Annotated in this window: 41 protein-coding genes and 1 pseudogene; 13 read left to right on the top strand and 29 right to left on the bottom strand. The window is 44.9% G+C overall.

All coding sequences use genetic code 11. The annotated features are described in order from the left end of the window. Nucleotides 1–93: 93 nt before the first annotated feature. Together ubiA and BCT34_RS09550 are read right to left on the bottom strand one after the other, a co-directional pair. A complete protein-coding gene (gene ubiA / locus BCT34_RS09555; protein ID WP_076651415.1) occupies nt 94–948 on the bottom strand; it encodes a 4-hydroxybenzoate octaprenyltransferase in 855 nt (284 codons plus the stop codon). Next, nucleotides 949–1,491: a chorismate lyase gene (locus BCT34_RS09550; RefSeq protein ID WP_165690286.1), complete on the bottom strand. Its 543-nt coding sequence runs from the start codon at nt 1,489–1,491 to the stop codon at nt 949–951. It lies immediately after the preceding gene. A gap of 162 nt (nt 1,492–1,653) precedes the next feature. Between BCT34_RS09550 and BCT34_RS09545 the strand changes: the two genes are divergently transcribed. Then, a complete protein-coding gene (locus BCT34_RS09545; protein ID WP_076651413.1) occupies nt 1,654–2,061 on the top strand; it encodes a flagellar basal body-associated protein FliL in 408 nt (135 codons plus the stop codon). A gap of 85 nt (nt 2,062–2,146) precedes the next feature. Here the strand turns inward: BCT34_RS09545 and glpG are convergent, their stop codons facing one another. The 6 genes from glpG to ftsY form a co-directional block, all read right to left on the bottom strand. Next, nucleotides 2,147–2,989 (bottom strand): rhomboid family intramembrane serine protease GlpG, encoded by an 843-nt coding sequence (gene glpG, locus BCT34_RS09540; protein ID WP_076651412.1) that lies wholly within the window; start codon nt 2,987–2,989, stop codon nt 2,147–2,149. Between the two features lie 58 nt (nt 2,990–3,047). Next, entirely contained in the window at nt 3,048–3,368 is a 321-nt protein-coding gene (gene glpE, locus BCT34_RS09535; protein WP_076651411.1) for a thiosulfate sulfurtransferase GlpE, read from the bottom strand. A 450-nt stretch (nt 3,369–3,818) separates the two neighbouring features. Next, nucleotides 3,819–4,676, bottom strand: coding sequence for an RNA polymerase sigma factor RpoH (gene rpoH, locus BCT34_RS09525; protein ID WP_017055518.1), 858 nt, complete (start codon nt 4,674–4,676; stop codon nt 3,819–3,821). 178 nt (nt 4,677–4,854) lie between these two features. Continuing rightward, nucleotides 4,855–5,823 (bottom strand): permease-like cell division protein FtsX, encoded by a 969-nt coding sequence (gene ftsX / locus BCT34_RS09520; protein WP_076651409.1) that lies wholly within the window; start codon nt 5,821–5,823, stop codon nt 4,855–4,857. Beyond that, nucleotides 5,810–6,487: a cell division ATP-binding protein FtsE gene (ftsE, locus tag BCT34_RS09515; RefSeq protein WP_004736585.1), complete on the bottom strand. Its 678-nt coding sequence runs from the start codon at nt 6,485–6,487 to the stop codon at nt 5,810–5,812. The genes ftsX and ftsE overlap by 14 nt, the downstream gene beginning before the upstream one ends. A gap of 77 nt (nt 6,488–6,564) precedes the next feature. Further along, on the bottom strand, nt 6,565–7,818 hold the full coding sequence (gene ftsY / locus BCT34_RS09510) for a signal recognition particle-docking protein FtsY (protein WP_102300460.1): 1,254 nt from the start codon (nt 7,816–7,818) through the stop codon (nt 6,565–6,567). 230 nt (nt 7,819–8,048) lie between these two features. Between ftsY and rsmD the strand changes: the two genes are divergently transcribed. Further along, nucleotides 8,049–8,651: a 16S rRNA (guanine(966)-N(2))-methyltransferase RsmD gene (gene rsmD, locus BCT34_RS09505; protein WP_076651407.1), complete on the top strand. Its 603-nt coding sequence runs from the start codon at nt 8,049–8,051 to the stop codon at nt 8,649–8,651. Nucleotides 8,652–8,661: 10 nt separating this feature from the next. Next, nucleotides 8,662–8,928 carry a DUF1145 domain-containing protein gene (locus BCT34_RS09500; RefSeq protein ID WP_076651406.1) on the top strand — a complete coding sequence of 89 codons (267 nt, stop codon included), beginning with the start codon at nt 8,662–8,664 and terminating at the stop codon, nt 8,926–8,928. 116 nt (nt 8,929–9,044) lie between these two features. Here BCT34_RS09500 and BCT34_RS09495 read toward each other — a convergent pair whose 3' ends face one another. The 4 genes from BCT34_RS09495 to BCT34_RS09475 all read right to left on the bottom strand — a co-directional run bounded on the left by BCT34_RS09495 (nt 9,045) and on the right by BCT34_RS09475 (nt 12,089). After that, entirely contained in the window at nt 9,045–9,629 is a 585-nt protein-coding gene (locus BCT34_RS09495; protein ID WP_076651405.1) for a YhgN family NAAT transporter, read from the bottom strand. A 211-nt stretch (nt 9,630–9,840) separates the two neighbouring features. Then, a complete protein-coding gene (locus BCT34_RS09490; protein ID WP_076651404.1) occupies nt 9,841–10,077 on the bottom strand; it encodes a YecH family metal-binding protein in 237 nt (78 codons plus the stop codon). Nucleotides 10,078–10,167: 90 nt separating this feature from the next. After that, nucleotides 10,168–10,788, bottom strand: a complete 621-nt coding sequence (locus BCT34_RS09485; RefSeq protein WP_076651403.1) for a lysoplasmalogenase — start codon at nt 10,786–10,788, stop codon at nt 10,168–10,170. A 926-nt stretch (nt 10,789–11,714) separates the two neighbouring features. Next, on the bottom strand, nt 11,715–12,089 hold the full coding sequence (locus BCT34_RS09475) for a hypothetical protein (protein ID WP_004736595.1): 375 nt from the start codon (nt 12,087–12,089) through the stop codon (nt 11,715–11,717). A gap of 244 nt (nt 12,090–12,333) precedes the next feature. Here BCT34_RS09475 and BCT34_RS09470 point away from each other — a divergent pair, with 244 nt between their 5' ends. Then, nucleotides 12,334–12,663 (top strand): DUF2500 domain-containing protein, encoded by a 330-nt coding sequence (locus tag BCT34_RS09470; RefSeq protein WP_017061032.1) that lies wholly within the window; start codon nt 12,334–12,336, stop codon nt 12,661–12,663. A gap of 60 nt (nt 12,664–12,723) precedes the next feature. On the opposite strand, the gene BCT34_RS09465 is transcribed toward BCT34_RS09470, so the two are convergent. From BCT34_RS09465 to rhtB, 7 genes are all read right to left on the bottom strand, one after another. Next, on the bottom strand, nt 12,724–13,737 hold the full coding sequence (locus BCT34_RS09465; RefSeq protein WP_076651402.1) for an acyltransferase: 1,014 nt from the start codon (nt 13,735–13,737) through the stop codon (nt 12,724–12,726). Between the two features lie 168 nt (nt 13,738–13,905). Beyond that, nucleotides 13,906–15,126, bottom strand: a complete 1,221-nt coding sequence (gene arsJ / locus BCT34_RS09460) for an organoarsenical effux MFS transporter ArsJ (protein WP_076651401.1) — start codon at nt 15,124–15,126, stop codon at nt 13,906–13,908. 100 nt (nt 15,127–15,226) lie between these two features. Further along, nucleotides 15,227–15,718 carry a cyclin-dependent kinase inhibitor 3 family protein gene (locus tag BCT34_RS09455; RefSeq protein WP_076651400.1) on the bottom strand — a complete coding sequence of 164 codons (492 nt, stop codon included), beginning with the start codon at nt 15,716–15,718 and terminating at the stop codon, nt 15,227–15,229. Nucleotides 15,719–15,759: 41 nt separating this feature from the next. Further along, nucleotides 15,760–16,761: an ArsJ-associated glyceraldehyde-3-phosphate dehydrogenase gene (locus BCT34_RS09450; protein WP_076651399.1), complete on the bottom strand. Its 1,002-nt coding sequence runs from the start codon at nt 16,759–16,761 to the stop codon at nt 15,760–15,762. Nucleotides 16,762–16,801: 40 nt separating this feature from the next. Beyond that, on the bottom strand, nt 16,802–17,143 hold the full coding sequence (locus tag BCT34_RS09445) for a metalloregulator ArsR/SmtB family transcription factor (protein WP_048658886.1): 342 nt from the start codon (nt 17,141–17,143) through the stop codon (nt 16,802–16,804). A 99-nt stretch (nt 17,144–17,242) separates the two neighbouring features. Next, the gene (locus BCT34_RS09440) at nt 17,243–18,463 is read right to left on the bottom strand and encodes an EAL and HDOD domain-containing protein (protein ID WP_050622211.1); all 1,221 of its coding nucleotides are present in this window, start codon (nt 18,461–18,463) and stop codon (nt 17,243–17,245) included. A 45-nt stretch (nt 18,464–18,508) separates the two neighbouring features. Next, nucleotides 18,509–19,126: a homoserine/homoserine lactone efflux protein gene (gene rhtB / locus BCT34_RS09435; protein WP_076651398.1), complete on the bottom strand. Its 618-nt coding sequence runs from the start codon at nt 19,124–19,126 to the stop codon at nt 18,509–18,511. Nucleotides 19,127–19,207: 81 nt separating this feature from the next. On the opposite strand from rhtB, the gene BCT34_RS09430 reads away from it, so the two are divergent. Together BCT34_RS09430 and BCT34_RS09425 are read left to right on the top strand one after the other, a co-directional pair. After that, nucleotides 19,208–20,188, top strand: a complete 981-nt coding sequence (locus BCT34_RS09430; RefSeq protein ID WP_076651397.1) for an alpha/beta fold hydrolase — start codon at nt 19,208–19,210, stop codon at nt 20,186–20,188. 230 nt (nt 20,189–20,418) lie between these two features. After that, a complete protein-coding gene (locus tag BCT34_RS09425; protein ID WP_076651396.1) occupies nt 20,419–21,246 on the top strand; it encodes a Cof-type HAD-IIB family hydrolase in 828 nt (275 codons plus the stop codon). Between the two features lie 88 nt (nt 21,247–21,334). Here BCT34_RS09425 and BCT34_RS09420 read toward each other — a convergent pair whose 3' ends face one another. Continuing rightward, nucleotides 21,335–21,802, bottom strand: a complete 468-nt coding sequence (locus BCT34_RS09420) for an EVE domain-containing protein (protein WP_076651395.1) — start codon at nt 21,800–21,802, stop codon at nt 21,335–21,337. 39 nt (nt 21,803–21,841) lie between these two features. On the opposite strand from BCT34_RS09420, the gene BCT34_RS09415 reads away from it, so the two are divergent. Together BCT34_RS09415 and BCT34_RS09410 are read left to right on the top strand one after the other, a co-directional pair. Then, nucleotides 21,842–23,386, top strand: coding sequence for a hypothetical protein (locus BCT34_RS09415; protein WP_102305854.1), 1,545 nt, complete (start codon nt 21,842–21,844; stop codon nt 23,384–23,386). Nucleotides 23,387–23,388: 2 nt separating this feature from the next. Continuing rightward, complete coding sequence (locus BCT34_RS09410; RefSeq protein ID WP_076651393.1) at nt 23,389–23,985, top strand: DTW domain-containing protein; 597 nt, start codon at nt 23,389–23,391, stop codon at nt 23,983–23,985. 115 nt (nt 23,986–24,100) lie between these two features. On the opposite strand, the pseudogene BCT34_RS09405 reads toward BCT34_RS09410, so the two are convergent. The 8 genes and pseudogenes from BCT34_RS09405 to BCT34_RS09370 form a co-directional block, all read right to left on the bottom strand. Next, nucleotides 24,101–26,580, bottom strand: a pseudogene (locus BCT34_RS09405) (EAL domain-containing protein). 192 nt (nt 26,581–26,772) lie between these two features. Then, nucleotides 26,773–29,271 (bottom strand): EAL domain-containing protein, encoded by a 2,499-nt coding sequence (locus BCT34_RS09400; RefSeq protein WP_076651392.1) that lies wholly within the window; start codon nt 29,269–29,271, stop codon nt 26,773–26,775. 167 nt (nt 29,272–29,438) lie between these two features. Next, the gene (gene yigB / locus BCT34_RS09395; RefSeq protein ID WP_076651391.1) at nt 29,439–30,155 is read right to left on the bottom strand and encodes a 5-amino-6-(5-phospho-D-ribitylamino)uracil phosphatase YigB; all 717 of its coding nucleotides are present in this window, start codon (nt 30,153–30,155) and stop codon (nt 29,439–29,441) included. 15 nt (nt 30,156–30,170) lie between these two features. Then, a complete protein-coding gene (xerC, locus tag BCT34_RS09390; protein ID WP_076651390.1) occupies nt 30,171–31,103 on the bottom strand; it encodes a tyrosine recombinase XerC in 933 nt (310 codons plus the stop codon). Then, a complete protein-coding gene (locus BCT34_RS09385) occupies nt 31,069–31,770 on the bottom strand; it encodes a DUF484 family protein (RefSeq protein ID WP_076651389.1) in 702 nt (233 codons plus the stop codon). The genes xerC and BCT34_RS09385 overlap by 35 nt, the downstream gene beginning before the upstream one ends. A gap of 44 nt (nt 31,771–31,814) precedes the next feature. Beyond that, nucleotides 31,815–32,645: a diaminopimelate epimerase gene (gene dapF / locus BCT34_RS09380; protein WP_017061013.1), complete on the bottom strand. Its 831-nt coding sequence runs from the start codon at nt 32,643–32,645 to the stop codon at nt 31,815–31,817. 11 nt (nt 32,646–32,656) lie between these two features. Continuing rightward, complete coding sequence (gene lysA, locus BCT34_RS09375) at nt 32,657–33,910, bottom strand: diaminopimelate decarboxylase (protein ID WP_076651388.1); 1,254 nt, start codon at nt 33,908–33,910, stop codon at nt 32,657–32,659. A gap of 42 nt (nt 33,911–33,952) precedes the next feature. Further along, a complete protein-coding gene (locus BCT34_RS09370) occupies nt 33,953–34,165 on the bottom strand; it encodes a lipoprotein (RefSeq protein ID WP_032554288.1) in 213 nt (70 codons plus the stop codon). Here BCT34_RS09370 and cyaY point away from each other — a divergent pair. Continuing rightward, on the top strand, nt 34,145–34,459 hold the full coding sequence (cyaY, locus tag BCT34_RS09365; protein ID WP_076651387.1) for an iron donor protein CyaY: 315 nt from the start codon (nt 34,145–34,147) through the stop codon (nt 34,457–34,459). The genes BCT34_RS09370 and cyaY overlap by 21 nt on opposite strands. Before the next feature lie 70 nt (nt 34,460–34,529). Here cyaY and BCT34_RS09360 read toward each other — a convergent pair whose 3' ends face one another. Continuing rightward, on the bottom strand, nt 34,530–37,058 hold the full coding sequence (locus tag BCT34_RS09360) for a class I adenylate cyclase (protein ID WP_076651386.1): 2,529 nt from the start codon (nt 37,056–37,058) through the stop codon (nt 34,530–34,532). 344 nt (nt 37,059–37,402) lie between these two features. Here BCT34_RS09360 and hemC point away from each other — a divergent pair, with 344 nt between their 5' ends. From hemC to BCT34_RS09340, 4 genes are read left to right on the top strand one after another with little or no spacing between them, the layout of a single operon-like run. Then, on the top strand, nt 37,403–38,341 hold the full coding sequence (hemC, locus tag BCT34_RS09355; RefSeq protein ID WP_076651385.1) for a hydroxymethylbilane synthase: 939 nt from the start codon (nt 37,403–37,405) through the stop codon (nt 38,339–38,341). A 2-nt stretch (nt 38,342–38,343) separates the two neighbouring features. Next, nucleotides 38,344–39,072, top strand: coding sequence for a uroporphyrinogen-III synthase (locus BCT34_RS09350; RefSeq protein ID WP_076651384.1), 729 nt, complete (start codon nt 38,344–38,346; stop codon nt 39,070–39,072). A 19-nt stretch (nt 39,073–39,091) separates the two neighbouring features. Beyond that, nucleotides 39,092–40,318, top strand: coding sequence for a uroporphyrinogen-III C-methyltransferase (locus BCT34_RS09345; protein ID WP_076651383.1), 1,227 nt, complete (start codon nt 39,092–39,094; stop codon nt 40,316–40,318). Beyond that, nucleotides 40,318–41,499, top strand: a complete 1,182-nt coding sequence (locus tag BCT34_RS09340; RefSeq protein WP_076651382.1) for a heme biosynthesis HemY N-terminal domain-containing protein — start codon at nt 40,318–40,320, stop codon at nt 41,497–41,499. The genes BCT34_RS09345 and BCT34_RS09340 overlap by 1 nt, the downstream gene beginning before the upstream one ends. Nucleotides 41,500–42,051: the final 552 nt, after the last annotated feature.

The raw sequence follows: 42,051 nt of genomic DNA, 5'->3' as shown, positions 1-42,051 counted from the left end.
TCGCTAAGTCTCTTGATTAACCAGACTTGTGATCAAGAGACAGCCCGATGGGTGCCTTTTTCTTTAGCGATCGTTAACTCAACAATTTGGTGCTTACCAGAAGGTAATGAATAAACCCACAGTCACTGCCATTCCGACATAGTTGTTGTTGAGGAAGGCTTGAAAACAAAGGTCTCGATCACGGTGACGCATCAAGTGTTGTTGATACACAAATAAGCTACCTGCGACTAACAGTGCCCAATAGAAGGTATCACCTAATTGGTAATGCATGCCTAAAGCAATCAGCATCGCTAGGGTAACAAGTTGCAAAGAACCCACAATCAGTTTATCGAAGCGACCAAATAAAATAGCCGTCGACTTAATACCAATCTTTAAGTCATCATCTCGATCAACCATCGCATATTGTGTGTCATAGGCTATCGTCCATAACGCATTAATTACGAAGATAAACCACACAATACTTGGCAGTTCATTGGTTTGTGCCGCCCAAGCCATTGGTATTGCCCAACTAAACGCTAAGCCGAGAAACAACTGTGGAAGATGCGTAAAACGCTTCATGAAAGGATAAATGAACGCCAGAGCTACACCAATAAATGAGAGCTTAATGGTCAGTGGATTCATGGTGAGTACCAACAAGAATGACACTACGGCTAGTACTAAAAAGAGCAGAATTGCTTCCTTACTGGAGACCAAACCTGAAGGTAATGGACGCTGCTTGGTACGTTTAACATGGCCATCGACTTTACGGTCAGCAAAGTCATTGATCACACAGCCAGCTGAGCGCATCAAGACTACACCTAGTACGAAAACAACCAACACATCCAAGTCAGGCATACCTTGCGCGGCGATAATCAGTGACCACAAGGTTGGCCAAAGGAGTAACAGGGTACCAATCGGGCGATTCATTCGCGTTAATTGCCAATACGCCTTCACTTTGGTGGCAAGCATTTACACACTCTCCTTAGAGTAAATGGGTGATGTTGGTAAAAACAGTTCTGCCACAAGCATCGGTTTATGGTTCATCCATAATCGAGAACGACGTGCGAGTAATCGCTCATCGCCTGCGATAACCCAACCGACTTGCAGCGCATCTCGCTCAACATTCTCAGCACTGAAAACCGTTAATCCAAGCGGGACATTACCTTGTTGAGAAAGGTCAGAGTGCTGATGGTCTTCTAATGTGACTCGGGGAATCAAGGTTCGACCTAGCACCCACGGTTCATCATCGCCCTTCAAAATCACTTTACGCAATAAGCAATCAAACGATGATAAAAGACGTTCCTCGTCTTGTTGTAGCATTGAGCGTTCTACAACTTGGTTATGAAGCAACTCAACAGACAGGTGCTGACAGCACTTACCCAACTTGCGGGAAAGAGAACCTTGCTCCATAAGCCACTCTTTGGTGGTTTTATTAGGAAAATCAAATGTTTCTGTACTTTGCCAATCTACATTCATTAACGAATTAAGATACAGCGATATTGGCTGATTCATACTAGTATTCAATAGGTGACTTTACACGTACAATAAAGCTTCAACTTTCGAACAAAATTAAAGCGTTCTTCGAATTGTAAACGTATTTAGATTTAGACCGCTCATTGTAACAAGACTAATGCGTTTCGAATATCGCGAATAAACTAAAGAAAAGTCACAAATATGCACAAACGTTATGTAGCCCAAATATTTCTTGCGATTACCCTACTCTTTTCAGCATCAAGTTTCGCTGAAGAGGAGTCGGCACCCAAACTAGCCTACTTCACGCTAGAACCAGACCTGACCACCAACTTTTACACTAAAGGTAAAAAACTGGGCTACATTCAGGTTCGTCTCGATATCATGGTGGCAAATAGTAACGACTTGGCCGCGATTGAGCACCACCAACCACTGATTCGTGATGCGGTGATTGAATTGCTTGGTAAACAAAACGAAGAAACCATTAAGTCTCTATCTGGCCGTGAAGACCTAAGAAAATCCTTAGTTGAGCACCTCAACAAGATTTTGCTTCCAGAGACAGGTAAAACCCTCATTGCTGACTTACTGTTTACCAAGTACCTTTATCAGTAATGATGCAAAACGAATCCCATTAAAAAAGCGGCTCACTGGCCGCTTTTTTGTCTCTATCATTTGGCTACCCACTAGAAACCATGAGTTAACTTCTTGCCGAGTTTGGCGCTTTCATCGCATCGATAAAGCCAATAATCACACCCGCGGCTAAGCCAGCTAAATGCGCGGTGTTAGCGATCGCCATGAAGGATTGCATGTACCCAAGCACTAGCCACACCAACATAAAGCCGACAATCTGTCTTGGTATACCTAAACCAAGCTGTGGCGCTTTTGTACCGACAACCCATAAGTAACCAACCAAGGCATACACAACACCAGACAAACCACCGAAGTTAGCCCCTTCAACCCAATACTGTCCAGCACCTGAAAGCGCAGAAGATACAGCAAAGATCTGAAGTAGCTTGAGGCTTCCTAGCTTCTTCTCAATGTCTCCACCTAACTGCCACCACCACAAAATATTAAATGCGATGTGCATAACAGAGAAGTGTAGAACGGCATGACTCAACCAACGCCACAGCTGCCATTGCTGACCATCCACCGCTGGAAAATGCAGGGCATTAAAAATAGCCTGGCCAAAACCTATTTGTTGCAGCGCAAAAATCACCACACACACTAACATCAGGCTTAGTGTCACAGGGCCTGCTTTGGCTTTGATCATGCCCATGAAGCTTGGCGTATGGTAATGAAAGTTGCTTTTTCTGGTCTCTGCCATATCCCAAGATGCCGCTTGATAGCGCTTATGATTAGGCTCTGCCAGAAAACGATTCAGCTCAGCTTCGGTTTCAACCTGAAATTGGCTATCAAGAAGCCAGAGAGCAAAACGCCCCTCTCCCTCCGGAGACATCTGAATAGGGATCTGACGAGAGGCCATATAATCAATAAATGCTTGAGCAAGACGTGGGTTGTCTAACACCATCAATCTAATCATTGTTACTTCCTATTCATGTTATGAGAGATGCTTAGAGCGGTTGAGGTGATAAAAGGGATTAACCCGCGATCACTGGAAGTTCAGCACGATGCCAAGCTTCGAAACCACCATCAACACTATATACCTCTTCAAAGCCTTGGTTCACTAAATATTGTGCCGCACCTTGGCTACTGATGCCGTGGTAGCACATCACCAAGATAGGCTGTTCAAACTCAACCTCATCCATAAACGACACCATAGTATCGTTAGTCAGGTGGTAGGCTGTTTTTGAGTGGGCAACCGCAAATGACTGCGGGTCACGTATATCAACAAGTCGAGCGTCGCCTTGTTCAATGAGGGCTTGAGCGCCTTTAACATCGATATGTTTAAACTGGTCCATAACTTTCTCTTTTTATACTGATTTACTTTGCTGCCATTGTAACCTATCCCAAGGCTAACATTTACATCCACTTAATAAGGTTATCCACCAGCGATCACTTTTACACCATTTGTGGATAAATCTGTGAATTGCGTGAATAAAGTGCTTTTTGAAAAATAGATCCACAACATATAGTAATGATCCTGATCTAACTGTGGGTTAACTAAAACATATCCCCACTCGAAAAACCCCGTTAAAGCCTTACTACACCCTGCTTTTAGACAGCTGACGAATAAACTTCTCACAGAGTTATCCACAAAATCATTTTGCAAATTTCGATCGCAAAAGTTGAGAAATCGATCGAAAACAAAAAGGCCGAGATCTCTCGATCTCGGCCTTTTCAATTTTCAAAATTCAGCTATTTGCTAGCTCTACTATTAGAAGGTAGAAGCTAATAGAAACTAGATGCTATTAGAAATCGCCAACGGCTTGTTTCAATTTCTTCATCGCATTCTTTTCTAATTGGCGAACACGCTCAGCAGAGATACTGTAGGTATCCGCTAAGTCTTGCAGTGTTGCCTTGTTGTCGTCTAACCAACGTGAGCGAACAATGTGTTGGCTACGCTCGTCTAAGCTTGCTAGTGCTAGCCCTAGGCGATTGTTGGTGTGTGACTCCCAGTTAGCCGCTTCAACCGTCTCAGCAACGTCTGATGCTTTGTCTTCTAGGTAGTAAACTGGAGCAGTATAAGCAGACCCGCCATCGTCATCGTCCATAGGCGCTTCAAACGTCGCATCTTGTGCCGCTAAGCGAGATTCCATCTCACGAACTTCTGAAGGCTCAACACCCAGTTCACGAGCAACCGTCTCAACTTCACCGTTATTAAACCAACCTAAACGCTTTTTAGACTTACGAAGGTTAAAGAACAGTTTGCGCTGCGCCTTAGTGGTCGCAATTTTAACGATACGCCAGTTACGCAGAACGTATTCATGGATTTCAGCTTTGATCCAGTGAACAGCAAAAGAAACGAGACGAACACCAACTTCTGGATTGAAGCGCTTAACAGCCTTCATCAAGCCGATGTTACCTTCTTGGACGAGATCGGCCATTGGCAGCCCGTAGCCAGAGTAGCCTCTTGCAACGTGCACCACGAATCGTAAGTGGGAAAGGATCAAGCCTTTCGCCGCATCGATCTCACCTTTGTAATGTAATCGCTCTGCAAGTCCACGTTCCTCTTCAGGGGTCAGCATTGGGTAGCTGTTCGCTGAGCGGATATAGCTATCTAAACTATCTTGTGTGACTAAAGCCATTTGATACGCTTGGTTTGCCATTCGGTTCCTCATCAATCTCTGATCTGGAGTAATACATCTATTAAAACCCGACAATCTTGAACCTAAAATGAACAGGTTTCAAGGAGGGGGGAAGTAATTATGCATAATCAATTCGTCTATACAAGGCAAAAACTGGTTAAGAAGTGCCTATTTTTCGTCTAAATATGACTCTATTCACCTAAACTGGTTCAATTTCTTTTAGGTGACGCTGTGCAGAAAGCTTCGCAGCCACACTACCAAGCAAGGTTCCGACGATCAAAAGCAGTAAAGATTCATCCCAACTCAGGCCAATTAAACGGAAATGGCTGTCGTATAGCTGAGCCAAGTCATCCACTGCGCTGTTCAGTAATACGGTAATCAATGCCGTCATTACCCAAGCGCTAATCGAGCCTAAAACACCAAACCACATTCCAGCATAAAGGTATGGTCGAAGAATATAGCTGTCGGTCGCACCAATCAGCTTCATGGTTTGAATCTCTTCTTTATGTGCCAATACATTAAATCGTAGTGTATTGCCGATAATCAGAAATACCGCGCCCAACATCAATACCGTTAAGGTAATCACGATGACAGCCGCTAATGCTTTGATCGCATCTAATCGAGCTAACCAATCTTCGTCTAAGCGAACATCAGTGATTAAGTCTTGTTTCTTAACTGTGCCTGCCAGTTCTTTAATTAGGGTATCGCTGTGTACGCTTGGCGTAATCACCAACACACCTGGCAGTGAGTAATCGTCGAGGATAGTTAGAGCATCCTCAAAACCAGAATACTGGCTGAGGTCTTCAAGCCCTTGCTGCGGAGAGATATACTCCACCAGCTCAACTTGGTCCCAACTTTCGATTTCATCCTTAAGCACCATTACTCGTGGCTCAGGAATACCATCCTCTACATAAGCACTTATTTGTGACGGGCTAATGACATCTTGCGCCACTTCACCCACATTTTTACCCAATAGGTACAAACAAGCTGGCATCGCCAATGCCATTGAGATCACCGCAAGGGTCAGCAAGTTGCCTAACGGGCGCTGCCACATTTCCGAGAATGACGACTTAGCTTGTTTCCAATGAACAACAAAGAAGCCGTCGCTTGAAGCGCGGTTTGCAGCTCGATTAGATTGAGGTTTCTTGATTCGCTTATTCGCGGCCATAGTCTTCAACCTCACTCAAAAATCCTTGGTTTAATTCAAGATGGCGGTACTGAGGGCGAGTGTTCACTAACCCGATATCGTGCGTTGCGAGGATGATTGTCACACCTGCGCGGTTGAACTCTTCAAACAATCGCAATACACGGTTAGATAATTCAGGATCTAGGTTACCCGTCGGCTCATCCGCTAAAAGCAGAGTTGGACGGTTAACCACGGCACGGGCAATACCCACACGTTGTTGTTCTCCACCAGAAAGTTGGCTTGGCAAACAACGGGCTTTATCTAATAAACCGGTTTTGTCTAACGCCGCACTGACTCGGCGTTTTATTTCATTTTCAGAAATAGATTCAATACGCATCGGCAGAGCAACGTTGTCGAAAATCGAACGGTCCATTAGCAGGCGATGGTCTTGAAAGACAATCCCAATATTACGGCGTAAGAAAGGAATGTCTTTAGCTGGAATACGAGTGATATCGTGATCGTTGAACCAGACACGCCCATCGGTTGGACGCTCTATTGCACAGATCAACTTCAGCAAGGTACTTTTACCAGCTCCAGAGTGCCCACCCAAAAAAGCCATCTCTCCACGTTTCAGGTGAAAGTCCACTTTTTGAAGCGCTTGTCTTCCACCTCGGTAGGCTTTACTCACTTGCTGAAATTTGATCACCGAAAATTCCTCTTACGATCACTCTATCAAATTTAAAAACGGTAGCAGATTAAGGATAAACCACTTTGCTACTCGCGTTACTCTTCGCGGCTAAATAGAGCTTCAATGAAGTCTTTAGACTCAAATGGACGCAGGTCATCAATACCTTCACCGACACCAATGTAGCGGATTGGAATCTGAAACTGGTCAGCAATTGAGAAAATTACACCACCTTTCGCCGTACCATCTAGCTTAGTCAGTGTAATACCGGTGACTGGAGCCACTTCACTGAACAGCTTCGCTTGGCTGATAGCATTCTGACCTGTACCTGCATCAAGCGTTAGCATGATTTCGTGCGGTGCAGAGTCATCAATCTTCTTCATTACGCGAACAATCTTGCGTAACTCTTCCATCAGGTTGCTCTTGTTCTGCAAACGACCTGCAGTGTCGGCAATCACAACATCAACGCCACGCGCCTTCGCTGCTTCAATCGCATCGTAGATAACAGACGCACTGTCCGCACCTGTGTGCTGAGCGATAACCGGCACATCATTACGCTGACCCCAAACTTGAAGCTGTTCAACGGCTGCAGCACGGAAGGTATCACCCGCCGCTAGCATCACTTTCTTACCTTCATTTTGGAATTGTTTTGCCAGTTTACCGATCGTCGTTGTCTTACCTACACCGTTCACACCAACCATTAAGATAACGTAAGGTGTTTTAGTGGTATCTACAACCAGTGGCTGTTCCACTTGGCTTAAGATGTCTGCCATCTCTTCTTTGAGCAGACCATAAAGCGCTTCACCGTCTTTTAGGTCATTGCGAGATGCTTTTTCTGTCAGGTTTTCAATGATCTTAACGGTGGTATTCATACCTACGTCAGCAATCAGAAGTTGCTCTTCTAGCTCTTCAAACAGATCTTCATCGATTTGCTTGCCTTTGAACAGACCAAAGAAACCCGCACCGATGTTTGCTTTAGTACGGCTTAGACTACGCTTAAGGCGAGCAAAGAAGCTTTCTGTCGGTTTCTCTTGTACTTCTTCAACCTTAGCTTGAGGAGCAACCACTTCTTCCTGTTCTGCTTCTGCTTCTGCTTCTGCTTCTGCTTCTGCTGCGACAGGTTGCTGCTCTTGTTGAGTATCTTCAAGCGCTTGCTCAGGTTCAACTGACTTGGATTCAGTTAGCTTTGCTTCTTCAATTTCAGGCGTAACCTGTTCAGCCTCAACTTGTGATTCAACTTCAGTTTGATCTTCAACGTTTTCTACGTTCGCTTCATTCTGAGTTTTTGGGCTTTGTTCTTCTTCACCAAAACCAAGCCACGATAATAATCCGCGCTTCTTTTTTTCCGTCATCAGAGGAGTTTCCTAGATCTACTAATTAGCTGTATTGACTTAATACACGTCGACTCTTTGCTATTGTTATACAATACAAGCTTGTACAAACGAATAGTAAAGAAAAATGACAAAGCAGTGATAAGTTTGCTTTTAGCTTGATACACTTTGTCATTGCAAATTTATTTAATACACGAACCCACTTAAATTGGGCTCGGTATAGTATCACTTTATTAGCGGTCAAAAAATCTATGGTAAGACGTCGCCAGCAAAACACATCACAAAAAAAGCCATCTGGAGGCTTTGTTCGAATTATTAGTGGCTCATGGAGAGGTAGAAAGTTGCCTGTTCATGATTTAGAAGGATTACGCCCAACCATTGACCGAGTAAAAGAGACACTCTTTAACTGGGTGGCTCAAGATATCCCACACTCGACGTGCTTGGATGTATTTGCCGGTTCTGGTGGTCTAGGTTTTGAAGCAGCTTCTCGCCAAGCAAAAATGGTGACACTGCTCGAAATGAATCAAAAAGCGGCTAAACAGCTTTCTGATAACGCGAAAGAGCTCAAGGCAGACAACATTAATGTCGTGAATACTGATGCTATCTCTTTCCTTAAGAAGCCAGGCACTCCCTACGATTTGGTTTTCCTTGATCCACCATTTCGTAAAGGCTTGCTTGCAGAAACAGTACAACTGCTTGAGAGTAATGGCTGGCTTGCAGACGATGCCATCATTTACGTCGAGACAGAGAAAGAACTGAAACTCAAAGCTATGCCAGAGAACTGGGAATTGCATCGCGATAAGACCACCGGACAGTCAAGCTACCGACTGTTCAATCGAATCACTGAAGAATAGGAGTTATTGAATGAAGTTCTTGCTTCCATTAGCAAAAGTAGCCATCGCCTTTGTTTGGTTTATCTTAATCGTTAATATTTTCTACCCGTTCCCGGGTAATTCTGCGATTGCGCTTTATATCATGACCGCATTCTTGTTCTTCATGCACGGCCTGCAGATGCTGATTTTTATCGGTGCTTTCGGCGACAAGATCGAAATGTCTCGTTGGGAGAAGTGGTCAATATTGATTTTCGGAGTCTTTGCCCTACTCGATATCCGACGCAAACACATGATGTAATCAAGCTTAAGCCCAGATGTAAAACGCTTAGCTACAGAAAACATCATGACAGAAACAGTAAATACAAAAACGCCGCTCATTTGAGCGGCGTTTTTTATAGCACGGTAATAGCGATGCTAAGCCATGTAGCCCTTCACACCATCTAAGAACATTTGTGTCGACAGCATAACCAGCAACAAGCCCATCAAGCGTTCAATAGCTTTAAGGCCTCTCTCGCCTAGCACTCGCAGGAAGAAGCCATTGAACATCAAAATAAAGAAGGTAGCGCCCCAAGCCAGCATCACCGCGGCTGAAAGCTCTAACATGTTGTCAGGGTGCTGTGTCGACAACAGAATCAATGCCGCGATCACTGAAGGACCAGCAATCATAGGGATTGCCATCGGCACGATAAACGGTTCTTCACCTGCCGCTAGGCCAGTAATACTGCCTGCACTTGGGAAAATCATCTTAATCGCGATGATGAACAGAATAATACCGCCAGAGATACTTAAGGTTTCAGGCTGTACGTGCAGGAAGTTCATGATGCTTTGGCCCGCAAACAAGAACAGCAGCAAGATCACCAATGCGAACATCAGCTCACGAACCAGAACAATACGACGACGCTTCGGATCAATATGCTTAAGGATAGAGAGCACGATTGGCAGGTTGCCAAGCGGGTCCATAATAAGAAACAGCATGGTGGCTGCAGATAAAATTTCCATAAGTTTGTCTCGAAAAGCGTAAGTGCGCGGAGTATAGCAGCCTCAACATTGATTTTCGAACGCAGTAATAAAAGGATTAACTTATGTAATTAGTAGGGAATTTTACGAGAGCTATTAGAAAGGGAAATTTAAAGAGTGGAGTCGAAAACATCACATCCACTCTTCTTATCTATAAAAGCCAAAGGCTCTAAAAACCAGTTGTTACTCGAGATTAGTGGTTACACACACGTTCGCGATTCGTGCACAGCTTGTCATCGACAAGCTCGACCTTTTCCATCTTCAAGAAAAACTTCAGCAAGCCATCCAGATCGAGACCATTTAGCTTACAAGTATGGAAACGAGCTTCGGCGCCATACATCTGAGCGAGTTCTTGTGTCAGCTCTTCTCGAGTCAGTGGCTTTTCACTCAGTAGGTTTAAAACGTTGTGTGCATGAATTTCAGTAGTCATAACTCTATCTCATGTTTAATGAAGTAGACGTAGAGTACCTACTTTCATCTGAGCTGCCTTGATGTAGCTCAGAGTTAAGCTAGCTCTACCCTAAATGGTAAGGGAAGCAACAATGAGAGCGTGAGCCAAAAAGTAACTACCCGTCACCCAAAAGTAGGCACCCTTAATTGGGCTACGATAGAAATTCAGCGCGTATGCTAATGCCGAAAGCAGCAACACGGCACAACCAGCAAAGCCCACCGCATGCGACAGTTGAGGATCAAGCAACCAGAGCTCACCAGAAGCCCATGCAAGCTGAATAAGCACAATACCCATGATCACCACAGGAAAGACGAGTTTATCTAAGCGAGGCAGTAATAAGAAGAAAGCAACGATACAAGCCGCCAACAGCAGCGCGAACAACCACCAGACCATTTCTCCTGATAACTGTAACCAAAATGCTTTGCTGTAACAGAGCTGAGCCAACAAGAAGCAAACAAAATGCAGAGGACGTTTTTGAGTAACAGTATACAAAACATCTGCGATCGCAGAAACCGCCAACCCGGCAACGACCCAATTGGTAAAATCAGCAACGACAGATTGAGTTAAAGCAATGGTCGCTAATAATACAAAGGTAAAAACCTTATACGATAAGGCCTGACCGATATGTCCATGTTTCGTTCCTGCTATTGCTCCGATACCAGACAAGGAAACCGCCAACCAACTCCACATACCATTTGCCCTATTGCTTTAAATCGTCGCCAGTCTAGGCACACGAGTGTTGATGTAAAGCCTCAGCGCCTCAAAGTTGGATCTTGATTACGCTTCCACTAAAAAGAGTCTCTTTAGATTGAAGTAGTAACAATTACTACCGTGACAATGGCCATTCGTTTAAAACTAGCGCGAATCATCATAAAACCCATTCAAACTGGCATTAGAGTCACCATACTTGAATTTTTGTCAATTCTAACCTGTCAGCCCCACCAAAACCGGCCATATCCCGCCAAAAACCGCACTTAAAAAATTAAAACAAAAACATTTAAAGCAAACAATAACAACAAGTTAAATAAACAAAATTAAGTTTAATAGGAAAATAAAAAAACCAACCAACCCTAGACTTGTAAAGTAGCCAGTTTTCTTTTTTAAAACCCAATTTTGTCAGGTTATTTCAAGCCCCCGGTAAAAATCGCCACAAAAACCAAGCTTAAAACTCAAAAAACCAACCAAAACAAACCTAGCCACCACCAACCCTCATTAATACAGTTTAACAACCTTTAACAATATAAATTACACAAAACAACCATTACAAAACAATAACTTAAATCAAATTAGAACAAACATAAATCACAATGAACAAAATAAGAACACACCATAAAACACAATTAAATACAGTCAAACAAGCCAAAAACTCATAGTTTTCTACTACTTTTAAAGCTTTCGAAAGTAATTCTTGATCTAAAGCCATAAGTAGTGTTATTCTTTAAAACATAGCGAGAGACAACCAAATTTAGGAGTAGTGTTATGATTTCATCTTCGCAAAGACAAGGACTTGTAATGATCGCGGTAGTTGTAGGTCTAATGACACTACCGATGATGTACTAAGCAAGTTACAGATAAAAAAGGGACGCCATGAGCGTCCCTTTTTTTGTTCAATTTTTTCACTTCGAAAACAGATGCAGTGTTAGCACATCCCAGTTCGCATAATAGAAACCTGCGGCAGCTAAAGTCATTGCCATCATCAGTAAGATTGCAACTCGCCAGATAAAACGACCACTACGTGGAGTCAGCTCCTTCTCACAGTCGTTACACATCATGATGAACTTATGTTGGTCTTCCAACTTAGCCTCATGTTCATTGACTACCTTGTTACGACACGTTGCGATATAACGCAACTTGCTCACCATATCGTGCGGTAGCCTTTCTTCACAGCTTGTTACAAGCTCATGCAATCCTTCGCCTTCGGCATGATATTGAAGCCTCAATAATTTCTCTATATTGCGAGTTCGTGTCACCACTTTTTCAATATCGGTCATCTTGGCCCTCCCACTCCACACTATAATTCTAGTCGAGCATTTCCTTATTCTTATACAAAATCACTGTTATTTACGAGAGAAAGAGACAATAAATAACAATGCGTTATCCCAAACTGGCCATTAAATGTGATATCTGCCGAAAAATAATCAGCTTGGCTTACAACAGTTCACGAATAGCGGCTTTAAACACATATCCCTATTGCTTGAAAGACTAGAATAACCATCACGACTACATGGAGGTTATATGCCTAATTCACTCTTTTTTGCCATTTTTGCACTCGCTGCTCTAGCGGCTTGGGTATTTATTGGTTTCTATCGAAAACACTCGCAAGGTGAAAATGCGCCAGAGAAGAAAGTGAATGTCACGGTGTTAGACAAACAATCCATCGACCTTCCTGACGCAGAACCGGGCCAAGAAGACCAAGAGTATTGGATTTACGTTCAACGTGGTGTGGTTGGCCCGAAGCGAGAGTTCCAAGTCGGTATTCACTACTTCCACGCGCTGAACCCTGGCGACAAAGGCACCTTGACCTACCAAGGCGATAAGTTCTTACACTTTGCGTTGAAGCGCTAAACGTCAGCCACTTCAACTGCCTCCCCTAAGCAATTCATCAGCAAGCCTTAGCACTCAATGCTAAGGCAATAGCCAACGTGTTTTCTCCGACTTAGACATCAACCAGCTCATCCATAGCGCACCAGCTCCACTGATCACGATCCAGAATGGAATAACCCAAGCAGGATGTCCTTGGTACCAACCGAACTCTTTCATTGGCCACAAGAAAATCGGGTGCAACAGGTAAATACCTAAGCTGTGTTTACTGATAAAGCCAACCACTTGGTTACCCTTATCAGATAAACCTTCACCAAAGTAACGGCATACCATGAACACCATGCTCGCCGCTAATACCGTATTCAACGTCTTGTAAGATAACCAACGCCCTACCGTGTACTCTTCTGCTGCCAAGCTTGCATCTACAACCATGTAAACCGTAGTCAGTAACGCTAATCCACCAAGTAATACACTCAAACTAACAGTCATCTTATTAAGTGGCACAATCTTGTACAGCAAGTACCCCAATGGTAAATATCCAGTGTACAACCACAATTCGTGGCTCCAGGGGCCATCGATTCTGAGTAAGAACAATAAGGTTGTGAACAACCATACCGCCGTAAAGGCATAGATAGATCTATCACCGTACTTTCTCACCATGATCTGCAAAAAAGGAATCACAAAGTAGAGCGGGATGAAGTAGTAGAAGAAACCAAGATGGTAATAGGTGTAATGATGATAGCTATTGAGCAGCACGTCCCAACTGACGTCAGCATCAAAGCCCATTGCCGACCAACCCGACAGGTAGGTATAGAAAAGCGACCAAACAATGAAAGGGATCAGTACCTTACCTAGGCGTCGCTTAAGGTAGTATTTGGCGTCAAACGGGCGCTGGTCACTGAGCATCAGTGCACCGGTAATCAAGATGAACACAGGTACTGCCCAGCGGCTGAAACCGTTCACCGTAATGGCAGTCAGCCACTCACCAAAAGGAATGGTACCCAATTCATTGCGATAAGGCGCCAAAACATGAATCGCGATAACCGCTACGGCCGCGACACATCGTGCTAAATCAAAAAAGAGAATTCGCTGCTTCATGTAAATGCCTGATTAATATTCAATCATTCTACTATAGCAATAAAAAAGCTGACCGGAATAAATACCAAGTCAGCTTAGTGTTAAAGGAGATGCTTATCGCGAATTTAGCTCATGTGACTCAAGGTTATGCGACTTTAGCTCTACGAATGAAACTCATGCAGCTGAAACTTACGCCGCTGAGATTTGAGGCACTTTAGGTAAACGCAGAGAGATCACCGTCGTTATCGCTAAAAATGCGAAGGAAACCCACAAGCACGCAGACAAACCTGCCATTTGGAATACCAAGCCCGACAATATCGTGCCAATCAAACGGCCCATCGCGTTTGCCATGTAGTAGAAACCGACATCAAGAGACACACCATCACCTTTCGCATAACTCACAATCAAATAGGAGTGAAGTGATGAATTCACGGCAAAGATGGCACCAAACACCATCAAACCACCGATGATTACGAGCTCTGGTTGCCAACCAACCTGTACTGCATAAGCGATCACAGCAGTTACGATAGCCAGCGCACCTGCCCATAACAGCGCGGCATGTCCATCTGGCACCTTTCCTTGGGCTTTACCCGTAATCTTCGGCGCTATGCCCTGTACAAAGCCATAAGCAATTGTCCAAGCTGCCAAGAAACCGCCAACCCATGAGTGATCCCAACCAAACACACTGCCTAAGTAAATCGGCAAAGCAATCACAAACCAAACATCACGAGCACCAAACAGGAACATACGCGCTGCAGATAGGATATTAATGGATTCAGACTTAGAGAAGATCTGTTTGAACTTAGGCTTGGTTTTCGCTTTACCCATGTCCGCTTCTAAGCTCAACACACTGCCAACGAAGACCAATGCCAGCACCGCAGCCATCGCAAGCACAGCGTATTGGAAGCCAATGGTTGAAAGCAATAAGCCACCAATAAAGAAGCCAGCACCTTTAAGCGCATTCTTAGATCCGGTCAGAATCGCAATCCACTTATAAAGCGCACCCTGTTGTTCATCAGGAACCAGAGTCTTAATTGAACTCTTGGCACTCATCTTATTGAGGTCTTTAGCGATACCAGACAGTGCCTGCGCGGCCATGACCCAAGGAATAGTCAGAATAACCGATGGCAATGCGAGCATACCTAAGGCAACGACTTGCATCCCTAAGCCGATGTTCATGGTCTTATTGAGGCCAAGACGCGCGCCCAACCAACCACCGATTAAGTTTGTCACCACACCAAAAAATTCATAGAAAAGAAACAGTGAGGCGATTTCTAACGAACTGTAGCCAAGGTCGTAGAAATACAGGACCACCAGCATGCGAAGTGCACCATCAGTAATGGTGAAGCTCCAGTAGTTGAAGGTCACCAACATGTATTGGCGAACGCTTTTGCTTAGATTTGCGAACATAACATCACACCGATAAAAACAAAGAAAAGCGAATTAAGAAGAGCAAATTGAGCTTTTGGATCATAGTGTTCCAAAAGCTCTAATCGCTGCTAGATGAGTGCTACTGAGCAGCAACACCTTGAATGTAGTCAACTTGAACTGACTTGGTAAACGCGCCTGGACGCAGTGCTTGAACCTCTTGAACGATCTTATCGAGGTCCCAGCCTTTTTCTAACAATAGGTGAGCGGCAAACAAACCAGTACGGCCAGAGCCGCCCATGCAGTGCATCGCTACCTTACCGCCGTTATCGACGATGTTATGTAGTTCAGGGCTAGCCGCTTGCCACTTCGCAGCAAACTCAGTACCCGGTGCACAATCGTCTTCGATTTCAATTTGGAACCACTGCATGCCTAATGCACGGATTTTCTCGCCAAGTGCTACCACGTCTTTGCTTGCAAGCTCTGCATCATCAAGCGCAGTCACGATAGCTTCAACACCCTGCTCTTTCAGTTGTGCTAGAGATGCATCTAGATCAGCATCTTTAGTACCTGGGCATGGAGTTAGAATTAGTGCGCCTTGTTCAAGGTCTAGTTGCCATGTTGGATGTGTCATTGTGTCTTCTCCAGACTCTACTATTTCTTAAGTACGCAGGCTTATGCAAGGCCAACGGTACGAACCAACTCAGCGGTACGTGTCGCGTAACCCATCTCATTATCGTACCAAGCGTAGATCTTAACCATACGCTTACCGACTAACATGGTTGATAGTGCGTCTACGATAGTTGAACGTTGGTCGCCTTTGTAATCGATAGAAACCAATGGGCGCTCTTCGAAGCCCAGAATGCCTTTCAATTCATTCTCAGAGGCTTCTTTCAGCATCGCGTTAACTTCTTCTGCCGTCGTGTCTTGTTTCACTTCGAAGATGATGTCTGTCAGAGACGCATTCGCTAGCGGTACGCGAACTGCGTGGCCGTTGATACGGTTTTCAAGCTCAGGGAATATCTCAACAATCGCTTTAGCGCTGCCCGTTGTGGTTGGAATTAGACTCATTCCACATGCGCGCGCACGGCGTAAATCTTTATGGGGCGCATCTAGGATAGTTTGCGTGTTGGTTAGATCATGAATTGTGGTGAAAGCGGCACTTTCGATACCGAGCTTCTCGTTGATCACTTTAACCACTGGCGCGAGACAGTTCGTTGTACAAGACGCTGCGGTCACGATTTTGTGTACAGCAGGATCGAAGATATTGTCATTCACACCAACAACGATGTTTGCGATGCCGTCTTCTTTTACTGGTGCTGATACCACAACACGCTTCACGCCTTGCTCTAGGTATTTGTTTAGGAAAGATGCCTTACGGTGAACACCGGTCGCTTCGATAACCACATCACAACCAGACCAATCGATCGCATCAATGTCGCGCTCTTGTGTGGTTTTAATACGTTGACCGTTGATGATCATCTCATCGCCTTCAACGGCCACTTCATGATGGAAGCGACCTTGAACCGAATCGAACTCTAAAAGGTGAGCCAGTGTCGCTGTATCACCAGCAACATCGTTAATTTGAACAAACTCTAGCTCTGCCCAGTCGAATGCCGCGCGAAGTGCTAGACGGCCGATACGGCCAAAACCATTAATACCTACTTTAACTGCCATTATCTCTTCTCTCAGCTAGTGGTGAAATTTAAATTAAAATCTAAACGCAACATTGAGGACGTGAAGTCATCGCTTCTAGGCGTTCAATGTCTTGCTGGTATTCAGTTTTCAAACAGTTCGATGCAATAAGGTCATCAATCAACTTTAGCATCCAACCCGGTAAATCTTGTGACAGGCGGTAAAACACCCACTGCCCTTGGCGAACGTCAGTCAAAATGCCGTTTGAACGCAACTGTGCAAGGTGCCTTGAAACCTTTGGCTGACTTTCTTGTAATGCCTGAGTCAACTCACCAACAGAAAGGCACTCTTGGCGCACAATCATCATTAAGCAACGCACTCGCGTTTCATCAGACAGTAATTTAAAAAATTGGTGAGGAAGCATAACTACATACTCATATATGGATATGCGTATATATTAGTTATAAAAAAACGCACGTCAAGCCGTGCGTTTCCATTTTCATAAAAGTTTAACGAAGAAACATCAGAGCTTGTTAGTCACGGTATGGCTCCAACGGCGAGCTTCGGTAAGCTCCGTTTTGACCTGATCTACGCTTAGCCCTAAATCGGCACAATGCTCGTCAATCTGTTGCCAATCGGCATGTTCAAAACTCTCTTCAAGCGCGAGCAGGGTACCGTATGGCCCTTCTCTACGTAGCAGAGCCACCTTGATACTTTTACACAAAGGCAGTTGCTCAACTAAATTCTCTAACGACAGGTCGAGCAATGCATCCAGCAACGAGAACAAGCCAATCATAAAGGCTTGCTCGGTATGCCCTTCAAATGCCTGATAACGAGACATACGCTGGCAAAACTGAGCACGCTGCAAAGACAAACCGTACAACTCTTTCGGTTTTTTATCAGAGACGTAAGAAGCCACCGCCAGCGAGACAAACATTTTTAGTTTCTCTTGTCCCAGATACACCAAGGCCTGACGAAACGAAGAGATGGTCACTTCTAGACGAGGCGACATGGTGTTCACAAAGCGCAGCAGCTTATAAGACAAGGCGACATCTTTTGCGACGATGCTCTCGACACGTTGGAAATCAACATCTGGCTTGCACACTTCTTGGAACAACTCCATGGCAATCACTTGCTCTGGGCTGATGTACTTGGTCTTGATGATTTCCGGCTTGCTAAAGAAATAGCCTTGGAAGAACTTGAAGCCGGCCTCTTTGGCTTGTTGGAACTCTTGTTCGGTTTCGACGCGCTCTGCAAGAAAACTAAACTTCTTCCCTTGATGAGCTTTTACTAAATCACACGCCTCATCCAAGCCCATCTGCATGATATCGAGCTTAACAATATGCGTGTATTTGAGGAAACGTTCCCATTCAGGCGTCGAAGTAAAATCATCTAGCGCAATCATGTAGCCCGCTTGATAGAGCTCTTTAACCGCTTCCAATAATTCATCGGTCGGTTGGCAGGTTTCAAGGATCTCAACCACAACCTTGTCTTTCGGCAAGCTCAAAGGCAATCGACGAATCAAGCTTTGGTACGGGAAATTAATGAAGCAACGTGAAGATGGGATCGACGGGTTAAGCCCAACCGACAAGAAGTTCTCAACAATCAGACGATACGTTGCTCGATTAGACTCTATATGCGCTGGATAGGCATTCCTTTCTCCGTCACGAAACAGCAACTCATAACCAAGCGTGTTCTTCTTGCGGTTTAAGATAGGTTGTCGAGCAACGTAGGTAGCGGTCATTTCTTGATAACTCTAATTGGTTTAACTATAACTCTATTGCTGTCACTAGGCTTTAGCGGCAGCCAGCAATGCGCCGCAGCCCATGAACATACCACCAAAGATTTTATTTATCTTACCCATTATGCGATCTGAACGAATAAAACGTCCCATTTGTGAAGCTAATGAGGTGTAGCCCAACATAACAACACTATCAATGAATACCGTTGTAACACCTAGCACTAATAACTGCGGTGCTTGCGGCTGTGTTGGATCGATAAATTGAGGAAAAAGAGCCACCAAAAACACGATCGATTTTGGGTTAGTAAGGTTAATCAGTACCGCATTTCTTAGCAACTTGCCACTCGATAACGTCGAATTTTCTTGTGAAGCAACTAAGCTAGAGTTGTCACGCCACTTTTGAATACCCAACCAAAGAAGGTAAACCACGCCCACCCATTTGATGATGGTGAACGCCAACGCCGATTTAGCCACTAGTGCACCAATACCCGCGCCCACCAGCATGATGTGGAATGCAAGACCCAACTGTAAGCCTGCGATCGACGCAAGTGACTTCTTGGTGCCATAACTTAGCCCATTGCTGATTGAGTTAACGGTACCTGAGCCCGGAGCCAAACTAAACAATATCGCCGTGACGACATAAGCAAGCCAAACATGAGTATCCATTTGCATTTCCTTACTAGTTCTTTAATCTAACAACATTAGTAGCAATAAAGCTCTCACACGCATCAGTTCAGGTAATTTCCCATGGAAAACCACAGCGGCGCCCCGATTTCGTACACACAAGAACCTCAATTCGAGCAAGCGATTAAACACCCGATCCCCACCCTTTGGCAACAACGAAAAGATGGGTATGTAACAACATCCGGTAAAAAGAAGCTGTACTGGTGTAGCCTGACTTCAGAAGCACACACCAAGGCGATTGTGATTTCAAATGGCCGTATCGAGTGCTGCCAAAAATACCAAGAACTCTTTTATGATTTCTATCAACAAGGCTATGACGTTTATTCATTTGACCACCAAGGTCAAGGCCAGTCTGAACGTATGGTAGCAGACTCTGACATTGGTCACATTCATGAGTTTGATGATTATGCATCTGACATGTCTGACGTCATTGCCAGCTTTGATCTCAGTAAGTATTCCAATCGCTACCTGCTTGCGCATTCAATGGGCAGCACCATAGCCACTCGCTACCTACAAACTCATCCAGACCACCCATTTGATAAGGTGACTCTGTGCGCTCCGATGTTTGGTATTAACACCGAGTGGTACTTGAAACCTATCGCGATGATCGTTGGACAAGTGCTCACCGCCTTTCATGCTAAGCCGACTTACGCTCCGGGGCAGCAAGCGTATTACTCGAAGCCTTTTGAAAACAACTTATTGAGCCATAGCAAAGTTCGTTATCAGTGGTTCCGTCGTTTATATGACGAGTCACCGTCTTTGCAGGTAGGTGGACCAAGCACGCGCTGGGTATGGCAAGGGTTGATGGCAGCTAAACAAGCGATTCAACAAACTCGTCAAATCAAGATTCCTCTACTTTTGATTCAGGCAGGAGAAGAGAAGATTGTCAGTAATAGTGCTCAAGTAAAGTTCATCTCTAAGCTGAAGAAAACCAACTCTGATTGCCAGTTTAAGTTAATTGAGGGTTCTAGGCATGAGGTGTTATTTGAGCAAGATGAGTACCGCAACCAAACACTAGATGCGATCAATCAGTTTTTTGCCTAAAGCTAATACGCAGATAAACGAATACGCGAATAAGCTAATACGCGAACAAGCTAACGCACTAATCAACCTACCAAGCAGATAGACGCTAAAGAGGAAGAGAAGTAAGTGACCTTTACCCTCTTTTCTTGCATGAATTTGGCATACAATTTCTACCTAGAGATATTGTAGTTAAAACGATTCTAGCGCTGGCTAGCGTCAATATTGGTTAAGCATTTTGCAATGAGGGTTAAATGAGTATTCCTGCACTAAAAGATTCCGTGGAAATTGTCGCTTCTGATTTAGATGGTACGCTTTTGGCTCCCAACCATCAGCTAAGCGACTTTACCAAGCTAACGCTTAAGAAATTACACGACCAAGGTTATACCTTTATCTTCGCTACGGGTCGCCATCACGTTGATGTGGCAGGTATTCGTCAGATCGCAGGTATTCCGGCGTACATGATCACTTCGAACGGTGCTCGCGTGCATGACCAGAACGATCAGTTGATGTATAGCCAGAACGTGCCTCAGGAACTCGTTCAACCGGTTATTGATATTGTACGCCAAGATCCAAATATCTTTATCCACATGTACCAGAATGAAGATTGGCTACTCGATCGTGAAGATGAAATGCTGGCTCAATTCCACAGTGAATCTGGCTTTAGCTACAAGCGCTTTGAAGCTGAAAACGCACCAAGCGAAAGCATCGCGAAGGTCTTCTTCACACACCCAGAGCAAGATCACGAATATCTGGTTACGTTTGAACAAAAGCTAAGAGGTGCTTTTGGCGACAAACTGAACATCGCCTTCTCTACACCTTGGTGTTTAGAAGTGATGGCCGCTGAAGTTTCTAAAGGTCACGCCTTAGACGCTGTTGCGAAATCACTGAATCTGACACTGGATAACTGTGTTGCCTTTGGTGACGGCATGAATGATGCTGAGATGCTGGCAATGGCCGGTAAAGGTCTAATCATGGGTACATCACATGAGAAAGTGATGAAAGCTCTGCCAGACAATGAAGTGATTGGCAGCAACGCAGACGACGCCGTTGCTCACTACCTAGAGAAGCACCTTCTCTAATCTCGTCTCGCCGAAGAAATCTGAATAAATAGAAAGGTAGCCAACTGGCTGCCTTTTTTGAACCTTACGCAAAAAGCTCTCTCTAACGCTATCGAGAACCTAGCACTTCTTTGCTCAAAATTGCCTGCCACTCCTGTTCAGTAACCGGCATGATGGATAAGCGATTACCGCGCTTCACCAATGGCATCTCTGATAGTTCAGGCATAGCTTTAAGCGTCGCTAAGGGAATCAAGCGTTCAGTGACTCGCACAAACTCGACATCAACCATAATCCAGCGTGGATTATCGAGTGAGGACTTAGGGTCGTAGTAATCACTTTCTGGGTCGAACTGAAAATGGTCTGGATAGGCTTCTCTGGTTACTTTTGCGATCCCTGCTACGCCAACTTTTTTACATGATGAATGGTATATCATCACCAGATCGCCAAGCTTGACATCATCACGCATCATGTTTCGAGCCTGATAGTTGCGCACCCCCTCCCAACAAGAGGTTTTTTGCACTCTCAGAGTCTGAATAGAAAAGGTGTCGGGTTCTGTTTTAAATAACCAATATGCCATAATAAATCCAATTAACGGTTGCTCCGAGGAAGATATAACATGAAGGTAATGAAAAACCCAGTGACGTGGCTCGTCGCGTTCGCTCTACAAGGCTGTGTCACCGCACCAAATACACCGCAACAACCTGAACTCCCGCCAGCAACCTTGGATGAGCCGCTGAGCGTTCAACCACAAACCTTCATCATGCGTGGTCAAGTTGTGGTAGGCCATGAAAGCCGTACCTTCACCCCTTGTGGTAGCCAACAACAATACTGGTTAGATATGTCTCCAGAGCTAGCACTCGAAGCACAAGGGCTCGCTGCCAGACCTTATCAAGCCTTATATGGCGAGCTGATTGGACACCTAACCGTACCAAGCCAAACGGGTTACAACGCAGACTTCACAGCACGCTTCGTGGTTGACCAAGTCAATATCCTAACGGCAGAGAACCCAGAACGCTGCGACCGACCACTGCGTTCAACACGAGTATTCGGTAATGAACCCTTCTGGTCCGCAACCTTCGATAAAGACCAGCTGAAATACACTAAGATGGGCGAACAGCCACAGATTCTCGATATTGAATCAAGCCGCACCACGCCAAGCAGTCGTGATTACCAATTAGAAGGTAAAACAGCACAAGGCAAACTCAACCTTACCAAAGAGAGCTGTAGCGACGGTATGAGCGACTCTATCTACGGGTGGCATGCCAAGCTTAACCTCAATGACAGTAACTATAATGGTTGTGCGACGGTCTCGAACCAAGATCCTACGCTGGACTGGAGCGGGCTCTACTTCGCTAGCTCAACACAAAATTCAGGGTTCTCTATCAACCTTGAACTCAACGATGACCACAGTGCTATCACGACTTATTCATACAGCAATGGAGACCCTTCTATTGTTGAGCAAGGCTTCTGGCAACAACTGAACCAAAATCAGGTACAAGTGGTTATGACTCGCCACCAACAACAGTATTTGATCTCCGAGCGCATCTTCACGCTTGATAACGGCAAGCTGGTCGCTGAAAAAGAGAAAGTAGGCAACGTTGTCTATCCGATCGCCAATGGTGGTCTGGTTCTGTTTGAAGCCAAAAGTGCCCAAACGCAAGTAAACACCACCACTAACGTTGATCTAAACGCAAAGCAGGTGAACTCCAGTGATCAGCTTGATCCAAAAGTCGACCAAGCGATCCGCGAATGTTTTAAGATCAACAACAGCTCACCTGACGATACCAAATACCGCTGGTTAACCTACGACCTCAACGGTGACGGTAAAGAAGAGCTGTTTGCCCAACTCGATTGGTGTGGTTCTGGTGGCTGCACACTGCTGATTTTCGAAAACCATCAAGATAACTGGCGTTTCAATAGTCGAGTGACACTGGTTAAAGGAGACATACGCTTGGGTAAATCGCAAAACCACGGCTGGCAAGATCTAATCTTCAATGTCAGTGGCGGTGGTGCAACACCTGCGAAACACACACTGTCATACTCTGGTGTTAGCTACCCACTCAATCCAAGCGTCGCTCCTGTTGCAAATAACGCTGACATCAGCGACGTAGTTCTGTTTGCTGATGGTATCTCACCTACACAAAGTGGAGTGAAGCTGTAAACATGAGTAACCAACAAGCCTGCCCTGGTTGTAGCTTCACTCACCAATGTATTTGTCACCTGATACCGAGTACCGAAAGCCAGATCGATCTTGTACTGTTGACTCACGAGAATGAACTGGCGCGCGATACCAATACCGGAAAGCTACTGCAGCAATCCCTTGAGCAATGTCATTCCTTGGTATGGCAACGAAAAACGCCACCAGCTGAGTTAATGGCACTGCTTGAAGATGAAACACGACAACCGTTTCTTTTATTCCCAAGTGATAAAAGCATTGAGTGTCAGCAAGCTGTGATGACTCAAGCCCTGAACCGTAAACCGCTATTCATCATCTTGGATGGCACATGGCAAGAAGCGAAGAAGATGCTTAACAAGAGCTCATGGCTACAAACCATTCCACAAGTTCACCTCGACATCACCAGCGAATCTTCATACACCTTGCGCCGCAATCAAGACAGCGGTCACTTGTGTACCTGCGAAGTGGGCATTGAGTTACTCAAATCTTTAGGTGAAAACGAACCTGCCAAACTCGTTGATGATTATTACCAACATTATCTGAAAGTTTTTCAAGCAGACAAAAGTGGGCATGCCCTCAGATAAAGTCAGGAAGTATCCTTAAACACTAAAAACAAAAGGGTGAGCCATAAGCTCACCCTTTCTACATCGCAATTGAGTTCTTAAACCAATAAGTGTTTCACGTGAAACGCTCGCTCCGTCAAAACAAGCGCTGAGGCTGACCAAAGTAATATCCTTGCAGGTAATCGACCCCCATACCTTCAGCAATGCGACACACCTGCTCGTTATGAACAAACTCAGCCACCGTCTTAGCATTCAGAATCTGACATAAACTCACCAATTGCTGAGCTATCTTGCGCTACTTTTTGTCTTTATCGATATTGCGAATCAAGCTGCCATCAAGCTTGATCACCTGTGGCTCGAGCTTCAATATCTCATCAATGTTCGAATAGCCTGAACCAAAGTCATCGACAATAATATTCACGCCAAGGTCTCGGAAATGGTTACACACCTCAATCAAACGACCGTAGTCCTGAATTTGTTCGGTTTCTAATACCTCTAAACCGATGCGTTGTGGGTGACTGATTTGCTTGATCGCTTGCTCAAGATGAAGAATGGTTTTCTCGTTGTTGAAATCTTGTGGTGCTAAATTAATTGAAAATGAGTCCGTTCGCTGACTCATAAAATCAAAGGTGCGCGTTATCATCTGACGACTCAGGCGTGTATAGAGATGCGTCCCCTCAATAATCGGTAAGAACTTACCTGGAGCGATCAGCTGACCGTCCTCTTCAATTCTAACCAAGCACTCGTAGCTCTCTACCTGATGGGTGTGTGCCGAGACAATCGGTTGAGAACACGCCACGATATTCTGATTAAGTACCGCACGACTCACACACGATAGCCAACCAAGTTGTTCTTGGCGATGCTTCTCCAATTGAATGAGCGTCTTGGCGCTCACTAGATGTTTGTTCTGGCTAACGGCACTGCGCCTCGCATCAATCGCCTTCAACAGCAGATCATCAATAGAGGTTGTAGGAAAATCTTGACGACTGGCAATACCCGCACTGATCGACACCGACAGATAATCAATATCAGGTAAACCCGTAGGCTCGAAATTCACATGCTCGGTTTGATCGGCAAATTCAGAGAATCGCTGATGAATATGTTCTTGACTGGCCCAACTATCAAATACCACCGCCCACTCGCCAATACCGATACTGTAGAGCTGACATCCCTCATCAAAGAACTGCCATAACGCCTTTTGGAAGTATTCACTCAAGTCATGCAGAAGCTTATCACCGACTCGATAACCGTACTTCTCATTGATCTGACCAAAGGTCGTCACCTTCAACGCTAGCAAGTGGCTATCACCGCTCATCTTCGACAGCTTCTCACGCAATACACTTCGATTAGGCAAACCGGTACGTTGGTCAATCCGGTAGCTGGCCGTCAATGCAGTAGCTTGTTGTTGAATCTTACTCGCCATGCTGTTGTTCATACCATCGACATCAAGCAATGCATTTCGGATTAATGAAAACAGAGGGGATATGTTGGTTGCGGGTTGTGTCTCTAATGGCAATATCGCCTTGCCCTCGCCTTCTCTTAACGCGAGGTAAGTGAGGCTATGGTGCAAGATTCGTTGTTGGTCATTCTCTTGATAGAGCTCTCCCATGCAGTACACGCCATAGCAGTCAGCCAATGTCTGGAAAACCTCAACCTCTTGGTTGTCATCAATAAAGTCGATGCGAGAGGTACAGTTGTAAATAAAGAACTGTTCAGGTTTATGAGAGGCGATCTGCTGAACACCCAGTCGGATTTGCTCTAAGGTCAATGATGGGTGGTCGTAACAAAACCGAACCTCATCGCCTACTTGGAACTGGCCACTGAATTCAATCTCTCCACTTTCTATTACCTTGAGCGGTAAGTGAATGTTTTGCTCTTTCGGGTCACCGACCATCAAGGGAAAGTTATGCAGTTGTTCAAAAGGCACTTCAAGGCCATCAGCGAGGTAACGATTATAGAGTTCGCGAACAGGAATACCGTCCAATTCCAGTAAACGGTTATCCTGAGCACCCGTCACTCGAAAAGTCCGGCCAATAGGGTTCCATTCCGTGTAGTAACCCTTGGTGATTGACAACTCAACACTGTGCAGAGCTAACATCACATAGGCATTCTCATAGCAAATGCCGTCTAGCATCACCCAGCGTCCATTATCTGTGATTGTCGATGCACCGCCACAAACGGCAATGAATCTCTCGACTGCTCAAACGCTGAAAATAGATCTCGATCATTTATCTGCAAGCGATCTGCGAAGCAGATGATGCTCTGAGTGTTGGCATTGCATTCAAGTTGTTGCCACATCGCTTGGCTATCAAGTAATGGTTGATCGCTATATTCGACAACACCACAAGAGTAAGAGGTCGCGTCAAAGCGGGTAACAATCAGATAAAGACCTTGGTGCAAGATGACGCCTTGGCTGATGTAGTGGTTGGCACTGCAACCAATCAGTTTGGCATTGGGGAAAGTTGATTGAATCACTTGGCAGGCAGCCAAAACAGAACCTTTCTCGAAAGACGAAAACACCTGAATCAGTAGGCTCTCATGTTGATGAAAATCTATCTTTTCCAATTCACGTTGGGTTTGCTCAATGTCTTGTATCAAGAGAGAAGTCGACTGCATATTCACATTAATCGTTACGTTAATGATTTGTTATTGTGCTTATTATAGATAAGGCTTGCACGGAATACTTACGATCGTCTTATGAATAATGTGACCTTAGTTAGACATCATCCATTACGCCAAAAAGCAGTCATTATTGGCGGCGCAGTACGTGTATCGTCAGTCGGTATACAATATTGAAAGCTTTAACAACTAAAACAGGCGCTTAGGCTCACCGAAGTAGTAACCCTGCAGATAGTCGACTCCCATTTGCTCAGCTATCTCACAAACTTGTTGGTTATGGACAAATTCCGCGACCGTTTTGGCATTGAACACTTGGCATAAGCGAACCAACTGAGAGGCAATATTTCTTTGTTTTTGGTCTTTGTCGATATTACGAATCAAGCTGCCGTCGAGCTTAATGATCTGCGGCTCAAGCTTGATGATTTCATCGATGTTGGAATAACCTGAACCAAAGTCATCAACAATGATTCTCGCCCCGAGCGCACGGAAGTGGTCACATACTTCAATCATGCGACCATAATCTTTAATCTGCTCAGACTCTAAAACCTCAAGCCCAAGTCGAGTAGGATCGTCCATACCACTGATCGCAGTCTCAAGAACCTCAAGCGTCTTATCACTCAACAAATCTTGTGGGGATAAGTTGATAGAAAACGAACTCTGCTTATCTGCCATATAGCCGATAGTGCTCTTAATCATGTGTCGACTAAGGCGCGTATAAAGGTGCGTATCGGCAATGATAGGTAAGAACTTTCCTGGTGGCACAATGGTACCGTCCGACTCCATGATTCTGACCAAGCACTCTTGGCCAGTCACTTCGTGCGTACCCGATTCCACAATCGGCTGTGAGTAGGTGATGATGTTCTGATCTAAAATCGCACGACTCACACAGCTCAACCAACCGAGTTGCTCTTTGCGATCCTCTTCACTCACCTGAATGTCTTTGGCATTGGTGATGTGGGTGTTGTTTCGAACTCCGTAGCGTCGAGCTTCGATCGCTTTTAATAAAATCTCGTCACCGCTATCGGTTGAGAAATCACAGCGACTGGCAAAGCCGCCACACAGAGAAACGGACAGGTAATCAATATCAGCTAAGCCATACGGCTCAAAATTAATGTGTTCGATGTCATCAGCGAACTCGACGAAACCTTCTTTTATCTTCGCGCTACTAACACTGGCATTAAAAATAATCGCCCACTCTCCGACACCAATACTGAATAGTTCTACCTTCACGCGAGGCTCTTTCACGACACGAAGCTGCAATCGCTCGATAAAGTGATTGGACAGATCAAGCAGTAATTGATCACCGACTTGATAGCCGTATTTCTCGTTAACTTGATGGAAATTCGTGAGCTTTAACGTGAGTAAGTGTTCACTAAACAGAATTGTATTGAGGCGTTCTTTTAATACAATGCGGTTCGGCAAGCCAGTACGTGAGTCAATACGATAGCTCTCGGTTAAGCGACGCGCTTGTTGATGGAGCTTTTTCTCCATCTGAGTATTCATACTGTCGAGATCAGCGACTGCATTTCTGACAAGGTTAAGCAATGGCGACACGGTTGAGCCACACTGAAAGTCTTCACAACGAAACTCTTTTATCTCGTCAGACTCGCGCATAGCGATATAAGTCAGGCTATGGTGCAGTATCTCTTGGCGGTCTTCATTTCGGTATAGCTCCCCCATACAATAAACACCGCACGTGTTCACAATCCCTTCAAATGGTTTGAGCTCAAGCTTACTATCGATAAACTCAAGTCGAGATACGCAGTTATAGATGATCACCGATTCAGGTTGGTGCATGGCAAGCATTTCAGCGCCGTGACGCACCTTTTCAGCAGTCAAAGAGGGATGGTTATAACAAAACTGTGCCTCTTCACCGATATGCCAGGGACTATCAAACTCGATACTGCCATCATCATTAATACGTAGAGGCGTTGAAATCCCCTTCTTTCTGCCAAGTTCCCGATACAAGGGGAAGCTCATCAATTGACTAAAAGGGAGCTCTTTGCCATCCGCAAGATAATGCTTGAACACATCGATAGCCGGCTTGTCATTCAATGCGTATAAACGATTCCCGATTGCATGTGTTACTCGTAATTTCATCCCAATCGGGTTCCATTCAGAGTACGCGTCCGACCAAACCTTCAATCTTGGGTTAGTCAAAGCCACCGCAACACAGGCATGCTGGTAAGTCTGTTCGTTATGCATAACCCAGCGGCCATATTCATTCTCATGGCACAGTCCACCAGCAATAGGCAAAGCGTAAGGCAAACTCTCAAAAGCGCTATAAATAGGGTAATCACGCCCTTCAACCTGATCGCATAAACTGATGACCGTTTTTGTGTCTTCCGTCAGGCGCAATTGAAAAGCTAAGTCTTGGCTATCTTGATTTGGGTTGCCTGTAAAAGGCTGAACCGCCGAGGTTAGATGGGTTTCGTTGAACTCACTGATAATGACTAAGGTGCATGCACTTTCAAGGCAATTATCACAGATAACATGACGAGCACTCTGACCGATTAGCGTCGCATTGTGTAAATGATTAAGGGCGACACTCGCGATCTGACGAGCAAGATCTGAAGATTGGGCCGAGAAAATTTGAATCAGGTACTGTTTGCTGTCACACCATTCTCGCTGCTCAAATTGAGATCTAAATAGCGCCTCAGTATTTGCGAGAAATGTAAATGTTTGCATGCCAACCCTTGTTCAAATCGAGTGAAGTAATAACCCGCAACCACTGCTATGACTGAAATGAATCGATAAAAAGTAGCCGCCAATTATCCTAGCCTAGCCAGGCTTTAATAGGCGACCAATGTAACAATTCACTCTAATAAATGCGACCCAATAAGCTTATCTGCCCATTAAATTAGTCGCATAAGATCGCTGAGCTGTTCTATTTCAACATCAGGAAGCAAACTCGCCTTCGAAGAGAGGTATAAATTGGAACCAATGTCATTAAACCAGCAGGCTTGGAAGCCATTTACCTTGGCTCCATAGACATCTGTTTTGAGGTGGTCACCAACATGAAGAATATTCTCAGCGTCACAATCTAGGTATTGCTGAGCTTTTTCAAACATATCTGGATAGGGTTTTGCCCTGCCGTCAGGGCCGGCTTTGAGAATTAATTGAAAGTACTCTCCTAAGCCAATTTTGTGTGGGTCGACATTGCCATTGGTAATCGCAACGAGAGGAATACGCTGGCTAAGCTCAGTCATCACTCGATGCGTTTCTTGAGGTACATTGACTTGATTACGCAACCACAGAGCATGCTCAATACCTTCAAGAGCGGCTTGTTCGGCTTGTTGCTGAGAGTAACCCAGTTGTAGCAAACCGGCCTTAATCTGAGTTTCACGCCACGCAGTGACATCATGCTTCAAAGCTGGGTTTTCAGATACGACTTGTTGCTTAATATCCTGCCACTCTTGGATTGATAAAGAAGCCGAAACAGGGTGCTTTTGATAAAGCCACTGTGCCATCTCTTTCTCAACTTTCATGATCACAGGCCAATTGTCGTACAGGGTGTCATCCAAATCAAAGGTCATGGCTTTGATGGGCTTTAACCCTCGATAAATTTGCATAATAAACCCTTAAATCTAGTCTTTGTTCTTCTTACGCGCTCTCGGATGAGCCTGATCATAAGCTTGTGCTAAGTGTTGGAAGTCTAAGTGGGTATACACTTGTGTGGTCGAGATGTTTTCATGCCCAAGTAACTCCTGAACAGCACGAAGGTTTTGGCTCGATTCCAGCACATGTGTTGCGAAGGAGTGACGCAGTTTGTGAGGGCTAATATGACTAGCGACTGCCTGTTTCTTACCCCACTCTTCCATACGCTTTTGCACGCTACGGTGGGAGATACGAGTCCCAAGCTTAGAGACAAACAGCGCGGTTTCACCCGGTGAAGCCAATTCACCACGGACTTTGAGCCATTTATCGACCCACTCTTTCGCTAAGCCAGAAAAAGGCGCTTTGCGTTCTTTGTCGCCTTTACCTATCACTCGGATTTCTCCTTGTCGACCCAACACATCTTTAAGATTAATGCCGACCAGTTCAGCCAATCGTAACCCCGCACCGTACATTACTTCCATCATCGCTCGGTCACGAATCGACAATGGATCATCCTCATTCACATCAAGCAGTTGACCAACTTCATCCACATCGAGGTTTTTAGGCAAAGGGCGTTGCTTGCGAGGAGCCGATACACCTTTCGCTGGATTGGCGGCCATTTCGCCACGCAACACAAGGAAATCAAAGAAGCTGCGTAGTGAAGATAAGCGCGTTGCTATGCTACTCGCCTTCATTCCTTCACGCATGCCTTTACTAGCAAGTTGTCGTACCCAAGCAGCATCGACTTGTCCCCAGTCTTTCAGCCCTAGCGTGACCAAATGACCGGCCATGGTTTCAAGTTGTTGTTTGTAATTACGTTGGGTGTGTAGGCTGAGTCCCTTCTCGCTTCGAAGGTATTCATAGAAGCGAGAAAGTGGCTTTTGAAGGCTATTGGGAAGAGGTATTTTGGGCTCTAGGCTCATTGTTTATCTGCCAAGGTAAGGTGTCCGCCAAATGAGCGACAACAAGTGCTAAATGGCGTAAAAAGAGCGTGTCCATATGGGGTTGGAAGTGTCCGCCATCTTCACTAGAAAAGGCGAGCAAACCCAATGGAGACTGCTTAGCAAGCGGTAGTACTACATAAGAGCCTAGCTCTGGAACTGGATAATCACCAAACAAATCGTGTCTGTCGGCTTTTCTCAAGCGCCCAAGATAAGCATCTTTGCCATTGAAATGGTTAAGCGAAAACTTAGAGTAACCCTCAGCACTCAGCTGATAAAAACCCGATTGCGAAAGAATTCGAATATGAGCCTTAAGCCCGAGATCTAACGCTTTTTGCTCAACGGCTTTTATCACCTGCATAAAGTCGCTGCATTTCAGTACTTGCGCTTGCAGATCCATAAATTCATAGAAGGTTTTATCGTTGTTGGCTGCCAATGACATCAAGCCAGTGATCTCTTCTTCAAGCTCTTCGATTCGATGACGCTGGCGTTTAAGCTGAATCTCAACCAGAGATACAACACCCTGCTCAACATTATTGATGGCAAGGCGATCCACCAAATCTTTTCGGTCTTGGAAAAAATCTGGGTTATCACGTAAATATTCCGCGACCACTTCTGCGGTGAGTGCGTCGGCTTCAACGTAAGACAAAACCTATCCTTTATTTTTATGAATCTATTGGTTGTAAATCGTAATTAGCAAGACAGTTGACCATCAAACACATGCGTTGCAGGGCCAGTCATAAACAGAGGTTTACCCGGTCCTTGCCAGCTAATGTGTAAATCACCGCCAGGTAGACGAACCTTCACATTCTCAGCCAATAAGCCTTGAGTGATACCAACAGCAACTGCGCCACACGCACCGCTGCCACATGCCTGGGTTTCACCCGCTCCGCGTTCGTAAACACGTAAACGAACTTCTTCACGGTTAACGACCTGCATAAAGCCTGCATTAACACGCTCAGGGAAGCGTTCGTGTGATTCAAGTAGAGGGCCTAGGGTATCCACATCAGCCGTGTCGACATCATCAACCACGGTAACCACATGTGGGTTACCCATGCTTACTGCACCACAGAACAAGGTGTGTACATCCGTTCTTAGGATATACGTCTTCTCAGGTTGTTTCGCCTTGAATGGAATCTTGCCAGGCTCGAACTCAGGAATACCCATGTTCACGGTGATCAGGTCATTCTCTTCGATCTTGAGAACCATTTTTCCTTTCTTGGTGCTGACGTTGATGCTGTACTTATTCGTTAAGCCTTTCATGCGAACGAATCGTGCAAAACAACGAGCGCCATTGCCACACTGCTCTACTTCACTGCCATCCGCATTAAATATACGGTAATGGAAATCAGTTTCTGGATCATAGGGAGCCTCAACCACAAGAAGCTGATCAAAGCCCACACCAGTGTGACGATCCGCCAAACGACGGATCAAATCTGGAGAAAAGAAAATATTTTGAGTAATGCAGTCCACGACCATGAAATCATTGCCCAAACCATGCATTTTAGAAAAGTGGAAGTGCATAACGCTTAAAATTACTCCGGAAGAATGTTTTCAAGTTCCCACAGACTCGTAAGCTCTTCACGCTGACGAACCAAATGGGTTTTATCGCCATCCACCATCACTTCAGCCGCACGCGAACGAGTGTTGTAGTTAGATGACATCGCGAAGCCATAAGCACCTGCAGAGCGAACCGCTAGCAGATCACCTTCTTCAAGAACAAGGTCACGATCTTTACCTAAGAAGTCACCTGTCTCACAGATAGGGCCAACTAAGTCGTAAGTCACCGCTTCACCCTGACGAGGGCTAACAGGAACAATATCCTGCCAAGCTTGGTAAAGTGCTGGGCGCATTAGGTCGTTCATTGCTGCATCGATGATGGCAAAGTTCTTGTGCTCTGTTGGCTTGAGGAACTCGACTTTCGTTAATAATACACCAGCGTTAGCAGCAATCGCTCGTCCAGGCTCGAAAATCAGCTCTAGATCAGAATGATTGTCTAGGCGAGCCAATAGCGCTTTCGCATAATCTGAAGGCTGTGGTGGCAATTCATCACGATAAACCACGCCCAAACCACCGCCAACATCAAGATGCTTAATGTTAATACCATCAGCACGTAGTTGGTCAATCAGAGCAAGCAAACGGTCAGTCGCATCAATGAAAGGTTCGATATCCGTTAACTGAGAACCGATGTGGCAATCAATACCATGGATAGACAAGTTATCGAGTGTTTTCGCAAACGCATAAACAGCTGGAGCACGGTCGAAGGCAATACCAAACTTGTTGTCACGCAGACCAGTAGAAATATAAGGGTGAGTATTAGCATCAACGTCTGGGTTGATACGCAGTGAAATCGGCGCTTGAACACCAAGCTCACCAGCGACTTTATTGAGTCGCTCAAGTTCTGGCTCAGACTCTACGTTGAAACATTTAATGTTTAACTCAAGCGCGCGCTTCATTTCAGCAGCGGTTTTACCGACACCAGAGAATACAACTTTTGCTGGATCGCCACCTGCAGCAACCACACGCTCTAGTTCACCACCAGAAACGATGTCGAAACCTGAGCCCAAACGAGCCAGAGTATTCAATACACCAAGGTTCGAGTTAGCTTTAACGGCATAACACACCAAGTGCGGATGCTCACCAACCGATGAATCAAACGCGTTCCAGTGACGCTCTAGTGTTGCACGAGAATATACATACAGTGGTGTACCATATTGCTCTGCGAGTTGTGAAAGTGCGACGTCCTCAGCCCAAAGCTGGCCATCTTCCTGATAGTTGAAGTAATCCAAAGTTCTTATCCCTTATAAATAACGATTTCTGCGTGTTTTCACTTATTGTGATTGTTCAGTCTGTTGAACTTCATCAGGATCGTACAAAGGACCCGTTTGACCACAACCAGAAAGTCCAATAACGGACAACATAAATAGAGCAGTAATTAATTTTTTCATTTTGCATATCGTGATTATTAACTCAATGCCCCCTATAATCGCACCACACTCAGGAAAAGCAATAGGATAGAAAGGATGAACGAGACTGAATTTCATCAGCTGGTCGATATACAGATGCAAAACATCGAAGAAGCTATCGATGAATCAGAGGCAGATATTGATTACGAAGTGACTGGTAACGTGATGACGCTGGAGTTTGAGAACCGCAGCCAAATCATCATCAACCGCCAAGAACCAATGAAAGAAATCTGGTTAGCGTCTAAATCTGGTGGCTTTCACTTCAAGCTGATCGACGACAAATGGATATGTTCTAAGACGGGCATGGAACTGTTTGAGATGGTTAAAGAAGAATGCGTGAAGCACGCTGGTGAAGAGATCGACTGGGTCTAATCACTGATAAGAAAAACAAAAAAGGAGTGAATCAATCACTCCTTTTTTAATATCAATCAGTTTAAACCCGTTAAATGTTGACTATCTTTGAGCTCCGAGAAGCTAAAGTGGCATCGTTACGGTAAGGCACAACGTAAGAATTGCCCTCTTCTGGGTGAACGATTTGGTAGTACTGAGGTAAGTTAAAGTTAATCAACTTAGACGATACCTTCGACTCATCTTTTACCGACGTGTAGAAGGTATTCACACTCGCGATCATCTCATCTTTCTCACCGCTGTACTGGTGATACACCTCAACCTGATTCGACTCGTCCAATACATAAATATTGAAGCCTTTGTCGGTATCTTCGAAGAAAAACTGAATTAAGCCCTCACTTGCAAAACCATCCACTACTTCTGGTAGTTGGTACTCTTGCTCTTTGTCGAGCATCAGCAAAGGTGAACCCTTCAACTTATTCGTTGAGATACTACGGTAGAAATCGACCGAGTTTTCTAGCATCTGTACCGATACGCCGCGACGTTCGAAGAACAGACCAAACATCTTATTAGCTAAGCGAATCGCTTTAAAACGGCGACGTTTCTCTGGTTCAATCGGTTTCAATCGTAAGTCGATACACTCAGCAAGCAGTTGATACACCATGTTACGCATCACACCACGCAGGTTTTTGCTGTAACAGAACACATCTACCGACTCTGGCGGCAACGCATCTTGGTGCATTTTTCCAAGTACTGTCTTAAGCGCATCCAGCATTGCCGTATCACCTTGGAAATGAAGTGTACGCACTTCGTGCCAAGAGTTGCGGTAAACCAGATCGACACTGCCGACTAAGCTCTTACCTTCTTCACCAAAACTGAAGATATCCGCATTTTTGAGATCAACTTTTAACTCTCGACCACTTAACTCGGAAGTCGGGTCATTTTCAAAGTTGATGAACATCGCCAGCTGGCTAATCTCACACGGGCTCGCCAGTGCTTGCATACTCGGGCGACGCTTACGCAAAGAAAACGTATTACGTAGGTCGCTCACCATTTGATAGAACTTATCAATATCAATATGAGCATCACGTACCACAGAGTGCAAACGCGTCGACTCAGTAATCAAACCATTAAAGAATGACCAAGCAACCAGCTTACTCAAGTACTCATGGTGCTCAAGAGAAGGCTGGCCAAGAATACGATGTGCAACCAATGGCTGCTTATACAAGTACCACCCAGCCTTATTCGACTGACCCTGACGAACTTCGATGAAGCTCAAGTCTGGTTCATGTAGATCTGGAGAGATTTGTGGGTTCAGTAGCGTGACTTTGCCCGGCAATACCTCAAACGCAGCGTAAAGCTTGCGTGCCAAGATACTGATATCTTGCGGGCTGATTGCCGAAGTGATGTCGTTACGACGCGCAAATTGAATCAGGTTTCGATAACTCAGCATTAGGGCATCAAGCAGTGCATGGTGCACAACTTTAACCTGCTCAACCTTCCAGTTGCGGCGGTTATCGAGCTCAGCAATAGTTTCCTGTCCCCAATTCCAAGACTTAGTCATCTCAGTCAAGGCTTCACGGCGCCATGCAACAGAACCAATGCCCGCATCTCGTGACAACTTCTCGTGGGTCTTGAGATAAAAACAACGTCTCACCAAGTCCAATCGAGTGTGGTCGTTAATGCGTTCAAGGTAGCGCGTTACCTTTTCAAGCATCAGATAGTAACTATCCATGCCATACAGATCAGGTTCGTCCGCGAAGAAGCGACGCTTAGTATCAATACTCAGCAGTTGGGTGTTTGGGTATTCCCATGAATAGGCTTCTAGCAAGATCGCCTTTAACACCGATTTATACGGTGAGTCGATACTCTTATAGAGCTGCCATAGGTTTGAACCAAAGTACTCTTCAGCGGGAATACGATTTAGCTTGCCAAAATCGATCCACTGCGAACAATCAAGATAGCCATCCTGACACAAGCCGTGAACATACTCGTCGTAACACTCTTCCATTTCTGGCGGAATGATTTGCCACAACAAACGTTGACCAGCCAAACGAACCGCAGAGCGATAGAACTCATCAAGCAGTAATAAGTGCTGTGAAGAACCACAATTGTCGCCTGTCATCTCTTCTGAATGATTCGAACGGAAACGCTCTTCATCCATTAAGAAGAAATTCGCTTCAACGCCTAAGGTTTCAGCCCAATCGGTAATCAGCAAACATTTGTTGGTAAGGCTATCACGAGATGCGCCATCCATATCTGGGGAAACACACACCCAAATATCAAGATCACTTGAAGTGCTTTGACCAATCGACGAAGTACTACCCATGGTGTACAAACCAAGGATTGCTGGTTCATCAGCCTCGGTAAGTTTGCCACCCAACGTCAATTCAGTATCAGAGACAAATTGCTTTTGGAATTCATTAAGCGTGAAGCTACGAATTCCAAAAGGAACTTGTTGGTCATAATAACCAGGCATCATCGGGTGATTGAAGTGAAGCAGTGCGGGAATAAGGTTGAAAACTCGCTGGCCTTGCACATTCATCAACGCCAACGCACGAGCAATGCGCTGCTGATTTAGATTGTCTAATCGTTGAATCAAAGTTTGAGTGTAAGCCTGCAAGGTAAGTCCTTGGTTTGAGGTTAAGTGCAGTTCTGTTTAGTTACTGAACGAAAGCAGCAGCAAAACGTGATCAATTTAACACTTTTACCCCTAATGGTAAAGCAAAGGTACCCGTCATACTGGTCAATTCCTTGATGACAGAAAGTTAAACTCACGGCGCCGTAGTGTCCTCTTTATTGACTATTTCTAATAATAGCCCATGTTTCAAATGAGATACCAATCACACTATTTTGGTGAACTCATGAAAATCTCTCAGCTATCAAAGCATGGAATGATCAAACAGTAAGAATTTCCGTCTCACAATGGTAGGATTAGACCATTACAGAACCTATATCGGAAACACCATGACAAATTCAGCACCAATCCGTATCGCGACCAGAAAAAGTCCTCTTGCCCTTTGGCAGGCATATTTTGTAAGGGATGCACTGCAAGCTGCTCACCCTGGTTTAGAGGTTGAGTTGGTAACTATGGTGACCAAAGGTGACATCATCCTAGACACTCCGCTTGCAAAAGTGGGTGGCAAAGGACTGTTCGTTAAAGAACTTGAAGTGGCAATGCTAGAAGGTCGTGCTGACCTAGCAGTTCACTCAATGAAAGATGTACCTGTCGACTTCCCTGAAGGTCTAGGTCTAGTGACGATTTGTGAGCGTGAAGATCCGCGTGACGCATTCGTATCAAACACTTACAACAACATTGACGAACTCCCACAAGGTGCTGTCGTAGGTACATGCAGCCTACGCCGTCAATGTCAGCTGCTGGAATACCGCCCTGATTTAATCATCAAAGAACTGCGTGGCAACGTGGGCACTCGTCTAGGTAAACTCGATGACGGCCAATACGATGCTATCGTCCTAGCGGCAGCTGGCCTTAAGCGTCTAGAGCTAGAAGAACGTATTCGTAGTTTCATCGAACCAGAACAGTCGCTACCGGCTGTAGGCCAAGGCGCTGTTGGTATTGAATGTCGTCTTGATGATGAGCGTCTGATTAAGCTTCTTGAACCACTAAACCATAAAGACACAGCCGATCGCGTGCTTTGCGAGCGTGCAATGAACCTAACTTTGGAAGGTGGTTGTCAGGTTCCTATCGGAAGCTACTCACTATTAGACGGCGACAACATCTGGTTGCGTGCTCTTGTTGGTGAGCCAGATGGTTCTAAAATGGTCCGTGGTGAGATCTCTGGTCCTCGTAAGGATGCAGAAGCGCTTGGCGTGACTCTGGCAAATCAATTGCTGGATAATGGCGCAAGAGAAATCTTAACCAAGCTCTACGCTGACCAAGAATAATCATGACAGTGTTGGTAACTCGTCCCGGTTCAGAGGGACAATCGCTTTGCCAACAACTAGCGGATGAAGGAATTCAAGCAATCCATCATCCGCTTATTCGTATCGTTGACAATCCAAACTCTACGGATTTAAGCACCCAGCTTAATAACAGCGATATCATTATTGCAGTTAGTCATCATGCCGTAACTGCAGCCCAAAGCATCCTTTCGAAAACCTCATCCATTTGGCCCACTTCGCCGCTTTATCTTGGCGTTGGTCAAAAAACTGCGCACGTTTTAAGCAAAGTCAGTAAACAAAAAGTAAACTACCCTCAAGTTAGTGATAGTGAACATCTTCTTAAACTTACTGAACTTAATGGCGTAGAAAATAAGTCCATTTTGATACTACGTGGTAATGGTGGGCGTGAGCTCATTCGGGATTCTCTACTCAATCGAGGTGCACAAGTCTCTTATTGTGAGACCTACCGTAGAGAATATATTCCCATTAGCGACCACAATACCTATCAAGCATGGATAAACAAAAAAACGTCCAAAGTTGTCATCACTAGTCAGGAACAATTGGAGTATCTCTGCTCAATTACCCCTGATGAGTATTTGGCTTGGCTTTCAACGAGACATCTATTTGTCCCAAGCCAGCGCATAGTAGAACGAGCACAACAACTCGGTTTCTCGAACGTGACCAATACTCACAGTGCTACGAACCAAATATTACTGGCTGCTCTCCGGCCCTAGCTAGAAACAGGAAATAAGCATGACAAGCAAAAAAAATAATGAGCATATTGAACCTGAGAAGAAACAAGACACTCAGCCAGTAGTTGTTGAAAACGAAAAAGCTGAATCTACAGAGACAAAACAGCCTGAACAGAAGCTTGATGCTTCCACGTCAGATGCTGCTAAAAACGAGCAGCCTCAAGCTGAACATAAAGAGCAAATTGAGAAAGCAGAAAAGCAAGGTAAGCGCGGTGTCAAACTAGGCGCTATTGCGATCGCTATTTCGATTATTTTCAGCGGCGGTATCGCATTTCAAATGCAGCAAAAGAGCGCTGAGTACTCGGCTCAAATCGCCGCTCTTCAAGCGCAACTGCAAAATACCCAATCTGCGGTAAATAAAGACCTACAAACCATCAAGCAAGAGACTATCCAAGAAGCCTCACACGCGGTGGAGAAAACTCAGGTCGTGCAATCTCAACAGCAGAAGAGCATTCAAAGCCTGCAGTTAGCAGTGGCTGACGTTAAAGGTCGCCGACCGAATGACTGGTTACTTGCCGAAGCCGATTACCTTGTGAAACTAGCAGGACGTAAATTGTTCCTAGAGCATGATGCCGTTAGCGCCACCAAGTTAATGGAAAGTGCCGATCAACGTATCGCAGCACTGAATGACCCTAGCTTAGTGTCACTGCGTCAATCAATGACCAATGACATTACCAAGCTTCGTACTATTCCTCTGATCGACCGTGACGGCTTAGTTCTGCGTATCACAAGCCTACAACAGCAAGTTGATACACTGCCGCTTGCCAATGCGATTCTTCCGGAAGCTACGGTTGTTGAGAAAAAAGCAGTATCGCAAGATATTAATGATTGGCAGAACAACCTGATGACGTCGATGAAAGACTTCTCAGAAAACTTCATCACATTCCGCAGTCGTGATGGCGAAGTTATCCCTCTACTATCACCAGAACAGCACTTCTACCTGCGTGAAAACATCAAAGGTAAATTAGAAACCGCGATTCGCGCCGTCTACAAAGAACAAGGTGAACTCTATAGCGCAGCTCTTAATACCGCTAGCGAGTGGTCGAAAGCGTATCTAAACCAAGATAACAACTCAGTGATTGAATTTGAGAAAGCAATTAAACAGCTAAGTGAACAGAACATCTCTGTGAAATACCCTGTAAAGCTTGAGTCTCAAAATGAGTTATCAGATGTGATACGTGAGCGCCTACGTCGTGAAGTCACCGTTATGACCACGGAGGAAAAATAATGATTCGTTGGATTTTTCTTTTTCTCGTTCTAGGTGCAGGGTTAATTGTTGGGACTCAGTTCTCTGGTCAACAAGGCTATGTTCTGATCTCAATTGCGAATAAGACCATTGAGATGAGCGTGACAACACTGGTTATTTTTGTCATTGCTCTTCTAGCGGCTCTATTCGGATTAGAGTACCTATTTAAAAAGCTTATGTACGCAAGCTCAACAACTTGGAACTGGTTCAGTGTTCGTAAACTGAAACGCTCTCGTCGTTATACCAATGAAGGCATCATCAAACTACTTGAAGGTGACTGGAAAGGTGCTGAAAAGAAGGTAACTCGTTGGGCGAACCATCACGACATGCCTCTACTTTGTTATTTAGTCGCTTCTCAAGCGGCTCACGAACAGGGTAATACACGCGAGCGTGATAAGTACATCGAGCTTGCTAGCCAACAGGACGACTCTCTACTGGCTGTTGAGCTAACTAAAGCAAAACAACAGATCAGTGAGTCAAACTACGAAGCTGCGTTCGATACACTTTCTACTTTAAAAGGTACATACCCTAATAATACTGCTGTACTTGGCTTGTTAAAAGCCACCTACATGCAGCTTAAACTGTGGCAGCCATTATTAGAATTAACGCCTAAGCTAGCTAAAAACAAACTTCTTACGGCTGATGAGCAAGTTGAATTAGAACAGAAAGCACAATGTGGTTTGCTTCATGATGTCGCTCAGCAACAAGGTAGCGAGGGCTTAATTAGTCACTGGAACAAGCTTCCAAGAAAGCAAAAACAAAGTTCACATCTTGTATCCTGCTTTGTGAAACAACTCATCGCTCGTAAAGCGGACTCAGAAGCATTCACAGTGATCAAAGAGAACATTGCAAAGAGTGGTTCAAATGAGCTCTACATGTTGCTTCCAGAGCTAAATCTAGCCGATCACCACCCTGTAGTGGTTATGCTAGAACGAGCTATCAGTAAAGATAGTGGTAATGCAGAAGCACACAGTGCATTGGCTCAATTCTACCTGAGAGAGCAAAAGTGGGCAGAAGCACAAAGCCACTTCGAGAAAGCGCTAGCACTTCGTTCAAATGTATCAGATTACGGATACCTATCTGACGCACTAGAGAAACAAAACCTAACGAAAGCAGCTCATGAGGTTTCTCGTAAAGCGCTCGCTCTAGTTCAACCCGCTTAATTCAAAGCGACTCAAACTAAGCCGATGTCTAGCATCGGCTTTTTTGTATCTGCTATTTGCCTCTAGATAATTTCTATACAATACCTGTAAACCAAATTCATCGCTCCATGACTCGTCTAAAGCTAGCAAATCAAGCGTGTGAAAGTTGCTATGGTATTGCACAATAGAGTCTCCCAAATATACGGAGAACGATTTTAACTGTGTTTGTACGTTGTTACTCCGATTCTTATAAACTAGCTCTTAGAAGAGATTTGAGAGTAATAATCGAGACAAGTAACGCCTTTAAGCTCAATAGCAAATCGAAAGCGCCTCAAAATAAGATATTTACCAGTACACAGAAACTCACTTTAAATCACACAGAACTAGCAGTTAAAGTAAGCTATTACTATTCCAACCATATAGCACAAAAACAGTAGTCTTCACTTAGCAGCCCTGTTGAGTCGCTTCTTTGAAGTAGAAGGGGTGGAACAAGTGTTTTCAAGCCAACAACACCTTGTTACTAAAAACGAGACACCTTTCATCAATAAACTCAAATTATACCAATTCCGTTAA

The organism is Vibrio sp. 10N.261.45.E2 (genome assembly GCF_002875705.1).
Lineage (GTDB): Bacteria > Pseudomonadota > Gammaproteobacteria > Enterobacterales > Vibrionaceae > Vibrio.
The sequence above is the reverse complement of the archived record's forward strand: the minus strand, read 5'-3'. Positions and strand labels throughout refer to the sequence as shown.

Coding starts and splice junctions, on each gene's coding strand:
- BCT34_RS09450 (WP_076651399.1), bottom strand. CDS start 16,761: ATGGCAGTTAAAGTAGGTATTAATGGTTTTGGCCGTATCGGCCGTCTA.
- BCT34_RS09500 (WP_076651406.1), top strand. CDS start 8,662: ATGAAGTTCTTGCTTCCATTAGCAAAAGTAGCCATCGCCTTTGTTTGG.
- BCT34_RS09425 (WP_076651396.1), top strand. CDS start 20,419: ATGAGTATTCCTGCACTAAAAGATTCCGTGGAAATTGTCGCTTCTGAT.
- BCT34_RS09475 (WP_004736595.1), bottom strand. CDS start 12,089: ATGACCGATATTGAAAAAGTGGTGACACGAACTCGCAATATAGAGAAA.
- BCT34_RS09440 (WP_050622211.1), bottom strand. CDS start 18,463: ATGACCGCTACCTACGTTGCTCGACAACCTATCTTAAACCGCAAGAAG.
- BCT34_RS09400 (WP_076651392.1), bottom strand. CDS start 29,271: ATGCAAACATTTACATTTCTCGCAAATACTGAGGCGCTATTTAGATCT.
- BCT34_RS09345 (WP_076651383.1), top strand. CDS start 39,092: ATGACAAGCAAAAAAAATAATGAGCATATTGAACCTGAGAAGAAACAA.
- rsmD (WP_076651407.1), top strand. CDS start 8,049: ATGGTAAGACGTCGCCAGCAAAACACATCACAAAAAAAGCCATCTGGA.
- BCT34_RS09465 (WP_076651402.1), bottom strand. CDS start 13,737: ATGAAGCAGCGAATTCTCTTTTTTGATTTAGCACGATGTGTCGCGGCC.
- BCT34_RS09470 (WP_017061032.1), top strand. CDS start 12,334: ATGCCTAATTCACTCTTTTTTGCCATTTTTGCACTCGCTGCTCTAGCG.
- arsJ (WP_076651401.1), bottom strand. CDS start 15,126: ATGTTCGCAAATCTAAGCAAAAGCGTTCGCCAATACATGTTGGTGACC.
- BCT34_RS09340 (WP_076651382.1), top strand. CDS start 40,318: ATGATTCGTTGGATTTTTCTTTTTCTCGTTCTAGGTGCAGGGTTAATT.
- rhtB (WP_076651398.1), bottom strand. CDS start 19,126: ATGGATACTCATGTTTGGCTTGCTTATGTCGTCACGGCGATATTGTTT.
- BCT34_RS09490 (WP_076651404.1), bottom strand. CDS start 10,077: ATGACTACTGAAATTCATGCACACAACGTTTTAAACCTACTGAGTGAA.
- BCT34_RS09445 (WP_048658886.1), bottom strand. CDS start 17,143: ATGCTTCCTCACCAATTTTTTAAATTACTGTCTGATGAAACGCGAGTG.
- BCT34_RS09410 (WP_076651393.1), top strand. CDS start 23,389: ATGAGTAACCAACAAGCCTGCCCTGGTTGTAGCTTCACTCACCAATGT.
- dapF (WP_017061013.1), bottom strand. CDS start 32,645: ATGCACTTCCACTTTTCTAAAATGCATGGTTTGGGCAATGATTTCATG.
- BCT34_RS09420 (WP_076651395.1), bottom strand. CDS start 21,802: ATGGCATATTGGTTATTTAAAACAGAACCCGACACCTTTTCTATTCAG.
- BCT34_RS09550 (WP_165690286.1), bottom strand. CDS start 1,491: ATGAATCAGCCAATATCGCTGTATCTTAATTCGTTAATGAATGTAGAT.
- glpE (WP_076651411.1), bottom strand. CDS start 3,368: ATGGACCAGTTTAAACATATCGATGTTAAAGGCGCTCAAGCCCTCATT.
- rpoH (WP_017055518.1), bottom strand. CDS start 4,676: ATGGCAAACCAAGCGTATCAAATGGCTTTAGTCACACAAGATAGTTTA.
- ubiA (WP_076651415.1), bottom strand. CDS start 948: ATGCTTGCCACCAAAGTGAAGGCGTATTGGCAATTAACGCGAATGAAT.
- BCT34_RS09545 (WP_076651413.1), top strand. CDS start 1,654: ATGCACAAACGTTATGTAGCCCAAATATTTCTTGCGATTACCCTACTC.
- BCT34_RS09455 (WP_076651400.1), bottom strand. CDS start 15,718: ATGACACATCCAACATGGCAACTAGACCTTGAACAAGGCGCACTAATT.
- BCT34_RS09430 (WP_076651397.1), top strand. CDS start 19,208: ATGGAAAACCACAGCGGCGCCCCGATTTCGTACACACAAGAACCTCAA.
- BCT34_RS09350 (WP_076651384.1), top strand. CDS start 38,344: ATGACAGTGTTGGTAACTCGTCCCGGTTCAGAGGGACAATCGCTTTGC.
- yigB (WP_076651391.1), bottom strand. CDS start 30,155: ATGCAAATTTATCGAGGGTTAAAGCCCATCAAAGCCATGACCTTTGAT.
- glpG (WP_076651412.1), bottom strand. CDS start 2,989: ATGATTAGATTGATGGTGTTAGACAACCCACGTCTTGCTCAAGCATTT.
- BCT34_RS09485 (WP_076651403.1), bottom strand. CDS start 10,788: ATGTGGAGTTGGTTGGCGGTTTCCTTGTCTGGTATCGGAGCAATAGCA.
- BCT34_RS09415 (WP_102305854.1), top strand. CDS start 21,842: ATGAAGGTAATGAAAAACCCAGTGACGTGGCTCGTCGCGTTCGCTCTA.
- hemC (WP_076651385.1), top strand. CDS start 37,403: ATGACAAATTCAGCACCAATCCGTATCGCGACCAGAAAAAGTCCTCTT.
- BCT34_RS09495 (WP_076651405.1), bottom strand. CDS start 9,629: ATGGAAATTTTATCTGCAGCCACCATGCTGTTTCTTATTATGGACCCG.
- BCT34_RS09370 (WP_032554288.1), bottom strand. CDS start 34,165: ATGAAATTCAGTCTCGTTCATCCTTTCTATCCTATTGCTTTTCCTGAG.
- cyaY (WP_076651387.1), top strand. CDS start 34,145: ATGAACGAGACTGAATTTCATCAGCTGGTCGATATACAGATGCAAAAC.
- xerC (WP_076651390.1), bottom strand. CDS start 31,103: ATGAGCCTAGAGCCCAAAATACCTCTTCCCAATAGCCTTCAAAAGCCA.
- ftsY (WP_102300460.1), bottom strand. CDS start 7,818: ATGACGGAAAAAAAGAAGCGCGGATTATTATCGTGGCTTGGTTTTGGT.
- ftsX (WP_076651409.1), bottom strand. CDS start 5,823: ATGGCCGCGAATAAGCGAATCAAGAAACCTCAATCTAATCGAGCTGCA.